The organism is Jeotgalibacillus malaysiensis, from assembly GCF_044789845.1.
Taxonomy (GTDB): Bacteria; Bacillota; Bacilli; order Bacillales; family Jeotgalibacillaceae; genus Jeotgalibacillus; species Jeotgalibacillus malaysiensis_A.
Map to the genome: position 1 here is coordinate 1732614 of NZ_CP085252.1, position 57425 is coordinate 1790038.

The window sequence follows — 57425 nt, forward strand, 5'->3', positions numbered from 1 at the left end:
TAAAAATGGTCTGACGCCACCGGAATCAATTGACAGAAACATTTATGTAATGGATAAGGAAGAACGCGAAGCTGCAGGCATCAAAGATCTTCCAGGCACTCTTTTTGCAGCACTTGAAGAGCTGAAGAAAGATCAGGTCATTATCGATGGACTTGGAGATCACATTTTTGAGCACTTCGTAGAGGCCAAAGAAATCGAATGGGATATGTTCCGTACACAGGTTCACCCATGGGAGAGAGAACAGTATTTAGAAATGTATTAATCATCTAGAAACCGGAAGCTGCACAGCTTCCGGTTTTTTTTATGGAAAAGAACAGCATTTAAAAAAATTGGGTATAGTAAATAGTGAGGGGGGTATTGCCTTGGCAGACACATATAGAGGATTTAAATCGAAAGAAGGCTATAAGAAATATAAGAATGCACATGATAAAGTGATGGGGTTGTGGGATATTCCATATGAAGAACAAATTTTTAATACATCGTTTGGAGATGTATCAGTCTTAACCTGTGGTCAGCAGGATAATGAACCAGTTGTATTTTTTCATGCTTTTGGTTTTAGTTCAGCTGAATGGTATGCAGTAGCCAGGAATCTTAAAGACGATTACAGATTATATTTTGTTGATGTACTCGGAGAATTTAATTATAGCGACACGAAAGAACACCTAAACGAACGTGAAGATTATAAAACTTGGATTACTGAGCTGTTTGATGCTCTAATGCTTGCAAAAGTAACAATCGTTGGTCATTCAAATGGCGGGTGGCACGCATTGAATTATGCGATTTTAAACCCTGACCGTGTTAAATCACTGATTGTTTTATCGCCTGCTGCTTCAATAAAAAGAATGAACAGATCGTTCTATTCAAGACTTCTGCTCACCAACCTGATTCCCAGGGAGTCACTGGTTATTAATCAATTTTGCAGGTGGCTGACTGTGAGGAGGCAGGAGGGACATGAGAAGCTTTTTAAGCTTTACTTTCTTGGGCAAAAATATGTCAGCTGGGAATATGTGATGACACCACCAAAAAAGTTTAAAAGTGAGGAACTTGCATCACTGATGATGCCTGTAAATATTGCCGTTGGACGTGAAGAAGTAATATATGACCCTTTTCAGCTGCTGGAAGAAGCAGAGAACAAAATCAGAACCTGTGTACCTCATATGTTTGAAACTGGCGGTCATATGCTTCCTATAGAAATTCCGGATGAAGTTTCAACTTATATCAAAAAGGTGTTATCAAACCAGTAAAAAATCTGAGTAACATTAAAAAAGCTGAACGCTTTGACAATTTTGTCAAAGCGTTCAGCTTTTTTAATGAACCTGTCTGTATACCCCTACAACTTTTCCAAGTATGGAGACATTATTAAGAATAATAGGTGCCATTGAGGAATTTTCCGGCTGCAGTCTGACGAAGTCTTTTTCTTTAAAGAAACGTTTAACGGTTGCTTCATCTTCATCAGTCATTGCGACAACAATATCACCGTTGTTAGCTGTATTTTGTTGTTTAACAATTACAAGATCTCCGTCTAAAATTCCTGCTTCAATCATAGAATCTCCCATGATCTCCAACATGAACACAGCGTCATCTGAAGATGCGAGCCTTTCAGGAAGAGGGAAATATTCTTCCACATTTTCTATTGCAGTAATAGGTGAGCCTGCTGTTACTTTACCAACGAGTGGGACATTGACTACACGTTGAGTTGGAATTTTTTCCTCTTCAAGGGAAATGACTTCAATTGCTCTCGGTTTTGTAGGATCTCTTCTGATTAACCCTTTACTTTCAAGTCTTGCAAGATGTCCATGTACCGTAGAGCTTGAAGCTAATCCGACAGCAAGTCCAATTTCTCGGACAGAAGGCGGATAACCTTTGTCCTGAACTTCACGTTTTATAAAGTTTAATATATCAAGCTGTCGCTTTGATAATTTCTTCATATTGCAGCACCTCTTTTCAGTTTAAAACTTTTCTAAATTATAGCATATGGGTTTTGAAAATACAAACATAAGTTCGAGTTTTTTGTGTTGACCAAAACAAATGTTCGTATTATACTCAAAATAATAAAAGCGAACACATATTCGATGGAGGCGATCAATCATGACTGCATTGTGGAGAAAATATTCATTTGTTATTCTATTCGTGGTGACTGCACTTTTTTTCAGCTTATTTCTTGTTTTTACGAATACAGCTGACAGTGATGCAACGTATGCAGAAATTACAGTGCAAAAAGGGGACACGCTTTGGGCGTATGCTGAAGAATACGCAAGCCATACTTCTATGACGCCTGAAGGGTTTATAGAATGGGTAACTGAACATAACGGACTTTCCTCTCATATGATAGTGGCAGGAGAACAGCTGGAGCTTCCCGTACCAGAAGAGGCATTTAAATTCAGTGATGACGCGATTCACCTGGCATCTGATCGGAAATAAGGAGTGATCGTGTTGAAGGTAATAATTTACTGCAGAGTCAGTACTGAAAAAGAAACTCAGGAGACTTCACTTTCACGGCAGGAAGATGAATTGAAAATTCTTGCTGATAAAATGAACTACCAGATCGTTTCAATTATCAGTAAAAAAGAAAGTGGATATGACCTGGATCGAGAAGGTGTTTTTGAACTGCTTGATCATGTACGTTTATATGAAGCAGAAGGTCTTTTAATTCAGGATGAAACACGGATAGGACGCGGAAATGCGAAGATCGCATTGTTACACACGCTTCAAAAAGAGGGTATAAAAATATATACAATCGCTCATGATGGTGAATTGCAACTGTCTGAATCAGATTCAATGATCCTCCAGATTGTCAGTATGGTTGAGGAGCATCAGAGAAAACTTCATAATCTGAAGATAAAAAGAGGGATGAAGCGGGCAGTTGAAAAAGGATTTAAACCTCAAAAGAATCTGAAAAACCGTGGTAATAAAGAAGGAAGGGATAAGATTGAAATCCCGGTAGATGAAATTGTAAGACTCCGCGGTAACGGTCTGACGTTCCAGGAGATTTCATCTGTTTTACGCGGACTAGGTCATCCGGTTTCCAAGGCGACCGTTCATAGAAGGTATACGGAATATATGGAATCAGAAGCGAAGTAAACATATTACTTGTCAAACTTCCCCCTTTCTTTTAACATACATAGAAGCCTACCTGAAAGAAAGGGTGAAAGACATGTTATCTAATGAGAAAATCAAAAGAATAAATGAACTCTCTAAAAAATCAAAAGAAGATACGCTCACAAGGACTGAAGCTGAGGAACAGCAGGTTTTGAGACAGGAATATTTACAGGCATTCAGAGGATCAATGAAACAGACAATTGAAAATGTGACTGTTGTTGACCCGGAAGGTAAAGATGTAACTCCACAAAAGCTCAAGGATGCAAAGAACAGGAATAAGATGAACTAATTATTTTCTTGTACCATTGATGAATCTGAAGAATTATGAATAAAAGAGGAGATGTTTGTACATCTCTTCTTTTTTTTTGTACAATAAGACGTATCACGTGAGTTTAGAGAGGATGTAGATGATGTTTAACAAGACAGACGACTTAGCAATTAACACAATCAGAACGTTATCAATTGATGCAATTGATAAAGCGAACTCGGGTCATCCGGGACTGCCTATGGGGGCTGCTCCATTTGCATATACTTTATGGACTCAATTTATGAATCACAACCCGAAGAACCCGGACTGGTTTGACCGTGATCGTTTTGTACTTTCAGCAGGACACGGCTCGATGCTTCTTTACAGCCTGCTGCATCTTTCCGGATACGATTTATCACTTGATGAGATTAAAAATTTCAGACAATGGGGATCTAAAACGCCAGGTCACCCTGAATACAAACATACGAAAGGCGTGGAGGCAACTACTGGACCGCTTGGACAGGGAATTGGTATGGCTGTAGGAATGGCAATGGCTGAAAAGCATTTAGGTGCCAAGTACAACCGTGAAACCCACAATGTGGTTGACCATTATACTTATGCATTATGTGGCGATGGCGACCTAATGGAGGGTGTTTCTTCAGAAGCAGCGTCACTTGCAGGACATCTTCAGCTGGATAAATTGATCGTTCTTTATGATTCAAATGATATCTCCCTCGACGGCGATCTTGACCGCTCGTTTTCTGAGAGTGTTAAAAAGAGATTTGAATCATATAACTGGCAATATATCCGTGTAGATGACGGTAATGATGTAGCTGATGTTGCGGATGCAATTAAGGAAGCACAGGCTGATACAAGCCGTCCTACAATGATTGAAATTAAAACTGTGATTGGTTTCGGTTCTCCTAACAGAGCCGGTACTTCAAAAGCACACGGAGCTCCTCTCGGTACGGACGAAACTACACTTGCTAAGGAAGCTTACCAGTGGGAAGCAGAAGAAGCATTTTATGTGCCAGATGAAGTCTATAAGCGTTTTGAAGAGCTTGTTGTTCAAACTGGCAGTGAGAAAGAAAAAGAATGGAATGAAAAATTCCAAAGCTATAAATCTGCTTATCCTGAATTAGCGCAGGAGCTTGAAGATGCGATTAATGGAAAACTGGCTGATAATTGGGATCAGGATCTTCCTGTATATGAGGAAGGTAAATCACTTGCAAGCCGTGCATCTTCAGGAGAGGTATTAAATGCGATCTCTAAAACTGTCCCAACATTGTTTGGAGGTTCAGCAGACCTTGCGGGATCTAATAACACGATGATGAAGGATGAAGCAGACTTTACACCTGAAACACCAGATGGCAGAAATATCTGGTTTGGTGTACGTGAGTTCGCAATGGGAACAGCGTTGAATGGAATGGCGCTACACGGAGGGCTTCGCGTTTACGGAGGTACATTCTTTGTATTCAGCGATTATGTCAGACCGGCCATCAGACTGTCAGCATTAATGGGTATTCCGGTTACTTATGTATTCACTCATGACAGTATTGCAGTCGGTGAAGATGGCCCGACACATGAACCTGTTGAACAATTACCATCACTTAGAGCAATGCCTGGATTATCAGTGATACGGCCGGCTGATGGTAATGAAGTTGCAGCTGCATGGAAGCTGTCAATGGAAGCAACGGATCATCCTACAACGCTTGTATTAACGCGTCAGGGTCTTCCGACGATGCCTGGTTCTGCTGATAGCGCTTATGAAGGCGTTAAAAAAGGTGCATATGTGATTTCACCAGCTGAAAAGGGTGAAGCAGATGTACTTCTGCTTGCTAGTGGATCTGAAGTGGGTCTTGCATATGAAGCTCAGCAATCACTTCGCGAGAAAAACATTGATGCTGCAGTTGTATCTATGCCATCTTGGGATCGCTTTGAAAAGCAGTCAGCTGACTATAAGCAGTCTGTTCTGCCAAAAAACGTGAAAAAGCGTTTTGCGCTTGAAATGGCCTCGCCACTTGGCTGGGAACGTTATACAGGTGATGAAGGAGACGTATTAGGTATTGATACATTTGGTGCTTCGGCTCCAGGTGGAAAAGTGCTTGAAGAGTACGGTTTCACAGTTGAAAATGTTGTAAAAAGAGTGGAAGCTTTGTTACAATCTTAATTAGGTTTTTAAAGCCGGTGAGCATGAAAACTGCTCACCGGCTTTATTTGTGAAAAGGACCTTAAGATGTTAAAATAAATTTAATATAACTGCTCGAATTCTGTAATAAATGATTGTATAATGCGCAGTGTTCTTGTACACTTTTATATGAAAGTAACAAATAGGAGGCAATATGAAATGGAATTATGGCTTGCAATTGTGTTAATTGTTGTTGCTTTGCTGGCCGGAGTCGCACTTGGATTCTTCATCGCACGTAAATATATGATGACTTATCTTAAAAAGAACCCGCCAATCAATGAGCAAATGCTTCGCATGATGATGATGCAGATGGGTATGAAACCGTCGCAGAAGAAAATCAATCAGATGATGAGTGCTATGAATAAACAACAGGGCAAATAATAAATTAACAGGTACTTCTATCTAATAGAGGTACCTTTTATTATGCTTTAGTTAAAACCTGCGACATCATTACACAGCTTTTTAAAAGAACGCAACATTCAAAGAAAAATAAAAAAGACTTCCATCAGCCGGAAGTCTTTTTTATTTTGTCTGCACTTCTAACGCAGCGGGACTGTAAGTGTGTGTTTTCTCAAATTCATTAAGCAGATCGTCAAGCTCCTGTGAATAACGGACAGCTGAAGGGGATGATAATCCTTCTTGTGCAGCGGTACGTATTAATACCTGACGTTTTTTTTCAATTGCTTCAAGTAGCTTTTTTTGTTGCTCCCCCATTCAAAGTCTACCCTTTCATCAGGATCCTCTGTAGCAGGAACCTATACATTATTTGTCATTCAATTAACTTAGGGTCTAGTATACAGAAAAAAGGGGAAATTGAAAAGAAATTAATCCCTAATTCCATTATTTTTACAAGTTCATTTGTGACAAAACTATAACTTCTTTAAAATTGTTATGTACATATTATATTCAGGACAATGAGAACTGACGGCAGATTTGCTAAAATGAAGCTAGCGAATACGGATCGGAGTGTTTTTATGGGCGATTTAAATATTTTATGGGCATTCGGGGCAGGATTTTTAAGCTTTGTATCTCCCTGTGTGTTACCGCTTTATCCAGCATTTCTGTCATATATTACTGGAATGTCAGTTGACGATTTATCTAAGGGTAAAGGGATGAGACAGAAATCCAGTCTTCTGCATACATTATTCTTTCTATTGGGTTTTCTGCTGGTTTTTATAGGGCTGGCATTTACTTCAACTTGGATCTCTGATGTGTTTATCCAATACCAGGACTTTATCAGACAAATTGGTGCCATTTTAATCGTAGTGTTCGGTTTAGTGATCGTTGGCGTATTTTCTCCTGAATTCCTTATGAAGGAAAGAAGGCTGAGCTTTAAATCCCGCCCATCAGGATACTTTGGATCTCTTCTAATAGGTCTGGCTTTTGCAGCCGGCTGGACGCCTTGTATGGGACCTATTCTAGGCGCAGTGTTCACGCTGTCAGCATCCAATCCAGGATCAGGCTTTCCATATATGATGGCATACTTCCTTGGGTTTGCGCTACCGTTTTTTATTCTTTCTTTCTTTCTTGGTAAAACAAGCTGGATCAAAAAGAAAAGCTTGGCTATTATGAAAACAGGTGGCTGGGTCATGATCGGGATGGGAATCATTCTGTTTTTTGACGGTTTGACCTGGATTATTGAACTTATGCTTCCGATCTTTGGGGATTTTACAGGGTTCTAATAAATGCACATCATTGAAATTCGGACATGATCAGGCTGAGACACTTGTCTCAGTCTTTATTTTTGGTCAAAACTTAATCAGCATTAGGGAAATAATAAAATATATTTAAAAGATGAAATATCTCTCTGTTGAAGGACTTTTGGTTTAGGTGTATAGTTAATATTAACTATATTTATAAGGGTGATTAAATGACAAAAGTTCTTGTTGTAGATGATGCAAAGTTTATGAGAATGACTTTGAAAAATGTATTGAAAAGCTCTTCATTTCAGGTGGTTGGTGAGGCCGAAAACGGAGAGGAAGCGGTTGAAAAGTATAAATCACTTAACCCGGACCTTGTAACAATGGATATTACCATGCCGGTGATGGACGGTATATCTGCAGCCAAAGAAATTTTAAGAGAAGATCCTAAGGCAAATATTATTATGTGTTCTGCAATGGGCCAGCAAAAAATGGTGATTGAAGCGATTGAAGCAGGGGCGAAGGATTTTATTGTAAAGCCTTTTGACGGAACCCGTGTAGTCGAATCACTGAGCAGAGTAATCAATAAATAATGTAAAAAGCGCCTTTTACAAACTGAGAAATCTCAATTATACTTAATTGAGGTTTTACATATGTAAGTAAGGATGGGTGCTAATGCTTGTATATCTTTCAACAATTGCCGCTGTCATTATGGGAACGGCTGTATTTATAATCAGATTAAAAGCTGCTAAAAAACCTGTAACAGCTAAAAAAATTTTTTTGCCTCCGATCTTTATGAGTACCGGCGCTTTAATGTTTATCTTTCCATATTTCCGTGTCACACCTTTAGAGGCAGTTGAAGCACTTGTCGTTGGGGCCTTATTTTCCATTGTACTCATTAAAACTTCCAAGTTTGAGCAGAAGGATGATGGTATTTATCTGAAGGCCTCTAAGGCATTTCCGTTTATCCTGATCGGTCTGCTCGTACTCAGAATTATTATGAAGCTGGCATTAAGTACGACAATTGAACTCGGAACGTTAAGCGGCATGTTCTGGATTTTAGCATTTGGTATGATCGTGCCATGGAGAAGTGCAATGCTGATTCAATATAAAAAAATTGAAAAAGGGGCAGACCCTCAACCTGCTCAAATGGCTTAAATAAACATAAAAAAACATCACATTCATTGTGATGTTTTTTTATAAGGCAAATAAATCTTCATATTCTGTGATGTCTATATTCAATTCATTCAATTTTTTTCTTAGAAACTTATGATCTCTTTTTGGAGTCGCTACAATATAACCTCTTACAATCAAATCCAGCGTGATTTTATCAGCTTTTTCTTTCACTGCAAGTTTGCCTATGTTGCCAGCGATTTTTTGCTTGGCGACATCACGAAATAATTCAGGAACCGGGCTGACAAGCTCATTTAAGAGGGCCTTTTCTTCAGTACCCCATAAATGGATTGTCTGATTAACATAATGTTCTTCCCAGTCGAGGTCTGATTTTCCATCTTCTTTTGGCATTCTTTTAAGAAATTTCCTGAACATAAAAAATCCGCCGATTCCAAACAAAGAGACAAGTACTACGACCCAGAAAAGTATAAACCATAAAAACCAGCCTTCAAGCACATTCGTCACTCCGTTCACTTAATCTACGATTATTATAAAGGAGTTTATGGATGGCTTCAAGAACTGGTTTATAAAGACATGTATGAAGTTTGTCATCTGTGTGAATAAGGAAGGAGGCAGGAATCATTTTACCTGTCGATAGCCAAGAGAGAGTAACTGGTGTAGGTTTTCACGGCGGACTTCATAAATATTTTCGTTGTCAGCAGTAACACGGATGTAGTCTTCAGATTCCAGATCATGATGTTCAACGTATTCTGTTTCGATTTTTCTCATACCGTTTCCTCCTTTCGGTTGTATATACAATAATATCTGAAAATTCAAATTAATAAATCGGTCAAAAGTATGAATTTTTATACGTTTTTAGTTTTACATAACCCGAACATGTTTTACAAACGCGTGTTCTGATATAATTTAAACAATATGCATAAAAGGGGAATGAAATAATGAAATTCTTACATACAGCGGACTGGCACCTCGGCAAGCTCGTCCATGGTGTTTATATGACAGAAGATCAGGCTGATATTCTTAATCAATTTATAAAATTGGCAGAACAGGAAAAGCCTGATGCCATTGTAATTGCTGGTGATTTGTATGATCGCTCAGTACCTCCTGCTGAAGCTGTAAATCTATTAAATGAAACTTTATACAAATTAAATGTTGAAATGAAAATTCCGATTGTGGCGATCTCAGGGAATCATGATAGTGCAGATCGTATCGCCTTCGGTTCAGCCTGGTATAAGCATTCCAATCTTCATGTTACTGGGAAGTGGCACCCGGAATTATCAGGGACTGAAATTAAAGGTGTGAGATTTCATTCAGTACCTTACGCAGAGCCATCTGTTATAAAGGAAATCTTTCATGATGATTCAATTACGAACCATCACGATGCAATGCAGCGGATTGTGGCATCAATCTCATCAAAAAGTGATTTTGGTCAGAAACCTGAAGTGCTTGTTGGTCATTCATTTGTAACCGGTGGATCAACAACTGACTCTGAACGGACGCTTTCTGTAGGTGGAGCAGGAACAGTTGGAAAAGAATTATTTGATTCATTTACCTATACAGCTCTTGGGCATCTGCATAGTCCGCATGCGATAAAAGATGAAAAAGTTCATTATTCAGGATCACTCTTAAAATATTCATTTTCAGAAGCAACTCATACAAAAATGGTGAAATGTGTAACGATTGAAAACAATCAGGCATCAGTAAAAGAGATGCTGCTGAAGCCTAAAAAAGACCTTGTTATTTTACGCGGATCTATGGATGAGCTGATGGATCAGAGTTTTTATGAAAATAAAGAAGATTATATTAAAGCAGTGCTTACGGATGAAGGGGCATTGATCGATCCTATTAACAGGCTTAGATCCATCTATCCAAATGTACTGCACCTCGAAAGAGAAACGTCAGAACGTGATAAAAAAATGGAGCGTCAAGCGCGCGGGAAACAAGAAAATCTTACAGATACACAACTTTTTAAAAGATTTTTTGAATATGTCACTGAAGCTGAATGGACCGAAGAAATTGAGAGAGAAGTAGAAAAGAATATGAATGTCAGCCTCAAAGGAAGTGATCAGTCATGAGACCAAAAAAATTAATCATACACGCATTTGGCCCTTATGCAAAAACTGAAGAAATAAACTTCGAAGAACTCGGCTCAAGAACGATGTTCGTAATCTCAGGTAAAACAGGGGCGGGGAAAACAACAATTTTTGATGCGATCGCATTTGCTTTATACGGGAAAACAAGTGGGGAAGAGCGGTCAGCACAGGATTTACGAAGTGATTTTGCAGAAGAAGATCATCTGACAAGCGTTGATTTTACTTTCTCCTTAAAAAATAAAACTTATCGTATTATTCGGTCGCCGATTCAGACCCGAAAAAAAACCAGGGGAGCAGGGTTTACAACTGTCAGTGCAAAGGCTGAAATTTATGAGCAAATTGATGGTGAAGAAAAATTGCTCGGTGCAACGTTGAGTGAATCAGAAGACCAGATTAATAAGCTGCTGCAGCTGGATTTCCATCAATTCAAACAAATTTTGATGATACCTCAGGGAGAATTCCGCACACTGCTCATATCTGACAGCACTGATAAAGAAAAAATTCTCCAAAAACTATTCCATACTGAATCCTACCGGTACTTTCAGGAATATTTAAAAGCCAGATCTAAAGAATTAAAAGATGAAGCGACAGGGTTTATTAGAGATCGGGAAAGATACTATCAGGCGATTGATCCTCTCGATCATAAAGATTTAACGGAAGCGCTGGATCAGGATCTTATAAATGAAAAACAGGTATTTTTACTAGCTGAAAACTTAGTAGCAACTCAGAACAAAAAATTCAATGACCTGAAAAAAGAAATTATTAATAAAAAAGAAAATTACAAAGAAATTATTAAGAAAATAGAAAATGCTCACTTTATCGAACAGGCATTTCAAGAATTGCAAAAAACGAATGCAGATTTAGCCATCTTAAAAAATCAACAGCAGGAGATATTTCTTCTGAAAGATCAATTGCAAATATCAAAAGAAGCTGAAGTAATCTGGCCTTTATATAGAGAAATGCAAACAAAAGAAAATGAAAGTGATAAAAGAAAAGATTATAAGGCCGAGACTGAACGTCAATTAGCAGCAGTCCATCAGGAATATGATCAGTCAAAGCTTGAGTTGGAAAAATTAAAAAAACAAAAAGACGGGATCAGGGCAAATGAAATAGAACTGAATGAATTAAATGGACTGAAAGAAAAGCTGGAAAAATATCTGATAAAGTCTGAACAACTGAAGCATTATGCTGAGTCAGGAAAATCAGAGAAAAATAAGCTGGATCTCCTGAGAGAGCAGCTATCCGAAAATGAAAAAATAAAAACAAACCTATCCGTCGCTATTCAAACCAGATATGAACAGCAGACAAGATCTGCGGACTTAAAAGTTGAGTTAAATCAGCTGAATGATTTTATAAAAGTATTTAAAGAAATTGAACAGAAAAGCGCTACTAGACAGCAACTGACATGTGAATTAGATGAAAATAATAAAAATCTAATTCAAATCAGTCAGCTTTTAAAAAAGGAACAGTCTCTTTTAGATCATGCATTAAAAGAGCAGTCGGTTCAGCATGCATTTGAGTTATCACGCGAGTTAAAAGAGGGAGAAGCGTGTCCTGTGTGCGGGTCAGTTCATCACCCCAGCCCGGCGTTACGCGAAGGTGATAACATCGAAACTGAAGGCTTCAAACAAAGTATTCAATCTTATCAATCAGAGAAAATAAGAACTGAATCAGCAATAGAATACCTTAATCAAAGAATAGCTGAAGTAACCGATGAAATAAAAAACCTGGATCATACCAAAAAGGCTTCAGTCTACTTTGAAGAAATGAGCAGCCTGAAAGATTATGATGCTCTTTTAAAGAAGTTACAGCAGGAAAACCAATCGCTATTGAATCAATTAAAAACAACTAACCCTGCAATTGAAATGAATCAGAATGACCAGCGCATTAATGAATTGAACCAGCAAATCAACGAACTTGAACACATCGTTCAGCAAAAACGTGATGAATATATCTCAATCCGGAGTGTTGTTAATCAGCTGAAAGAAGAGATTCCCGAACGTTATCTGAATAAAGATGATCTGCTTGATAAAATAAATAATTTTGAGAAAAAAATTCAACATTACCACCAGCTATATGAACAGGCCGAAGCAAAATTTCTGTACGCCGATAAAGAAGTAAACCGTTTATCCGACAGGTTAAAACAGGCTGATGAAGAAGTGAAAAATACGGAAAATTCGCTGGAGGATGCAAAGAAAAGTTTCCAGGAATATTTAGCAAACTCTTCTTTTGAAGATACAGATAAATTGACTCAGGCAAAGCTTAATGAGTCAGAAAGAGCAGAAATAGAGAAGGAAATTTCATCATACGAGAAGAAAATATACGCTTTAAAAGAATATGCCGATAAGCTGGAAAAAGATTTACAGCATTTATCTAAGCCTGATATGAAAAAATTAGAGGCAGAGAAAGAAATGGCTGAATCAGATCTATTGCAGTCAGAAGAGCAGCATTCATTGCTCGCAGCTTACATTAAACACCATGAACAGATTCTTAGAGATCTTGATGAAAATCTTGCTGCTTCAGATGATGTTGAAAAGCGATATTTGTTAACAGGTCACCTGTCAGAAATCGCTAATGGTCAAAACGAGTTGAAGCTTACGTTTGAAAGATTCGTTTTGGCTTATTATCTGGAGGATATATTGCTTGTGGCAAATGAAAGACTAATTAAAATGACTTCCGGCAGATATGAACTGCATAGAAAAGAAGACCGTTCAAAAGGAAATAAGCAGGGGGGGCTGGAGTTATTGGTGATGGATCATTATACAGGACAGCAGCGGCATGTAAAAACGCTCTCTGGTGGTGAAGCCTTTAAAGCATCTCTTGCACTAGCCCTCGGGCTTGCTGATGTCGTTCAGTCTTATGCAGGCGGTGTATCTCTCGAGACAATGTTTATTGACGAGGGGTTTGGTACACTGGATCCTGAATCGCTGGATCAGGCAATTGAATCATTAATGGATATACAATCCGGCGGGAGACTCGTAGGGGTGATTTCACATGTCCCTGAATTAAAAGAACGTATTGATGCGAGGCTTGAAGTTTTCTCAACTAAAGGTGGCAGCTCAACAAGATTTATATTTGAAACGCTCTAAGTGTCACAATATGTACAACATAACTGCTGTGACTATGTTGTATCGGTTTCCTCATTTATGTACGATTAGTTGCAGATACGTAACCAGATGAAGGAGCTTTTTCATGAATAAAAAATTTATGACTGTGGGATTAACCGCAGTAATACTGATGTCTGCCTGCTCAGGCGGATTTGAAGGTAATATGGAAAGAGATTTAAAAGCTTTTGATTTTATTAACCATAACGGAGAGCAGCTGTCGAGTGAAGATTTACAGGGAACTCCGGTTGTTGCCAACTTTATTTTTACAAATTGCGACACAGTCTGTCCGCCGATGACGTATAATATGACTGGATTACAGAAAGCCATAGAGGGTGAAGGTGTGGAAAATTACCGTATGGTTTCATTCAGCGTTGATCCTGAGAAAGATACCCCTGAGGTATTGCAGGAATTCATGGGGCGATATGATTTAAATGAAGATAATTGGGATTTCTTAACCGGATATGAGTTTGATGAAATCAGTTCACTTGCGCTTGATTCTTTTCAGGGTCTTGTGGTAGATGATCCGAGTTCAGATCAGATGACTCACCCAACAAGTATTTATCTGATTAGTCCGGAAGGAACCGTTGTCAAAAGCTATGATGGATATGAGTCAGTACCGGAAGATGAAATTATTGCTGACCTGAAAGCACTTGGAGACAGCTGATTCGGAGGAAAAAAGTGAAAAAGAAGTGGTATAAGAAAAAAAGATGGTATTTATTGGCGTTTGCAGCCATTTACATTTGTATGATGATTTATCATCAATATAAACCGCTTCCTGAAGGTATTGCATACAGAAGTGACGTTAGAGAAGCTGAAAATGTTAAGTTCTATCGTGATCTGACTACGACTGCGAATGGTGATAGAACGCTTGATCACCAGATTTTTGATCGAGTGTATGAAATGATTGAAGAAGCAGAGGATTTTATTGTAATTGATATGTTTATGATGGATGGCAGAGTCAGTGAAGATAAAGGGTTCCCTGATCTGAGCGGTGAATTAATGGACCGCCTGATTCAGAAGAAACAGATGAACACTGATATGCCGATTATTTTTATTACCGACCCTTTTAATACAGGCTACGGATCATATGAAGGAGCATGGCTTGAGCCAATGAAGGAAGCAGGAATCGATGTTGTGCTGACAAATCTTGAACCATTGAGAGACCCGACGCCGCTTTATTCCTCTGCATGGCGTATGGGGCCAATGTATTTAGGTCAGAGCGGGACAGGCTGGATTATGAATCCGTTTGTTGATGGCGGGCCCAAAATGACGGTCAGGTCCTATCTTGCTTTAGCAAATGTAAAAGCGAATCATCGTAAAGCAGTGATTACTGAGCAGCATGCAATGGTGATGTCAGCAAATGCACATAATGAATCAGGTTTTCACAGCAATGTAGCTTATGAAGTGTCAGGACCTATTATTGGTGACATGTTAAAAGCAGAAGAGGCTGTTGCTAAAATGTCCGGCTATCAAGAAAGTTTTCCAACTTTTTATTCTGAGAATACAGTTTCTGAAAATGGTTTGGATGTAACATATACAACAGAGGGTGAAACATTATCACAGGTGCTGAATGCCATTGGTGAAACCGAATCCGGAGATGAAATTTGGCTGGCAATGTTTTATCTTTCAGAACCAAACATTGTAGAAGCATTAACAGATGCTGCGAATAAAGGTGTAAATGTCTCAATGATCCTCGATCCTAATGAAACAGCATTTGGTAATAAAAAGACGGGTCTACCTAACAGACCGGTTGTCAATGAGCTAAATGAAAACACAGAAGAGTTAATTAATGTACGCTGGTACAATGTTGATATAGAGCAATATCATCCTAAAATGATGTATGTTAAAACATCTGATAAGGGCATCATAGTTTCAGGCTCTGCAAATTTTACGATGAGAAATTTGAAAAACTATAATCTTGAAAATAATTTAACGATTACAGGGCCTCTCTCTGAAGAAGTAATGGTTGATACAGAACAGTATTTTAATCAGTTGTGGAATAATGAAGGGGCAGAATATACAGTTCCTCTTGAAGAATTTCAGGATTCACTTTCTTTTTGGCAAAGAGGTATTTACTGGATGCAAAAAACGTTAAAACTGACTACTTATTAATTTAGGAGGACCGGTTTGAACAGTAAGCAGTGGACTTTACTAATTATCATGTCAACAGTGCTGATTTTAAGTACTGTAATGATCATCATGCTTTTACTATCAGACGAAAATGTGACTGAATCTGAGCCGCCTCAATCTGAACAAAAAGTACCTGAGACTGAGGACTTCTTGAATGAGGACCCTGACGGTAATGATTCACCAGAGAAGAGCCCTGATGGTGAAGGGGAAAACTCTCCTCCTGCCGATTCAAGCAGCACAGTCAATGAATGGTTCGAACAAGAGCCTGAAAGTCAGACTGAACAAAAAAACGATTCAGATGACCAAATTGATAAAAATAGAACCGGGGAAAACAGTGAAATAAACTCTGAATTACAAATGCCTGAGGCACCTGAGGAACCGGACATTCACTTTGAAGATCTGGATTAGATAATTTATCCTAAAACACCTATTTTAAATAGGTGTTTATTTTTTTGACTCCTTATCCCTTGTAAGGCTTCATGGCAGTATGTTACGATCATAGACGTGTTTTTAATATCAGGTTAAGGGTATAGAAATGTAGTCCCTAATGACCAGAAGGCTATTTTACCATTTTTTGTATAGTCATGTAGTATGGACACAATAAATCTAATGGAAGGAGAGCAAAATGAAAAAAATATCAAGTGTTTTTTGGATTACATTAGCAATTGTACTTGCAGCAGTCATTTATTCCATCGCTGCACCGACCAGCTTTGAAGAAGGAACAGCAAGTCTTCAGGCTTTCATTTCCTCTACTTTTGGCTGGTACTACTTAATTATAGTTACTGGCATGGTTATCTTTTGTGCTGTTCTCGCTATAACACCTATCGGACAAATCAGACTCGGAAAGCCTGATGAGCGTCCTGAATATTCTACCAGCACATGGTTTGCTATGCTGTTTAGTGCCGGTATGGGTATCGGACTCGTATTCTGGGGGGCAGCGGAGCCGATGCTTCACTTTGCAAGTGATCCACCGCTCGCTGAAGCAGGAAGCGATGAGGCTTTAAAAGATTCGATGCAATATACATTCTTTCACTGGGGGCTTCATGCCTGGGCGATTTATGCAGTAGTTGCACTTGCGCTTGCATACTTTAAGTTCCGTAAAGATGAACCTGGACTAATCTCTGCGACACTTATCCCGCTATTTGGAGAAAGAATGCGTGGAGGCTGGGGTACTGTAGTTGATGTACTTGCAGTATTTGCTACGGTTGTTGGTGTTGCGACAACTCTTGGGTTTGGCGCAATTCAGATCAATGGTGGTCTTTCTTACTTAACAGGAATTGAAATCAGCTTTACAACTCAGGTAATTATTATTGCAGTTGTAACAGTTTTATTTATGATTTCTGCCTGGACCGGAATCAGCAAAGGGATCAGATATTTATCTAATACAAATATGATTCTTGCAGTCATTTTAATGGTTGTCATGCTGGTGATTGGACCTACAATGCTAATTCTGAATCTCTTTACAAACTCTCTTGGTGCTTATGCACAGAATTTACTTGAGATGAGCTTTAGAATCGCACCGCTTGATGAAGGAAACCGCGACTGGATAAATGCCTGGACAATCTTCTACTGGGCATGGTGGATCTCATGGTCACCATTTGTTGGTATCTTTATTGCCCGCGTTTCACGTGGGCGAACAATCAGAGAATTTATGGCCGGGGTACTTTTACTGCCATCGCTGGTCAGCTTTTTCTGGTTTGCAGTATTCGGATCAAGCTCTATCAATGTACAGCAGCAGGGGAACGTAGACCTGACGGGTTTACTCACAGAAGAAGTATTATTTGCTGTATTTAGTGAGTACCAACTCGGTGTTATCTTGTCAGTCATTGCCATTCTGCTGATCAGTACATTCTTTATTACATCAGCCGACTCAGCAACATTCGTCTTGGGGATGCAGACTACGTACGGTTCACTGACTCCACCGAATACAGTAAAACTGACTTGGGGTATTGCACAATCATTAGTAGCAGTCATCCTGCTTTCTGCAAATGGACTGCAGGCGTTACAAAACGCATTGATCGTAGCAGCATTTCCTTTCTCCTTTGTGATGATATTAATGATGATATCGACTTATAAAGCACTTAACCAGGAGCGTAAAGATCTTGGATTAATGCTAAGACCTAAAAAGAAGCCAGTAAAAGAGAAGACTGCTGAAAAGGATAAGAAAAATTAATCCTATCGGTTTCAATAAAAGCACGCTGGACATCAGGATCTACCTGGTGTCAGCGTGCTTTTTAATGTTAAAGATTATTGTCGTTTCTGCACAGTAAATGGTTGAAGCGTAAGGGCGGCGGCTTGAAGGCAGGGACGCTTGAGGCTAGGCGAAGCCTGCAGGCTCACCGTCCGTTCGCAAAGCCTTCGTGAAGCGGATATCAACAACCGACTTAAGCGCAGCTATTGTGAAAAGAAAGGTATCCAGCATTAATATTGTCTAAATTTAAGTAAAAATGTTATGATAATAAAGTTAAGTTAACTTAACTATAAAGGAGAATGATGATGAAATCGCTCGATTCCTATGTCAGAGAGCTTCACGAAACATTTGATGAAACAAGCAGACTATTAACTGATGATCTACATACACTCAGCCAATTTAATTTGACCCCTCAGCAGGAGAGCTATCTGATGTTTTGCGTGAAGTTTGCACCCTTGACCGCAACAGATCTCGTTAAAGAGTTTCAGGTGTCTAAAAGCGCAATCAGTCAGGTAATCTCAAGGCTTGAAAAAGAGCGGTTTATTGAAAGGGAGCAAAACCCTGAAAATAAAAGAGAAACGCTCATTTATCTGGGACCAAAAGGGCGGATGTTTGCGAGAAGAATAAAAGATTTTAATGAAAAAGTAAGAGAAGAATATTACACACATCTTTCAATACAGGAAATCGAATCAGTTATCTCATCTTTAAAGAAATTAAATACAGTGATTCTGGACAAACAGGCTAAAAGTCAAAAACAACAACAGCTCTAACTTCTGTTCACTTTACGATTATTCCGTTACAATGTGAGGGTGAGTGAATATGAAAGACAAAGAAGAGGTACATTTAGTGGCTAAAAAACAAAAGAGAAAACTTAGAAAACGCGGAATAGCAGCTTTATTGCTGACATTTATCACAGTATTGTTATTTTCTACGCTATTTGTTGTATTGAGTGATGAAGGATTTAGAGGTAAGACGCTGGACATGTTAGAGCACAGTGGGGCACCGGTGGAACTCAAAATTCCTGAAGAGTTCATACCTGTTTATCAAAGCGCAGCTAAAGAGTATGGTATTGAATGGCAATTGCTGGCAGCTCACCACCGCGTAGAAACGCGATTTTCCACAATGGACACACTTATTTCACCGGTTGGAGCAGAAGGCCACATGCAAGTGCGACCATAAGGTCATATAAGAAATCTCCTCTAGCAAGGAGTAGGCAAGACTACAAAGCCTATCATTACCCAACTTATCCGTGAGGGAAACCAAATATCGGGGAGTGTAGCATGTTGGGAAAGCTATAAGTTATCGAATCATCTCGATACGACTGAATAGCAAAATGAAAAGATGTAAACGAGGATAAAAGCTAAACTGCCTGAATGATAGTCCAAGGGGGTTATTGGTCCACCTATGACGGAAGATGGTTACATACGTCATACAGCGAAACAGAATGGTTAATTGGAAGCCATCTCTGAATACACTTTGATGAATTGCATGTCAAAAGTGAGTAGTCTATCGCTGACCAACTCTAATAAATAGTAAAGGACGAACGTCATATCCGACATTACATCGCGCTTGTTCTTATATGTGCTAAATGGTGATTACCTACGTCAGAACGCTTTAAACATAAAGCTATGATAAACAGTATCTGAATATCTGATATGGTAACGGAGTTCTCATAGTAGTCCGAGATGGGGAAAGCCCATCACATGGCGAAGGAGAACAGCTTATCAAGTCTAACGGAAATTGGAAAGGAGCGTGAGGCTCTATGAGAAGTCCAAACATTGTGTTAGACAGTCTAACAAAACAATCAACACGCGAAAGTTACAAATTTGAACGAATCTATCGGAATTTGTATAACGTGGAATTCTTTTTAATGGCTTACGCTAAGATCTATGCGAAAGAAGGCAACATGACACAAGGTGTTGATGGACAAACCATTGATGGTATGAGTCTAGAACGTATCGAAAGATTAATTGAAAGCCTAAAAGATTGTAGCTATCAACCAAAACCGTCTAAAAGGGTTTATATTCCGAAAAAGAACGGTGGTAAAAGACCGTTAGGGATACCATCTTTCGAAGATAAATTAGTCCAAGAAGTAGTAAGAAATTTACTTGAAGCAATGTACGAAGAAACTTTCTCAATACATTCCCATGGTTTCAGAAAAGAAAAAAGTTGCCACACTGCATTAACGCAAGTAAAAGGCAGATTTACGGGTGTTAAATGGTTTGTGGAAGGTGATATAAAGGGATTTTTTGATAATATTGACCATCACAGATTAATTGATCTTCTTAAACGAAGAATAAATGATGGGAAATTTATCGATTTAATCTGGAAGTTCCTCAAAGCAGGATACCTAGAGGACTGGCAATATCACAAAACTTACAGTGGTACTCCACAAGGCGGAATTATCAGCCCTATCCTATCAAATATCTATCTGAATGAATTAGATAACTTTGTCTTAGCTTACAAAGATAAATTTGATAAGGGTAAAGGTAGAAAACGTCTAAAAGAATATCGCACAAGAGAGGCTAGACTATACCGGGCAAACGCAAGGTATAAGGAAAAATGGGAAGAAATGAGCGAGGAAGAAAAAGAGCAAGCACTTCAACACTTGGACGAGTTAAAAAATCACATGATGGAACTACCCTATAAAGACCCTATGGACGATAACTACAAACGAATACAATATGTGCGCTATGCCGATGATTTCCTAATCGGAGTTATTGGCAGTAAAGAAGATTGTAAACAAATAAAACATGACATCAGCACTTTCCTTACGGAAGAGTTGAAAATCGAATTATCACAAGAAAAAACGCTCATTACTCATTCTAGTAAAAGAGCAAGATTTCTTGGGTATGACATTAAGATTAGTCATGATAATAAAACTACAAAATACACAGCTAGTGGACATAAACAACGTACACGTACAATGAGCTGTGAACTTCTATTACCGCACGAAATATGGCGAAATAAATTAATCGAATATAAAGCGTTAGAAATAGACGAAAAGACACAAAAATGGAAGTCTGTTCATCGGGCGCATCTTCTGCAAAACGATGACCTTGAAATATTGACGATTTACAACGCAGAGATCAGAGGTTTATATAACTACTACAAGTTAGCGAACAATGTATATAAATTAGATGGATTCAAATTCATTATGGAATACAGCATGTATAAAACGTTCGCAAACAAATATAAATCAAGCGTTAGAAAAATCCACAAAAAATACAGCATAAATGGAGATTTTGCGGTGAGGTACGAAACTGCCGATGGCAGTAAAATCGCATTCTTTTATAAAGATGGATTCAAAAAGAAATTGTTACCATCCTCATATGCCGATGTTGACATTATTTCTATGACAAGAAATATCATTTACAATCGAACCGGTCTGATTGAAAGGCTTGTAGCGAAAGAATGTGAATGGTGTCATGCCACAAATGTGGAAATAGAAATTCATCACATTAAGAAGTTAAAAGACCTCGAAGGCAAAAAGCGATGGGAAAAGCGTATGATTGAGAGAAACCGTAAAACAATGGCATTATGCAAGAAATGCCACGTTGATTTACATAACGGTAAGTTAGATTGATAGGTGGAGAGCCGTATACGCTGAAAGGTGTACGTACGGTTCGGGGAGGAGTTCTTGGAAACCTGACATAGCAATATGTTAAGGCGCCGGGTTCTTACTCTACTTTATGCCCTGTACATTTATCGGGTGGGCTCATCCGAGCTGTGAGGGACTTGGTGAAGGCGATATTCCTGAGAAAGATTTAACGGATCCTTCAGCGATTGAGCAATATGGCGGTTATGGTATTGATGCAAATGATGATGGTTTAGCAGATCCATATGATATTGAGGATGCAGTGTACAGTGCAGCAAATTATTTATCTCAAAATGGCGCAGCTGATGGAGATCTTGAGAGAGCTATTTTTCTTTATAACCGTAGCGATCAATATGTAGAAGATGTACTTGGGTTTTATCATGACTATATTGAAAAACATCCGTAAAGCGGTGAGTAAATGCGAAAAATAGCAATTTTGCTAATAACATTCATACTGGGTGGCTGCAGCGGCAGCGGATTAACGGGAGATGTAACCTATGTTGTTGACGGTGACACGCTGGATGTAAGACTTGACGATGGATCAGTAGAAAGAGTTCGACTTCTTTTAATCGATACTCCTGAGACAAAGCATCCGATGGTCGGAGTGGAACCCTTTGGACCTGAAGCATCGGAATTTACTTTGCAACTCGTAGGAGAAACCGTAGAGCTTGAACTCGATGCAGCGGAAAGAGACCGTTACGGCAGATTGCTTGCTTATGTCTGGCATGATAGCGAGATGTTTAATAAGAAGCTCCTTGAAGAAGGTCTCGCGCGCGTTGCAGTATACCCGCCTAATACAAAGTATGTAGATGAATTCAGGGCAATAGAAGATGAAGCAAAAAATAATGAACGCGGTATATGGTCAGAAGAAAATTATCAAACTGCCGTAGAGGATAATGAGCCTGCAGAAGGATGTACAATTAAAGGAAATATCAACTCCAGGGGAGATAAAATTTATCATACAGAAAACTCCTCTTACTATGAACAGACAATACCTGAAGAGTGGTTCTGTTCTGAAATGGAGGCTCAAGAGGCAGGTTTCAGAGCACCTAAATAGGAGGCGTATCAAATGAATGCTGATGAATTTAAACGGTTTGATGCTACTGGAATAGCTGGCTTAATTAAATCAAACGATATCACTTCGAGAGAAGCTGTTGAAGCTTCTTTGAACATCATCGACAGTGAAAACCCGCTCGTCAATGCAGTGACCCATCTGAGAATAGAGGAAGCATTAAAGGAAGCAGAATATATAAATCCTGATGCACCATTTGCAGGCGTACCTATTTTACTAAAGGATATGTCACAAAATGTCCTGGGCTCTCCAGCAACTGCAGGAGCTAGACTACTTAAAAACAACCGGGCCGTGAAAAACAGTTACTTTGTAGATAAACTGATAAAAGCCGGTTTTGTTGTGCTTGGTCATACTAATGCACCTGAGTTTGGTTTGAAAAATATTACCGAACCTAAACTTCATGGTGCTTCAAAAAACCCGCTTAACTATAACCACTCACCCGGGGGATCAAGCGGTGGGGCAGCTTCCGCAATAGGCACCGGGATGGTTCCTGTGGCAGGTGCAAGTGACGGGGGAGGTTCAATCCGGATACCTGCATCATTTTCAGGATTAATAGGCCTCAAACCAACAAGAGGGAGAATGCCTGTAGGACCTGGGGCAGGAAGACAATGGCAGGGCGCTGCCATCGATTTTTTTCTGACAAAGTCTATTCGTGATACTGCAGGTTTGCTTGAATCGATGCAGGTCTATCAGAAAGCAGCGGCTTTCCATACTCCGCTTTACACAAAAGGATATAAAAATTCATTAAATGAGAAGGTAAACTTTACAGTTGCTTATTCAATCAGTTCACCGGTAGGTACACCAGTTAGTGCGGGAGCAGAGCAGGCAGTATTAAACACCGTGGAAAGACTCAGAGCTGCCGGGTTCCAATGTGAAGAGGCAATGCCGTCTTTAGATGGAAAGGAATTAATGAAGCAGTATTATATGATGAATAGCGGAGAAATGGCAGCTATGATACATAATTTAGAAAGATTACTTAACAGGAAATTGACGATAGACGATGTGGAAATTGAATCCTGGGCACTTTACCAGGCAGGTTTAAAGTGTTCAGCCGGAGATTTCAGCCGGAGTTTGTCAGCATGGGATCAGGCGTCTGCAGTCATGCATGATTTTCACAAAAAATATGACCTGTATTTAACGCCTGCCGCTGCACATACTGCACCACTGATCGGGCAGTTGGAACATTCTGATACAATGCAGAAATCGTTAGAGCTGATTGAGACACTTTCTGCACAGGATCAGCAGGCATTGATCTACCGGATGTTTGAGCCCAGTTTAACATTGACCCCATATACACAGCTTGCAAATTTAACCGGGCAACCAGCAATCAGCCTACCGCTGTATACCGCTGACAATGATTTACCGATTGGCGTTCAGCTTATGGCTCCCAAAGGAAATGAACACTGGTTATTAAATGTCAGTAATATTTTGATGAACGTAAATTAATATTATGTTGAAAAAGCACTCTGGATTAACAAAAATATAAAACGCGATTAAAGAATCTATTAAAGCTACCATTATTCCTATTTAAGTAATCGTAAATCTATTTTTCGATAAGTTATGCTTATCAAATAACATAACTTTATTGATATTTACTTATGAACTCAATTGTATTAAGATTGAATTGTGCGAAAAAAGTTACATAACGTCGCTTTACAAAATGAAGAGGGGGAAAAAAGATGGCTAATCAGGATATTTTTCAATCGAAAAAGTCTTTTGAGCTAGAAGGTAAACGCTATCATTACTATGAGCTGAAGAAGCTTGAAGAAAAGGGCTTTACAAACATTTCTAAATTGCCATACTCGATTCGTGTATTACTCGAATCTGTATTGCGTCAATATGACGGCAGAGTGATTAAAGAAGATCATATTAAAAACCTTGCAAACTGGGGTTCTGAAGAAGTAAAAGATTCAGAAGTTCCATTCAAACCTTCACGTGTTATTCTTCAGGATTTTACGGGTGTCCCTGCAGTTGTGGACCTTGCTTCATTACGTGATGCAATGTCTAAAATGGGTGGTTCACCTGACAAGATCAACCCTGAAATTCCAGTTGATCTTGTTATTGACCACTCAGTTCAGGTGGATAAGTATGGAACACCTGATGCCCTTCAGGTAAACATGGACCTTGAATTTGAACGTAATGCGGAGCGTTACCAGTTCCTTTCATGGGCACAAAAAGCATTTGACAATTACCGTGCAGTTCCACCTGCTACAGGTATCGTACACCAGGTAAACCTGGAGTATCTTGCGAATGTTGTCCATGCAATTGAAAACGCAGACGGTGAAACAATTGCTTTCCCTGACACGCTAGTGGGAACTGATTCTCATACTACAATGATCAATGGTATTGGTGTATTAGGATGGGGTGTAGGTGGTATTGAAGCTGAAGCAGGTATGCTTGGACAGCCTTCATATTTCCCGATTCCTGAAGTAATCGGTGTACGCCTTAAGAACCAGCTGCCTCAGGGTGCAACTGCAACTGACCTTGCACTGAAGGTAACACAAGTTCTCCGTCAAAAAGGCGTGGTCGGGAAGTTTGTTGAATTCTTCGGTGATGGCGTTGCGAATCTGCCACTTGCAGACCGTGCTACAATCGCAAACATGGCTCCTGAATATGGTGCTACTTGCGGATTCTTCCCTGTAGATGAAGAGTCACTTAACTACATGCGTTTAACTGGCCGTGAAGACAGTGATATTGCAGTTGTAAAAGAATATTTGCAGCGTAATGATATGTTCTTTACAACTGACAAAGAAGATCCAACCTATACTGATGTTGTTGAACTTGACCTGTCAGCCGTTGAACCGAACCTTTCAGGACCAAAACGTCCACAGGATCTGATCCCGTTATCAGCGATGCAAAAAGAATTCCACAAAGCCCTTACTGCAAAAGAAGGTGTTCAGGGATTCGGACTTGAAAAACAGGAAATCGATAAGGAAGCAGTTGTTGAATTCAGCAATGGTGATGTAGCACCTATGAAGACTGGTGCTATTGCGATTGCTGCGATTACAAGCTGTACCAATACATCTAATCCATACGTAATGCTTGGTGCCGGCTTAGTCGCTCAAAAGGCAGTTGAGCTTGGCATGGAAGTACCGAAGTATGTCAAAACATCACTTGCACCAGGTTCAAAAGTCGTTTCAGGTTATCTTCGTGATGCGAATCTGCTTGATCCACTTGCAAGCCTGGGCTTTGACCTTGTTGGGTACGGATGTACGACGTGTATTGGTAACTCAGGCCCACTTCTTCCTGAAATTGAAAAAACGATTTCAGAAAGTGACCTGCTTGTATCATCAGTGCTGTCAGGAAACCGTAACTTTGAAGGGCGTATTCATCCATTAGTACGTGCTAACTACCTGGCTTCTCCACCGCTGGTTGTTGCATATGCACTTGCAGGTACTGTTGATATTGACCTTCAAAAAGATCCAATCGGTAAAGGGAAAGATGGTCAGGATATCTACCTGAAAGACATCTGGCCAACTACTGAGGAAGTAAATGATATCGTGAAATCAACTGTAACACCTGAGCTTTTCCGTGAAGAGTATGAGCGTGTATTTGATAATAACGAGAGATGGAATGAAATTGAAACAAATGACGATGCACTTTATGCATTTTCAAATGATTCAACATACATTCAGAATCCACCTTTCTTTGAAGGGCTTACAGAACACCCATCTGCTATCGAAACGCTTAGCGGAATGCGTGTTGTAGGTAAGTTTGGAGATTCTGTAACAACTGACCATATTTCTCCGGCGGGTGCGATTGGTAAAGATACACCTGCAGGAAAATATCTGCGCAAGAATGGCGTTGAGATCCGTGATTTCAACTCTTATGGTTCCCGCCGTGGTAACCACGAAGTAATGATGCGTGGTACATTTGCAAATATCCGTATCCGTAACCAGATTGCACCGGGTACTGAAGGTGGATATACAACTTACTGGCCAACTGGTGAAGTAATGGCGATCTATGATGCTTGTATGAAGTATCAGGAAGATAATACAGGGCTGGTTGTACTCGCAGGTAAAGACTATGGAATGGGCTCTTCACGTGACTGGGCTGCAAAAGGTACAAACCTTTTAGGAATTAAGACAGTCATTGCTGAAAGCTATGAGCGTATACACCGTTCAAACCTTGTATTTATGGGTGTCCTGCCGCTTCAGTTCAAAAAAGGCGACAGTGCAGAAACGTTAGGATTAACAGGAAAAGAAACAATTGCTGTCAATATTACAGACGATGTGAAGCCTCGTGATATCCTGACAGTGACAGCTACTGACGAAGACGGAAAAGTAACTGAATTTGAAGTGCTTGCACGTTTCGACTCAGACGTTGAAGTAGATTACTACCGTCACGGCGGAATTTTAAGAATGGTTCTGCGTGATAAATTAACTGTATAAAAGATTAGATCCGGCGGTTTGATGACTGCCGGATTTTTCTTGTGGTGAATAATGAAAAAATTCTAACTATTTTAGTTTAAAGTCTCTTCGTATGTGACATACTGTAAATAGGAGGTGTTAAAAGAATGAGAGTGAAAGGTAAATCTTTTCAGGAACTGCTGGCAGAGAATCGATCTGACATCAAAAAAGATCCTGTAAAAATGGATCGCATTGAAGAGCGTCTGGAAAAAAGATGGGTTACTTGGAGTGAAAAAAACTAATCAGATCGCATTCTGTCCTGCCGGATAGGGTGCTTTTATTTTTTTTCTTAAAAATTTCAGCTATAATAAGGCTACATTGTAATGAAAAGAGGGTTTTGCATGCTGACAGCTAATAAAGAGATTGAAGTACGCTATGCTGAAACTGATCAAATGGGCGTTGTTTATCATGCGAATTATTTAGTATGGATGGAAATCGGGCGTACATCATTAATTGAGACGATGGGATTCAAATATTCCGACATGGAAGACGAAGGAATTCTGGCCCCTGTTATGGATATAAATATATCCTATAAAAGCCCTGCAAAGTATGGGGATAAGGTGACAATACATACCTGGATGGAACACTATGATGGGTTAAGAACTTATTATGGATATGAAATTTTGCTGAATGATGGTACATTGGCAGCTTCGGGACTTTCAAAGCATGTATGTGTGAAAAAGGATAATTTCAGACCCGTTTCAGTCAAAAAATATTTTCCGGCATGGCATGAGGCCTGTGAACAATACAAGAAACAGCCTGAAATGCAGGAGAGTAAGGGTTAATGGCATTTGGAATAAAAAGAGATGAACTTGTAAAGTGGAAGCAGGATATTGATAAAGGAAAAATTGCTTTTTTAACCCATTATTGGGTCGATGAGCGCTTCAGTCAGATGAAAACTGTGACAAAGGTTGGAGCACTTAACATTAATCAGCTTTATAAGTGGGGCAGTCAATATGGATTAAAAAAAGAGTGGATTCATATCAGGAAAGACGGGTACTCACACTACGATTTAATTGGACATACACAGATCGAAATTCTAGAAGCTGAAGGGTTGACAGAGCATATTAAGCGTTTTGATTTAAATTAAAAAACCGCATTTCTGCGGTTTAAGCCTTTTTATATTCATATTCAGGACCTTCAAGTTTTGTATCATAGGCTACATGAAGATCATGTCCATCAAAATACCAGACGTCACTTTCTTCTACAAAGAAGTGAATGCCTGACATTTCGGTTTCTGCTGCAGGTTCAACAGGTTCATCCTTGGAAACGCCTAAAGAAAACCCTTCCTGCACAACACTGGAGCCTCCATACTTAGCAAAGAATCTTACGTGGGAGCCTTTCTCAATTTGCATTTCGCTTTTAAACCATTCAAGAGCGTCATCAGACAAAGTAATATTCAATTGAAAAACTCCTTTCGTGAATGCAGCCGGTTGCTGCTTAATTAATCTACATTATAAAGTAAGTTATATATCGTGACAAAGAAAGGGTGTTACAGATGGAAAAAAACCTGTTTTGGATCATTGGAGCATTTATTTTTGGAGGCCTGGCGATTCAGGTTTTCATTCAGCTTGAGCCTCATTACTATGTTGAAGCACTTCTATCGATTTTAGTTGGTGCTATTATTTATTTTGGACTGGTTGTGTTAAGCAAAAAAAACCGTCGTTCATTTCTAACCGGCACCGGCATTTTAGCTGCAGCAGCGATCATTATGATATTTGTATCTCCTTATTTAGCGCATTAAAAAACCGTGCTGTCATGTGACAGCACGGTTTTTACATCCACTTAATCTTTGGTTCGGTTTTGTTTTTTATTCTTGTGATATTATCTTTATGTCTCACTACGATAAAAATTGACATTACACCGACTATAGTCGTTAAAAACAGATCATTCGTAAAGAACAGACAATAGAGTATACCGAATATTGCTGCTGCCATAGAGGATAGTGATACATATTTAGACAGCTTTAAGACAATGAGGAATACAAGTACAACCAGCACAAAAAGAATCGGTTCATATCCAAGTACCACCCCGGAAGAAGTGGCTACGGCTTTCCCGCCCTTAAAACCGGCAAATACAGGGAAAATATGACCAATAACAGATACTACACCAGCAACAAGCATCAGCTCGGGCTGACCAAAAAGAACAGGTATCAGCGTAGCTGCTGTTCCTTTTAAAATATCAATCACTGTCACGACAATTCCAGCTTTTTTGCCGAGTGTCCTGAAGGTATTCGTAGCTCCAAGGTTACCGCTGCCGAAATTTCTGATGTCTTTTTTATAAAACGCTTTACCCACCCAGAGTCCTGACGGTATTGAACCGAGAATATAGGCGATAATAAAAATGATTGCAATTTCCATTTTTAATCTCCTTAAAATATGTATAATGAATATCTTTATCTTATCATGAATTTTCACTGAAAAAATAAGTTTTTCATCACACCTTAAAATCTTTAGTGTAATAAAACTGTCGAATTATAAAAAAATGAAGTTTATGAGGATTGTACTAGGGGAAATAATTGAAAGATATAGGGAAGGGGTAGATCTATGATCAAGTTTAACAATGTTTCCAAAACCTTTGACGATGGGACGGAAGCAATTAAAGACATGAACTTACATATAAAAGAGGGACAGCTCGTAGCATTGATCGGTCCCAGTGGCTGCGGTAAAACGACAACCATGAAAATGATCAATCGTCTGATCAGTATCACATCGGGAACAATTGAAATTAATGGTAAAGAAACAAGTAATATCAAAGAGGTAGAGCTGAGAAGAAATATCGGTTATGTTATTCAGCGCATCGGTCTTTTTCCACATATGACGATTGAAGAGAATGTTGGACTGATCCCTAAGCTCAAAGGTAAAAAGAAAGCTGAGTATGATAGCAGAGTGGATGAGCTGCTGAATCTAGTAGGCTTGAATCCAGAGATTTATAAAAAACGGTACCCGCTTGAACTGAGCGGTGGACAACAGCAGCGTGTAGGAGTTGTACGTGCCCTTGCCGGCGAACCGCCAATCATTCTGATGGATGAACCTTTCAGTGCACTCGATCCCATCAGCCGTGAACAGCTGCAGGATGAGTTGAAACAGCTCCAGGCAACCATCAAGAAAACCATCGTATTTGTTACGCACGATATGGATGAAGCGCTGAAAGTAGCTGATGAAATTGTTGTAATGAAAGATGGGGTGATTCAGCAGATCGCAACACCCAATGACCTCCTTGAAAATCCCGCTAATGACTTTGTCAGATCATTTATAGGAGAAGAACGGATCCAGACCTATCTGAATGATCACTCCAGACAGAGTATCAAGCCTTTTATACACACCATGAGTAATAACCCACCAAGTGAACACGCTTTAGAGAGTTCATCAACAATTAAAGAAGCAGTCAGATATTTTGTGTCGAACAAAATTGATACAGCTGCAGTTCAGGAAAATGGACAGGTTATTGGTATACTTAAAAAGGATCGTCTTTTAACAGCTCTTGCTGGAATTGATGAAGAGGAGGCGGCCGGATGAATCTATTTCAGTCGTTTATTGATACTGTCATTTCCCGTCAGGACCTGATCGTCGAAGCTACTCTTGAGCATCTGTACTTATCTTTCACAGCTATATTTATTGCAATTGTCATCAGTCTGCCACTCGGTATATTTATATCGAGAAATCAAAAAGTGGCAGAATTTTATATTGGTGTGACTGCAGTTTTTCAAACGATACCAAGTCTTGCTTTATTCGGCTTTTTAGTACCGATTATGGGGATTGGATTTGAAACAGCTCTGATTGCGCTGATTATTTATGCACTGCTTCCGATCTTAAGGAATACATATACAGGCATCACCGGAGTTGATCAGGCAGTTATTGAAGCAGGGCGCGGAATGGGCATGACGAACAGCCAGATATTATTTAAGATTGAACTGCCATTATCTCTCCCGTTTTTAATGGCTGGAATCAGAACAGCTACAGTTTTAACAGTGGGAGTTGCAACCCTGGCTACTTTCGTAGGTGCAGGAGGTCTTGGTGACGTAATATGGAGAGGGTTACAGTCTTATAATAACAATCTCGTTTTAGCAGGTGCCATACCGGTAGCACTCCTAGCACTGTTGTTTGATTTTATTTTAAAACTGCTTGAAAAGAAAACAACACCAAAAGGGTTAAAATCATAATAAGGAGTGATTGAATGAAACATTCAAAAAAAATTACAGGAGCATCGTTAATTGTTTTATCAGGAATCATTGCAGGTTGTGGAAGTGACAGTGGCTCCGGGGATGCCGTTGATCCAATCATAATAGCAGGTAAACCTTGGACAGAACAATACATTTTACCGCACATTTTAGAACTATACATTGAAGCCAATTCGGACTATGAAGTTGAACTTGAGGAAGGACTTGGAGAGGTGGCTATTCTGACGCCGTCCCTTGAAAATGGCGATATAGACATGTACGTTGAGTATACAGGGACAGGACTTGAGGCTGTTTTAAATGAAAAAGCTGAGCAGGGTGAATCCAGTGAGTCTGTTCTCGAGCGCGTGAGAGAAGGTTATGAAGAGCGTTTTGGAGTAACCTGGCTCGAGCCGCTTGGTTTTGAAAACGGTTATACCATGGCATACAGGAGTGGGGAAGACTTAGACGCTTCAACATATAGCGAACTTGCAGAAGTGAGCAGTGATCTTGTCTTTGGCGCACCTCACTCATTTTACGAACGGGAAGCTGATGGTTATGATGCATTAGTTGAAGCTTACGGATTTGAATTTACATCGGCTGAAAGTTTTGATGCGAGTATTATGTATGATGCTGTAAGAACAGGTGAAGTTGATGTAATCCCAGCCTTTACTACGGACGGCAGAATTGAAAGGTTTGAACTGGAAACAACAGAAGATGATCAGGGATTCTTCCCTAAATATGATGCAGTACCGCTTGTTCGCCAGGAGATTCTCGATAATTATCCTGAACTCGAAGAAGTGATGAGTGGTCTTGCCGGTCAGATTTCAGAAGAAGAGATGCAGGAAATGAATGCGAAAGTTGATATTGACGGAGAAGATTACAGAGCTGTAGCTGAGGAATTTTTGATGGGTAAAGGACTTATTAAAGAATAAGGAGATGTGTTAAATGCAAAATCCGGAACGTAATGAAATCAGATCAATCTTACAGGCTGCTAAAACAATCGCGGTTGTTGGCTTAAGTGATAATCCCGCCCGGACTTCCTATAGTGTCTCTAAAGCAATGCAGGATGCAGGATATAAAATTATTCCGGTGAACCCTATGATTGATGAAGCTTTAGGTGAAAAATCTTTAAAAAATCTTAAAGACATTCCTGATCACGTGGATATCGTAAATGTATTTAGGCGGTCAGAATTTTTAAAAGACCTTGCAGAAGATTACCTTGAAACAACTGCACCTGTTTTCTGGACGCAGCTTGACGTGGTGGATGAAGAAGTATTTAATCAGTTAACATCAAAAGGCAGAAAAGTCGTTATGGATCGCTGCATAAAAGTTGAACACAGTATTACACAGCCATAAAAATTGAGCACTGCACTCTGCAGTGCTTTTTTATTGTTTTATTTTCAGTAAAATAAAAAATATTATGGGTTGACACAAGTATTTTATCTAAATGCATTTGAAATGCCTGATAAAATAAGTATAGAATATGATGGGTACAGCATTTATATGCTATAATGGAGAAAAACGAACACCTGTTTGTATAGTTGGAAGGGGAATTTTTAGTGACTAAAAAAGCAATGATGGAATATAACGATGATGCAATCCAGGTGCTTGAGGGTCTGGAAGCCGTCCGCAAAAGACCTGGTATGTATATCGGCTCGACTGATGCAAGAGGATTACATCACCTGGTCTATGAAATCGTGGATAATTCCGTGGATGAAGCACTTGGTGGATACGGAAATCGTATAGACGTAAAAATTCATAAAGACGACAGTATATCTGTCCGGGACTATGGAAGAGGTATGCCTACAGGAATGCACCGCTCGGGAAAGCCAACACCTGAAGTCATTTTTACAGTTCTTCATGCCGGAGGGAAATTCGGTCAGGGTGGATATAAAACAAGTGGAGGGCTGCATGGTGTAGGTGCATCTGTTGTGAATGCACTATCTGAATGGCTTGAAGTAACAATTTACCGGGATGGCTCTGTTTTTAAACAGCGTTTTGAAAATGGAGGCAAACCGGTAACGACACTTGAGAAAAAGGGATCCACGAAAGAATCAGGTACGCTGATACACTTTAAACCGGACCAGACGATTTTCAATACAACCCACTATAATTATGAAACACTTAGTGAAAGACTCCGTGAGAGTGCGTTTCTTTTAAAGGGCTTTGCAATTGAAATAGCTGATCTCAGAGCGGATCAAAAAGAACTGTTTAAGTTTGATACCGGTATCCAGGCCTTTGTTTCTTATCTGAATGAAGAAAAGGATACATTACACCCCGTTGTTGCATTTGAAGGTGTACAGAGTGAAATTGAAGTTGAATTCGCTTTTCAGTTTAATGACGGATTTTCTGAAACGATTTTATCTTTTGTCAATAATGTCAGAACAAAAGATGGCGGTACCCACGAAGCAGGTGCCAAAACTGCAGTAACAAGGGTATTTAATGAGTACGCCAGAAAAGTAAGTCTTCTGAAAGACAAGGATAAAAACCTTGAGGGCAGTGATATCAGAGAAGGGTTTGCGAGTATCATATCCATCAGGGTTCCTGAACAGATCCTGCAGTTTGAAGGTCAGACAAAAGGTAAACTGGGTACCTCAGAGGCACGGTCTGCGGTTGATGCAGTTGTAGCAGGTAAACTGCTGTATTTCCTTGAAGAAAATCCTGATATCAGCTCTATGCTGATTAAAAAGGCAATCAGAGCTCAGCAGGCAAGGGAAGCTGCTAGAAAAGCAAGAGAAGACGCCAGAAACGGTAAAAAAAGAAAAAGGTCAGATACAATTCTTTCAGGAAAGCTGACGCCTGCACAGTCTAAGAATGCAGCAAAAAATGAATTATATCTGGTTGAGGGTGACTCAGCCGGTGGTTCGGCTAAGCAGGGACGTGACCGGAAATTCCAGGCAGTACTGCCACTGCGGGGGAAAGTCATTAATACTGAGAAGGCTAAGTTAGCTGATATATTTAAAAATGAAGAAATTAATACAATCATTCATGCGATCGGTGCAGGAGTTGGACCGGATTTTAACCTTGATGATGTCCAGTACGATAAAGTAGTCATTATGACTGATGCTGATACGGATGGCGCACATATTCAGGTATTGTTACTGACATTCTTCTACCGCTACATGAAACCGCTTGTAGAAGCCGGGAAAGTATATATTGCATTACCGCCGCTCTATAAAGTCAGTAAGGGCTCCGGGAAAAAAGAAGTCATTGAATATGCGTGGACAGACGATGAATTGGGCAAAGTCCAACAGAAAGTCGGAAAAGGCTATATGCTGCAGCGCTATAAAGGTCTTGGTGAAATGAATGCTTCACAGCTTTGGGAAACAACAATGGACCCTTCAACGAGAACTTTAATCCGTGTCAGAATTGATGATGGAGCCAGAGCTGAAAGACGTATCACTACATTGATGGGAGACAAAGTTGAACCAAGAAGGAAATGGATTGAAACACATGTGGCATTCGGGTTGGAAGACAACGAAAACATTCTAGAAAATGAACAGATCATGACATCAGAGGAGGAATAATGAAATGACAGCAACAGAACGCTTTCAGGATCTTCCTCTTGAAGAAGTTTTAGGGGACAGATTTGGACGATACAGTAAATATATTATTCAGGAAAGAGCACTGCCGGATGCACGGGACGGTCTGAAACCTGTACAGCGCAGAATTTTATATGCCATGCATATGGAAGGTAATACGCATTTAAAGGGCTTCAGAAAATCAGCTAAAACAGTGGGTAATGTAATCGGTAATTATCACCCGCACGGCGACTCTTCTGTGTATGAAGCAATGGTCAGAATGAGTCAGAGCTGGAAAGTGAGAAACCGGCTAGTAGAAATGCATGGGAATAACGGGAGTATCGATGGAGATCCTGCAGCAGCCATGCGTTATACTGAGGCAAGACTTTCTGCCATTTCAGGAGAGCTGCTGAGGGATATTGAATCTGAAACTGTGGATCATATCCCTAACTTTGATGATACTTCAGAAGAACCTGTTGTTCTTCCGGCACGTTATCCTAATCTGCTCGTTAATGGTTCAACCGGAATCTCTGCAGGTTATGCAACTGAAATCCCTCCGCATCATCTCGGTGAAGTCATTGATGCAGCTGTGATGAAGATCGAGAAACCTGATGCAACCGTGGAAGATCTCATGACAGTGATTAAAGGTCCTGATTTTCCTACAGGGGGGATTATTCAGGGCGTAGAAGGAATCGAAAATGCATACCGTACTGGGAAAGGCAAAATTGTCATTCGGGGTAAAGTGGATGTTGAAGACATTCGTGGTGCAAAACAGCAGCTCGTGATCACTGAAATACCTTACGAAGTAAATAAATCAGTACTTGTAAAGAAAATGGATGAATACCGTGCAGATAAAAAAGTTGAAGGAATCGCGGAAGTCAGAGATGAGACTGACCGCACAGGACTCAGAATTGTTGTTGAACTAAAAAAAGAAGCAGATGCAAACGGCGTGCTGAATTTCCTGTATAAAAACACGGATCTCCAGGTTCATTACAATTTTAATATGGTGGCAATTCATAAAAAGCGGCCAATGCTGATGGGGCTGGGTGACTTACTCGAAGCCTATATTGATCATCAAAAAGAAGTTGTAACAAGAAGAACAAAATATGATTATGATAAAGCGATTAAACGGAAGCATATCGTTGAAGGGTTAATTAAGGCATTATCCATACTGGATGAGGTTATTGAAACAATTCGTGCATCTAAAGATAAAAAGGATGCAAAAAATAATCTGGAGCAGCAATTTGAATTCACTGAAGCACAGGCAGAAGCAATTGTTTCACTTCAGTTATACCGTTTAACGAATACAGATGTGACGGCACTGCAAAAAGAGGCTGCTGAGCTTGATGCGAAGATCACACAGCTTGAGGCAATTTTAACAAGTGACACAAAGCTTCTTTCAGTGATAAAAAAAGAATTGAAAGCAATTAAAAAACAATATAATAATAGCAGACTTTCAGTCATTGAACGTGAAATCGAAGAAATCAAAATTAATATGGAAGTACTCGTTGCAAGTGAAGATGTATATGTATCCGTAACAAAAGACGGCTATATAAAACGTACTTCCCAAAGGTCCTATGCTGCTTCAAATGGAAATGACCTTGCCATGAAAGACACTGACAGACTGCTTACACTGCAGCATATTAATACAACCGATTCTCTGCTGCTCTTCACAAATAAGGGTAATTACATTCATTTCCCCGTTCATATGATGCCTGAGATCAGATGGAAGGACCTCGGTCAGCATTTCTCTTCAATTGTTTCGGCTGACAGGGATGAAGAAATCATTCACGCAGAAGGAGTCAGAAGTTTTGAGCATGAGTCACTCATTTTTGTAACGAAAAATGGCATGGTCAAGAAATCAGAGCTAAGTCTTTATCAGGCGCAGCGTACTGCGAGGGCTCTTGTTGCTTTAAATGTAAAAAAAGGTGATGAAGTCATTGCAGTACACAGAACTGACGGCAGTAAGACGTTGATGCTTGCTACACACTTTGGCTACGGTCTCAGGTTTTCAGAAGAAGAGGTCAGTATGGTCGGTCAGCGGGCAGCTGGTGTAAAAGGAATTAACCTGAAGGATGGAGATTTTGTTGTCTCATCGATGATTGCTGAGGATGCGGATAGTTTGATCGCTGTCACACACAGAGGTGCTGTTAAAAAGATGGCAGTATCTGAGTTTGAAAAAGGGTCAAGGGCTAAACGTGGTCTGATTATGCTGAGGGAGCTTAAGAAAAATCCACACCGCCTTGTGAGGCTTTTCATAGCAGGACCTGATGATCACTTTACACTTGAGACTAATAAAGGTCACCGTGCTGTGATTCAGTCGAAACAGCTGCGGAATAATGATCGTTATTCGAACGGATCTTTTATCATAGATGAAAATGATAAAGGAAATGTCATGCAAGCATGGAGAAATATCATAGCTGAAGAGGTTTAAAAAAACCGCTTTCAAGGGAATGGAAGAAGGTACCGCTTTCTTCCATTTTCTAATTAAATCAAAAGGGGGATTTCATTTGAACACGTTACAACTTGTATCATTTATTGATGATGCAGCCACAACAATAAACGGATTTTTGTGGGATTACATACTGATTGTTGTGTTAATCGGCTGCGGTTTGTATTTTACAATCAGAGGTCGTTTTCTTCAATTTACTTCATTTGGAGATATGCTTAAGCTCTTAACTGAAAAAACAACGATTTCTTCTAAAGGCCGGAGAGGAATCTCTTCTTTTAAGGCTTTTACCATTTCAACTGCATCACGCGTAGGAACTGGTAACCTTGCAGGTGTGGCTACAGCCATTGCACTAGGGGGACCGGGAGCGGTCTTCTGGATGTGGGTTATTGCACTTGTGGGTTCCGCTACCGCATTCGTAGAGTCAACCCTTGCGCAGGTGTATAAAGTTGATGACGATAAGGACGGGTTCCGCGGGGGACCGGCTTATTACATGGAAAAAGGACTAAATGCAAGATGGCTCGGTATTGTTTTTGCTATTATCATTTCTATTACATTCGGGCTTGTCTTTAATTCTGTTCAATCCAATACAATTTCCCTTGCTCTCGAAGGCTCATTTGGATGGGATCGTCAAATAGTCGGACTGGTACTTGTCGTATTAACAGCAATTGTAATTTTTGGAGGAGTTAAGCGTGTTGCAGCTGTTACAAGTATTGTTGTACCGATTATGGCGATTTTGTACCTTCTGCTTGCTTTGTTCGTATTATTTACAAACCTTGACCTCGTTTTCCCGATGTTCCAGATTATTTTCAGTAACGCATTTGGGTTTACTGAAGTCGTATCAGGAGGTATAGGTGCAGCGATTTTAAACGGGGTTAAAAGAGGACTCTTCTCAAACGAAGCCGGTATGGGTAGTGCTCCGAACGCGGCAGCAACTGCAGGTGTAACACACCCGGCTAAACAGGGACTAATTCAGGCACTGGGTGTATTTGTAGATACAATTATTATTTGTACAGCAACAGCCCTAATCATCATTATGTCTAATGAGTACCTTAATGGCAGTGATGGCATTCAGCTGACTCAGGATGCACTGACTTATCACGTCGGAGAGTGGGCTGCTGCATTCATCAGTGTAGCGATCTTCCTGTTTGCATTCAGTTCAATTGTTGGTAACTACTACTATGGTGAAACGAATATTGAATTTATTAAAAACAATATGCTTTACGTAAACATCTACCGTTTTATTGTTGTCGGAATGGTGTATTTTGGAGCGGTTCAGGAGTTTGGCGTTGTATGGAATCTGGCAGACGTATCAATGGGTACGATGGCGCTGATCAACCTGATTGCCATCTCACTGATGGCACCACTCGCATTCAAGGTGCTTCAGGATTATAAACGTCAGAAAAAGCAGGGAATCGATCCTGTGTTCTACACGAGCAATATCCCAAATCTGAAAAACACAGATTGCTGGGATGAAGGGCCTGAAAAAGAATAAAAAAAGCGTGCCCGCGGGCACGCTTTTTCAGTTGCTGCACTTGCAATTTTATTTGTGATTCTTTATCGTAAACTCATCAGCAAGCGCTTCATTCACTGATTGTTCGATTAAAATAAGATCTTCTTTGTTGACTACTGCATCAAGATTACTCCAGTCGACAAATCTGACAAAATACTTTTTGCGGATTCGGGACAAGTGCACAACTGAATGTGGAAGTTCTTCAAAATAGGCTCGTACTCTTCCACGTCCTGCATAACTCCATCTGATCAGATTCATTTTATCACCAGAATCAGTTTATCACGAACAAGTGTACGAATAAAGATATATTTAAGGAGAAGATGATATGAGTGAATTATTTTTTGTATATGGGACATTAAGAAAACACGGAAGCAGGGATTCAATTCTTGATCAGGAGAAAATGCTTGCTTCCCAGGCATGGGTTAAGGGCAAACTTTATCTGGCAGATCACCTGGACCCGATTTTAAAGCCTGATGAAAATGAAAGAGCTTATGGCGAACTATATCAGGTGTCTGCTGATCACTGTGAGGAATTAAAGGAACTGTTGTCTTTAAACGGTAAGCTTGCAAGGGTCACAGTGTATACAGATCATCTTGGTGAGCAGGAGGCATTTACTCAAACAACAGTCCCTGATGCTGAGTTAGTGGAGCACGTAAGATTCAATGACTGGTTGATTCATATGGAAATGGATCGTCCAATTCAATATTATTTTGCCTATGGATCCTGTATGGATGATGAACGTTTTAAACTTGCAAAGGTGGATCACCTTTTTTTAAATAAAATCGGTGGCGGGACACTGGACCGTCTTGAAATGAATTATTCATTGTGTGTACATGATGGTGGCAGGGCAAATATTGTAGAAACTGGCGGACTTGGTGAAGGCGTGCTTTATAAGGTAAATCAAAAAGGTGTTGAATATCTGTTTGAACGTGAAGGTGTTGATAGCGGGATGTACAGACCTGCTATGGTGGATGTTACAGTTGATGGCATCCACTACAACAAATGTATCACTTTTATTGTGATTGATCCGGTAGAGGAGTTAGCACCGCCAGCTCATTACGCTACTGAAATTATCAGAGGATCCCGAGGCGTTGTGAGTGATGAATATCACGAGAAGCTTGTTAAAGACCTGATGGATAAATTCAATCTGGAAGTTAAATTTGATTAATAGATATATTTCCCCTGACAGATCATCCTGTCAGGGGTTTTTTAACTCTTAAAATAGGATATAAGTTGTCGAACAAATATAAATATCACGAAATATTGTGATCTGATACGCTGAGACGCCATAATACGGGATTAGGTGAAATCTCACCCCTTTGATAACGCTTTCACTCTGCTTAACTGCCTCTAACTCATTACTTTCAGGTTTTCCCTTGCGTGTGTATCGCTACGTGTTACGATAATACTCGTGATTAAAACAGCGAACAAAAAGCGAACAATACATTTGAAAATAACCATGAAAACAAAGGAGATGGGCATTTTGGCTAACGATTTAAGAGTTGCATTTATTGGAGCAGGAAATATGGCAGAGGCAATGATTTCAGGGATTGTAAAAACTGGAACGCTTGAGCCCCGTCAAGTCACTGCGACAAACAGAAGCAATGCTGACAGATTACTTGAACTTCATAATGAATACGGCATTCAGGGAATCATGAAAGATAAATTGCAATTATCTTCGTATGACGTTATCTTCCTGGCAATGAAACCGAAAGATGCTGAAAGCTCATTATTATCAATTAAAGATCATATCAGACCGGATCAGGTAGTGATGAGCGTTTTAGCGGGTATTTCTACAGAATTTATGGAAGAACATCTGAATGAAGGTCAACAGGTAATCCGCGTTATGCCGAACACTTCGAGCATGCTGAGAGAATCAGCTACAGCGATCTCACCAGGACAGAACGTAACAATGAAGAATGTAAAGCTTGCAAAAGGCCTTCTTTCTTCTATTGGAGAGGTATACGTGATTGAAGAAGATCAAATGGATCTATTCACTGGAATCGCCGGAAGCGGACCTGCTTACTTCTATTATTTGATGGAGCATATAGAAAAAACTGCTCAGGAAAACGGAATGGATGTTCAACAGGCGCGTGCAATTGGCGCACAGACCATACTTGGGGCTGCAAAAATGATGATTGAAAGAGAAGAAACACCAACTGAACTGAGACAAAATGTAACATCTCCAAACGGTACAACTGCTGCAGGTCTAAACGCACTGAACGAAAATGGTGGCGGAACAGCAATCAAAGCAGCAATCGAAGGCGCAATGAACCGTTCAAAAGAAATTACAGAACAATTGGCAAAAGTAACTGTACAGTAGATGCAGATAGAAATCTATAAATCAGGAGTGATAGCATGACATCGGATAATCAAAAAAGAGTCGTAATTAAAATTGGAAGCAGTTCTTTAACAAGCTCATCAGGAGATATCAGCCGGAGAAAGATTCAGCGTATTACAGATCAGGTAGCAGAGTTAAAAGATGACGGACATGAAGTCGTATTAGTATCTTCTGGAGCAGTTGCTGCAGGGTACAGAACACTGGGATTTGTAAATCGTCCATCATCACTGCCGGAAAAGCAGGCAGCAGCAGCTATTGGTCAGGGTCGTTTAATTGAAACTTACTCTGAATTGTTCACTTCTCATGGATATGCTGCTTCTCAGATTCTGATTACACGCAGCGATTTCTCCGATGAAACACGCTATAACAATGTCAGAAATACAATTAACGTCCTGCTAGAACGCGGAATCGTACCAATCGTTAATGAAAATGACACAGTAACCACAGACCGCTTAAGATTTGGTGATAACGATACTTTGTCTGCAAAAGTAGCAGGTCTGGTTGATTCTGATCAGTTAGTCATTCTATCAGATATTGATGGACTTTATAATGATGATCCGAGAAAGAATCCGGACGCAGAATTACTGAAAGAGGTAACTAAAATTACACCGCAGATAGAAGATATGGCCGGAGAACCGGGTTCTGCTGTCGGCACAGGCGGTATGAGATCTAAAATTGACGCATTTAAAATTTCAATGGCATCCGGTATACCATCATTTTTAGGCAAAGCCGGTGTGAAGAATATCATTGTAGAAGCTGTAAATGAAACAGCGCGCGGTACTTACTTTGACATTGAAAAAATTGATGTGAACCTTGACCGCAAACGTCAGTGGATCGCATTTAATTCCGGTCCTGAAGGCGAGATCCTGATTGATCAGAATGCGAAGAATGTGATCGTTAACGATAAAGGTAACTTGCAGCCAAGTCATATTTATCAAATCAACGGCTACTTTAAAAAAGGCAGTGTCGTACGTATTCTTGACACTGACAACAATAAACTTGGTCTTGGAGTAGTGAACTATTCTTCTAAAGACCTTGAAGAATTCCAGTTAAATCAGCAGGATCAAGATGATGAAGTCGCTATGAACAGTGATTCATTTGTATGTGAACTTGATATAGCAATCCCGCTTGGCGTCTAACGAATAAGTGAAATGAAAGATCATTTGACAAAAAACCAAAATCTCACAAGGAGTGGTTTGATGACTACAATGACAAAAGTAAATGTAAAAGAGCAGGCACAATTAGCACAGAAAGCTTCAAAAGAACTTGGACTGCTATCAACTGAAACGAAAAATAAAGCATTAATGGCAATTGCTGATCATTTAGAAGAAAATACAGCACTTATTCTTGAAGCAAATGAAAAAGACCTTTCAAATGGACGGGAAGCAGGGTATGACGCAGCCTATATGGATCGTCTTGCACTAGATAAAGACCGTGTAAAGGACTTTGCTGACGGGCTGCGCCAGGTAGCCGGGCTTGAAGATCCATCAGGAGAAGTGACTGATGAGTGGACGCTCGATAATGGACTTAACGTTCAGACGATCAGAGTACCACTTGGTGTAATCGGTATGATTTATGAAGCACGTCCTAATGTAACAGCAGATGCAACGGGTCTTGCACTGAAGTCAGGGAATGCGATTGTATTAAAAGGCGGATCTTCTGCGATTAACTCTAACAGACAGATTGTCAGCGTAATGAAAAAAGCACTGGAAGAAACAGAAATTTCTTCAGATGCTGTCCAGTTCATTGACAGTACAGACCGTCAGGCGACTGAAGAATTATTTACAATGAAAGAACACATTGATGTATTAATCCCACGTGGCGGAGGCAAATTGATCTCAGCTGTTGTAAATAACGCAACTGTACCGGTTCTGGAAACAGGTGTTGGGAACTGCCATATCTATATTGATAAAGATGCAGATGCAAAGAAAGCATTCGCAATTCTTGTTAATGCTAAAACTGATCGCCCGGCAGTATGTAATGCTGCAGAAACTGTGATTATTCACGAAGCGTTCCTGAATGCGCACAAAGATGACTTAATCGAGACGCTTAAGGACAATAATATCAGCGTATTTGGTGACGAGGCTGCATGTGCAGCTGTACCGGGTGCACAACCTGCACAGGAAGATCAGTGGGCTAATGAATTTTTAAGCCTTGATATTGCGATGAAAATTGTATCTGATGTAGATGAAGCAATTGCTCATATTGATGAGTATGGAACAAAGCATTCAGAAGCAATCGTGACTCAAAATGAAGAGACAGCAAAGCGTTTTAAAGGCATGGTAGATGCAGCAGCCATCTATCAGAATGCTTCAACACGCTTTACTGATGGCAGTGCATTGGGCTTTGGTGCTGAAATTGGTATTTCAACACAGAAATTGCATGCCCGCGGACCGATGGGACTGCCTGCACTGACAACAATCAAATACGTTATGACTGGAGACGGTCAGATCCGATAAAAAAAAGCAGCCGATTGGCTGCTTTTTTTATGTGTCTGGCTGCTCATCAGGAGATGACTTTCCACCGGACAGTTTTAATTTCAGATCAAAGAATTTTTTAGTCAGTTTTGGAAGAGGGCCATCAAACAGCTTTTCTCTCCAGAACATATCAGCAGCCTTCTGGACTGCGCCTGCTTTCACAGGATAAGTATAGACCATTCTTGATAAAGTACCGACCTTCATTTTATTTTTCTTTGCAAAAACCGCTAGCTGCATCCACTCACCTGCATCTGTGCCTGCTGCATGCGCACCGAGAATATAACCTTTTTTATCAGTTATAAATTTGACAAAGCCTCTCGTTTCGTGAGCTGTGATAAAACGATCCACTTCATTCAGATGAGCTCTGAACACTTTAAAATCAATATTTTTCTGTTCAGCTTCTTGTTCAGTCATACCGAGGTGAAATACTTCCGGTACAGTGAATGTAACCCATGGTGTATTACTGTGATCAAGAGAGTTACGGAGACCGAACAATACATTTGATACAATTGTTTTCGCTTCTTCACCTGCAGCATGAGTAAAGGGAAGTGTATTGACTGTATCACCAACTGCAAATATATGAGGTCTCGACGTTCTGAAAGTTGAATCAGTATGAATAAATCCTTTTACTTTTTCAACTCCTGCCTGTTCAAGCTTTAAAGAGTCAATCGCAGGCTTTCTGCCGGCAGCCACTAAAATCACATCAAATACTTCAGTTGACTGCTGACCTTTTTGTTCAACGGTTAATGTGGATTTTTCATTTTCATAAGCTGCCTTGACAACTTTTGCGTTAAGTCTGATATTCAGTTCCTTGCCGATCTCATTTTCCATGAATCTTGCAATGTCACGGTCTTCTTTAGAAAAGAGTTTATCTGCTCCTTCAAATACCGTAACTTCTGATCCAAGCCTTGAGAATGCCTGTGCCATTTCAAGTCCAACTGTTCCACCGCCAATAACGCCGAGCTTCGCAGGGAGAGAAGGGAGGTCAAAGATAGATTCGTTCGTTACATACGGAATTGTCTCAATGCCTTCAATAGGTGGTACAACGGGTTTAGACCCTGTAGCAATCACCACTTTTTCAGCATAGATTGAAGTGCCGTCAGCAATGTGAATAATGTGATCTGATTCAAATGAAGCTTCACCAAAATACACATCAGCTCCGAGTTCAGTGAATCTATCACTGCTGTCATGAGACTCAATGGTGTTTCTGGCTTCGTTAATTCTTTCTTTAACTTTCTCGAAGCTCATTTCACCATTAATCGTTAATCCGAGAAATTCAGCAGCCTCATACATATCATGTGACATGTTTGCTGTCTTAATCAGTGCCTTGGAAGGAACGCAGCCAAAGTGCAGGCAATCCCCTCCAAGTGAATCCCGTTTTTCGATTAAGGCAACTTTTGCGCCAAGCGAAGCCATGCCAGAAGCGGCTGTCATTCCTGCAGAACCTCCACCGATAATTGCTACCTGATAACGTTCCATTAAATCTCCTCCATATATAATTCACGAATCGTTTCCATTCGTTTTTTATTTACACCAAAATCTGAATGTCCAATACGAGACGCTGATCTGTAATGGATCACTTGTTCATCGTCAAAAAATTGAAAGTCGATATCATCTTTAAAATTGAAGAAAGAAGACGTTTCAATTGCGTAAATCATAGATTCATTTTCATTTTTAATGACTACTTTATCCATCGATTCTAAAATGGACTTCAGCCGTTCTTTTGATTCTTGTTTAGACCCTCTGTAAGGAAGAGGGTCAAGCTTCTTTTTCGGATCATCTGTCTGTGTGGATACATTGTTGGGCTTGTCTTCAAGTGGCAGCAATTTGCCATCTTTTAAGCGATCATTTAAATTCATTGTGGTCACTCCTTCAAAAATTGGGTTCTCCCAGAAAAAAATATCCTCTTTGGTGTACGATAGGCAGATCATATAAAGAAAAGGCTGCACCTGTAAGCTGCTTCGGGATAAAAAAGTGAAGTGTTTCTTTTTTACCTTCAGTGGTGATATCAAATGAATAAGTCAGATCCCCGATAAAGCCTTTTTTAGGTACATGCTCTATTTCCACAACATAATGGGGCTTTAACTCTCCAAGCTCTCTTGTTTCTTCAGCTGAGATTGGATGGTGATAAGCCTTTATCTGCCCCGAAACTGTATAAGTAAGCTGATCAATTACAGTATCAGACTGGTTTATAAAACATACGCTGTAATGATAGTCTTCAAATTCGCTAGGCCTTGTATCAAGTACAGCCAAAAACCATGGTTGATCGATCATATTTGCGCCTCCTATACTCGTTACTATCTAAACCTGCTATACCCTGTAGAGAATAAACAAAAACAGCACATATATGCATGTGCTGTTTTATTATGATAGCTTTGTTAAAAATAGATGTTGATTTCCGCTCCAGGGGGACGCTTTCCGCGGAAGTCGCCCCATTACGCTTAAATCACCAGCTGTACAGAAATAACATTAATCTTTAACAGAGCTTTTATGATAAATATTCATAATATGTGACAAAAATTGCTGCCAGCGAAATAGCGGTGTATGCAATGCTCGTGCCTTCGATCAGTTTTGGATAGAGAATTCTTTTCCTGTCACCATACTGTACGGTTGTCAGAGATGATTCAACAGGCTGGCGATTTGCTTTCGCATAATTACTTGGAGAAGTAAAAAAGCGTATTGCGACAACACTTGCAATTCCTGCAAAAAATGACACTTCAATAAATCCGGCATTTAAGATCAGCATTAACAGCACATTTAATAAAATAATCGCAAGTGCTGTACCTGCAAAATTCAATAATTTTATCAACACTTTCACTCCCAGAAGAATCTACTATCAGTTTCTCATAATTTAAGGACCCGTTCCATAGAAAAATAGCAGAACAGTTCATTTGTAAGCGTTTGCTTTCTGAATTTGTGAAAAACTTCTTATGAATGGGTTGTCACGCTGTACTCTCAGGGCTATAATTGTCCGTATATCAAAAACATATGTATGCTCAAAAAGAACAAAGTAGTGAAAGCAGGTGCGTATTATGGAAAAGCAAATCAATCTTGGAATGTTAGGATTCGGAACAGTTGGAAGTGGTGTGGCAACCATTATCAGGGAAAATGAAAAACAGCTTTCCCAAAAGCTTGGTGCTAATGTGAAAATTAAAAAAATCGCTGTGAGAAATATTGAAAAAGCCCGCAGTGCAGATATTAATGGAAGTGAATTGACGACAGATATAAATGAAGTGATTCAGGATGATTCCATTCAGGTGATTGTTGAAGTCATGGGTGGTATAGAAGAAGCGCACCAGGCAATTGAAAAATCACTGAAAGCAAGTAAAGCAGTCATTACTGCCAATAAAGATTTAATGGCTTTACACGGTCATTCATTACTTAAGCTTGCTGAAGAACACCAGGCAGACCTTTACTACGAAGCAAGTGTAGCTGGCGGTATCCCGATTATCAGAACGCTTGAAGACGGGTTGGCCTCCGACCGGATTTCAACAATTATGGGCATTGTAAACGGAACGACAAACTATATTCTGACGAAAATGAAAGAAGAAGGCTGGAGTTATGAGCACGCATTAAAAGAAGCGCAGGCACTCGGTTTTGCTGAAAGTGACCCGACTTCTGATGTAGAAGGGCTTGATGCGGCCAGAAAAATGGCGATTCTTGCAACGCTTGCCTTTTCAATGGAAGTCTATCTTGATGATGTGGAAGTAACAGGAATGACAAAAATTACAGCTGAAGATATGGCGCTCGCTGAACAGTTTGGCTACAGTGTTAAGATGCTCGGATTTGCTGAAAAGGATGAGGCTGGAGTAGATGTAGCAGTTGAACCTGTATTCCTGAGGTCTTCACATCCTCTTGCAGCTGTAAGAAACGAATACAATGCAGTTTATGTCTATGGCGATGCAGTTGGTGAAACAATGTTTTACGGTCCCGGAGCGGGTTCAATGCCTACAGCAACTTCAGTTGTATCAGATGTCATTGCAGCTTGCAGAAACCTGTTGCTGGGCGTTGCAGGAGCAAGACACATTGATTATGTAAACGATCGGCAAATCAAAAAAGAAGATCAGCAGCATGCCCAGTTCTTCCACAGACTGCTTGTGAAGGATAAGATCGGTGTATTCTCTACGCTGACTGATATCTACGGAAAATACGAAGCAAGCTTAAGTTCTATTATTCAGCGTCCGGGTGAAAAAGAGGGAGAAGCTGAAGTCATCCTAATTACACACCCTGTATCCAGAAAAAATCATCATAAGATCATTGAGGAATTAAATCATTCTGAAGTTGTAAAATCAATTATCAGTCAGTATAGAGTTGAAGGGGGTAGCCGCTAATGCGATGGAAGGGTTTAGTTGAACAGTATAAAGAATGGCTCCCGGTAACTGAAGAGACGCCTTTACTCAGTTTAAATGAAGGAAATACACCATTGATCCATTTAGAAAACCTTTCTGTGGAATGGGGAATATCTCTATACGTTAAAACTGAAGGCGCTAATCCAACAGGGTCATTTAAAGACCGGGGAATGGTCATGGCTGTTGCAAAAGCCAAGGAAGAGGGAAGTAAAGCCATTATTTGTGCATCAACAGGTAACACGTCAGCATCTGCAGCAGCATATGGAGCAAGAGCAGGCTTACGCACAATTGTCGTAATACCTGAAGGGAAAATTGCATTAGGTAAGCTTGCTCAGGCCCGTATGTACGGTGCAGAGATCATTTCAATTGAAGGTAATTTTGATGAGGCATTGAACCTGGTTAGGAAAATCAGTGAGGAAGAGGATATTACACTCGTGAACTCTGTAAATCCTTACCGTCTTGAAGGGCAAAAGACAGCTGCACTTGAAGTCATTGAACAGCTTGGACAGGCTCCTGATATTCTTGCTCTGCCGGTAGGAAATGCAGGGAATATTTCAGCTTACTGGAAAGGTTTTACTGAATACCATCAGAAACATGGCGGCCAGTTACCTAAGCTGCTTGGAGCTCAAGCCTCAGGAGCAGCTCCGATCGTACATGGCAGAGTATTTGATCAGCCTGAAACAGTAGCAACAGCGATCCGCATTGGCCATCCGGCAAGCTGGGACCTTGCGCTGAATGCACTGAAAGAATCAAACGGTCACATTCTCGAAGTAACTGATGAGGAAATCCTGGAGGCTTATCAGCTGATTGCAAAGCGTGAAGGGGTATTTGCAGAGCCTGCTTCATGTGCACCGATTGCAGCGATTAAAAAGCGCCTTGCTGCAGGTGAAATTGAAAAAGGCTCAACTGTCACTGCTGTATTAACAGGTAACGGGTTAAAGGATCCTGAAACGGCCATTAATGTTTCTGATCTTGAACCACTTATCATAAAAGCAGAGCTTGAAGCATTGAGAAGTGAATTAAAGGGGGAGGTGAAGCTGTGAGTTTCTCTCCTTTCACAGTAAAAACGCCTGCGTCCACAGCTAACCTTGGACCAGGCTTTGATTCGATTGGACTTGCACTCCCAATTTTTCAGACAATCTTTGTAGAGCCGTGTGAAGAATTAAAAGTATCATATACCCAAGCTGGTTTTCAGCATTTACCGACTGACGAATCGAACCTGATCTTAAATACAATCCTTAAGGTTGCAAGAGATGCTGGTAAAGAATGTCCCGGTGCTGCATTAACTGTCAGTTCAGATATCCCTTTATCCAAGGGTCTCGGCAGCAGTGCAGCAGCCATTGCTGCATCTATTGTCATTGCAGACCGGCTGATGAACCTTCAATTAAGTACAGATGAGCAAATCAAGGCAGCTTCAGCTATTGAGGGGCACCCTGACAACGTTTCAGCTTCTCTTGCGGGCGGCTTAACGGTTTCAAGATATGCTGAAGAACTGACGAGTGTTTCACTGCCTGCTGAAGGGTTTTCGGTTATTATCATGGCGCCGGAGTCAGAACTCGAGACAAAGGAATCAAGAGGTGTATTGCCGGATAAGCTTGCTCACGGGGATGCTGTGCTTGCCAGTGCAGCAGCTAATGTAATGGTCGCATCACTGATCACAGGCGATTTTAAAAAAGCAGGACAGGTCATGATGAAGGATACTTTCCATGAGCCGTACAGAAAAGATTTTTTCCCACAGCTTGAAGAAATAAAGACGCATGCATGTAAATCAGGTGCTTTTGCTGTAACAATAAGCGGCGCAGGCCCGTGTATTTCCATTTTTGCTGAAGATGCAAAAGTGTCATTCATTCATGACCAGCTAAAAAATATGTATACCAATTACCAGACAATAAAATTAAAACCTGTAAATCAGGGTACAGTATGTATAGAGCACCATTTAAACCGTCTGTCCGTATGACAGGCGGTTTAATTTGTGTTTGCAGCTGGAGTGAATTGGATAATACATGTACTAGAAGTTAAAAACGTTTTTAAGGAGTGGGAAAAATGGAATTCTCTAACGTGCAGAAAAATGGACAGCCCGGACAGCATCAGGATAAGCAGCCTGGAGAGCTGACTGCGATGAACCCTGAACCAATCCATGATGATAAAAATTATAAAGGGAGCGGGAAACTGAAGGGAATGACCGCTCTCATTACAGGAGGAGACAGCGGAATCGGCAAGGCTGCAGCAATTGCCTATGCGAAAGAGGGAGCAAACCTTTCAATTGTTTATCTTGACGAACATGATGATGCCAAGAAGACGAAAGAAGAGGTACAGGCTTACGGGGCAAAGTGTCTGCTTTTAAGTGGGGATGTTGGCAACGAAGAATTTTGCAAGCTTGCTGTATCCAGTACTGTAAAAGAATTCGGCGGTCTTGATATTTTAGTGAATAATGCAGCTGAACAGCACCCGCAGGAGTCTATAGAAGATATAACTGCCGCCCAGTTGGAAAAAACATTTAAAACGAATATTTTCTCGATGTTTCACCTCGTTAAAGCATCTTTAAAATACTTAAAAGAGGGGAGTGCGATCATTAATACAAGCTCAGTTACTGCTTATGCAGGAAATGAGCAGTTGATTGATTACTCTTCAACAAAAGGAGCGATCACGAGTTTTACCCGGTCACTCGCTAAATCCCTTACAGCTAAAAAAATCAGAGTGAATGCTATTGCACCGGGGCCAATCTGGACACCGTTAATACCTGCTACTTTTGACAGCGATCAGGTAGCTGAATTTGGGGTAGAAAATCCGCAGAAGAGACCAGGGCAGCCGGCAGAGCTGGCACCGGCCTATGTGATGCTGGCCTCAAATGACAGTTCTTATATGACTGGACAAACGATCCATATTAATGGAGGCACATTTGTTTCGAGTTAATCTTTATAAAAAAGAACAAATCCCCAGGCTTTAATTGCCCGGGGATTTTTTGAATACTAATATTCTTCGTCTACATACTGCCAGCCGTCTTCCCGATACTCAGATATCTCCTGAACTTCATCTTCACGCAATCCAGTGGAAAGAAGCTGTTCTGTTTGTACATGTGTTGCTTCCTCCGGCTGATAGTCCCTTAACAGTTCATCTCGGTTTCGCTTCATCACTGAGCCACCTCCATGAAAAATTTAATTGGCAATTGGCTAGAGGAATTCTACATATATAGTTTAACATATCTAAACAATTTCATACATCGGTCATTTTTCAGTGTCTAAAAGTCCTTCTGAAGAAGAGTCTGATTGAGTCTGGCGCTTTTTCTTTTCATTTTTCTGATCAATCTTCTGATCTTCAACCGGTATAGGATCAGTATACATCTCATCTTCATGGCGATCCAGGATATTTTTCTTATCACTCTTAATACGGTCTGGCTGATCATGCTTTTTTTCTTTACCCATATTATCCCTCCTATCAGTTCTTAATATACCATTCCCCTATTTTTACCACCCAAATCATACTTAGTAGTAACTCCGAACAAAAAAATGTTTCAAAACAACGAATTAAGGAAATAAAGAAATAAAGATATTATGAATGAAAGAGGAGGGCTTTATAGTGGGATTAAAGAGATTGGCAGTATTGGGACTTGGTGCAGCAGGTGCTGCATATTTTAAGAAAAAAGAAAACAGAGATAAAGCAAAAGCTGCTTTTGAGGATTCAAAAGTAAAGGTCAGCCAGATGGTGGATGATGCGAAAAAATCGTATGACAACTATAAAACTGGTGAGAAGACCACTGACTACTCACATGAAGATGACAAAATGATGTCAGAAGGTGCTCAGACATCTGTTCAATATTACAATGAACAACAGGAAGATCAGGATGGGAAACCACCTCGTCCAGGTACGCCGGAATAACGAATAGATCAAACAGCCGTGTTTCCGGCTGTTTTTTGTTTTATTTCAGTTCAAGCAAAAGATTTTAAAATAGTGTATAATAGTAAATGTATAATGATATACTGTAAGATAAAACATTACAAGATCCCTTTTTATCTCATGTAGATAAAACCTGATTTTGTAACTTAAGGGGGACAATCAGTGATGTTTCAAAGAAAACCAACTGAAGAAATTCAAAAAGAACAGACAGACGTATGGGAATGCTCAGCTGACGGGTGTAATGTCTGGATGCGGGACAACTTCTCTGTAAAAGGACAGGAAAATCAGCAGTGTCCGATCTGTGGAAGCGATATGGTTAAAGGCAGCAGAAATATTGAAGTCGTACCTAACCCTCAAAATTTTTAAACATAATAGCCGCAGGTTCGCTTGCGGCTTTCAAGAGGTACGTACATGTGTTAAAATAGTGGTAGTAAATGAATAGGTAAAGAGGTTCGCGACCATCCCTCTATAAAAAACTAGGCCAAAATGCAGGAAACACCTGCTTTTTTTAGTGAACTCGTGAACACTCTTACTTCTTTCATGGAATTTAACATGAATAGGAGAGGAGCTTTTTTTATGGAAAAAAATAAAGCAATTGTTGTTTTTAGTGGCGGTCAGGATAGTACGACTTGTCTATTCTGGGCACTTGAAAAATTTGATTCTGTTGAAGCTGTTACATTTGCCTATGGACAGAGACACGCTTCCGAAATTGAAGCTGCAAAAGAAATCGCTAATGATTTAAATGTAAAACATCATGTGCTTGATATGAGTCTGCTGAATCAGCTGGCACCATCAGCACTTACAAGAGATGAGGAAATTACTGAAAATGAAGGTGAACTTCCGTCAACTTTTGTTCCGGGGCGTAATCTGATGTTTTTATCATTTGCTTCAGTACTTGCTCACCAGATTAATGCAAAGCATATCGTTACAGGTGTTTGCGAAACAGATTTTAGTGGCTATCCTGATTGTCGTGATGCATTCGTTAAATCATTAAATGTGTCTGTCAATTTATCAATGGATAAAGATTTCGTGTTTCACACACCGTTGATGTGGCTTGATAAAAAAGAAACCTGGGAGCTTGCAGATCAGCTTGACCGGTTTGATTATGTAAGAAATCAGACCATTACCTGCTATAACGGCATTAAAGGTGACGGCTGTGGTGAATGTCCGTCTTGTAAATTACGTTTGAGAGGTATGAATGAATATCTGGCTGAGAAGGAGGAAATCTAATGATGCAGCAAATCTATCCCGCTCCAATGCATTCGTATTCATATGAATTAAATAAAGATTTCCACTTCTCAGCTGCACACGCTATTCCCTCAGATGATGCCGGTAAGTGCCGATTTGTGCATGGTCATACTTATTATGTAAATATTACAGTAGCAGGTGATGATCTGGATCATGCTGGGTTTTTAATAAACTTCAAAAAAATTAAACAGCTTGTACATGACCGGTTTGATCATACGCTTTTAAATGATGATCAGATTTTTTCTGAAGATGACTCAGAGCGTTTTCCTACAACAGAAGTCGTTGCAAGATCGATTTGGGAGATCATCGAAGATCATCTGAAAGAGACTGATAATAAACCGACATGCCTGCAGGTATTCCTTCGTGAAACACCTACTAGCTATGTGCTTTATCGTCCAAAGAAAGAAGGGAACTTTTAAATGGAAAGAACAAAAAAGAAGTTTCCTGTACTTGAAATATTCGGACCGACTGTGCAGGGTGAAGGAATGGTGATTGGTCAGAAAACCATGTTTGTCAGAACGGCAGGGTGTGATTACAGTTGCTCATGGTGTGACTCTGCGTTTACTTGGGATGGAAGTGCAAAAGACGAAATTAAAAGAATGACTGCAGAAGAGATCTATGATGAGTTAAAAGCAACTGGCAGGGATTTATTTAATCATGTGACGATTTCTGGAGGAAATCCTGCTTTACTTAAAAACCTCTCTGAACTTGTGGACCTGCTTCATGAAAATGATATACAGATAGCGCTTGAGACACAGGGAAGTATCTGGCAGGACTGGTTCCTTTATATAGATGACCTCACGCTGTCGCCAAAGCCGCCAAGCTCTAAAATGAAACCGAATTTGGGAATCCTTGATGATATCATTGCCAAACTCCGTGAAGGCAGCAATGATTACTCTTTAAAAGTAGTTATTTTTGATGAACTGGATCTCGCGTTTGCTGAAGATCTTCATCATCGCTACCCAGGGGTACCATTTTATCTCCAGGTGGGGAATGATCAGGTGCATGAAGAAAAAGACGATCAATTAATACCAAACCTGATTTCCCGCTATGAGTGGCTGATTAATCAGGTGATGGAAAACAGCAGACTGAACCAGGTTCGTGTACTGCCTCAGCTTCACACATATGTGTGGGGTAACAAAAGAGGGGTGTAAACAGCCTTGGTGACAGGAATTATATTATGCATGATATGTAGTCTGATTTTTATTTATCAGATAAAAAAGGACCATATTCACCGTAACGTGATTATTTTATTTTTCGCACTTGCTGGAATGATTGCTGGCGCCTGGTTTATATTTGATGCGATGATCATCAAAATGGCATAAAAAAGTGAAGGCCTGTTATATGAGGCCTTCACTTTTTTACTTTTCCCAGTGCTCTTCAATAAATTCATCTCTTCCTGACTGCTCACGATCTTTTTTATAGGCATCGGGATCTTTTTTATAAAAATCCTGATGGTAGTCTTCAGCAGGATAAAATATCGAAGCCGGTTCAACAGGCGTAATGACGGGTTTTTTAAAGCGCCCTGAATCTGCCAGTGCCTGTTTTGACTGCTCCGCTTTATTTTTTTGTTCTTCATTATGATAAAAAATGGTTGCCCGGTATGAAGGACCCCGGTCCTGGAATTGTCCTTCGTCATCTGTTGGGTCTACTTGCTGCCAGTAAATCTCTAACAGCTGTTCATAAGGAAATACTGCAGGATCAAATGTAATCTCAACAGCCTCACGGTGACCTGATTCACCTGATTTCACATCTTCATATGTTGGGTTCTCAACGTGTCCGCCGGTGTAGCCTGATACAACCTTTTCAATCCCATCAAACTGATCAAACGGTTTGACCATACACCAAAAACAGCCGCCTGCAAATGTCGCTTTTTCAAATGTCATCGTATTACCTCCAATGCTGAATAATTTATTTTAACACCCCATTCTTATATTTTCCCGGATAAAGGTTTGATTTTTATAAAAAGAGGGGTTAAAGTGTAACGAATAGATGGTTAAAAGCGTCTATATGAATATCACAAATCTATTAAGTGTGAATTCACTTAGGAGGAACTATGGAAACAAGAGTTAAAAGAAGAAAAAAGAAACTGAGAAAAGGCAGAACGCTTTTTACGTTATTCATTCTACTTGTCATGGTTACTGCAGGTTATGCAGGCAGTCAATACTGGATGGGCTATCAATCTACCAAAGGTGCCGCACCGGACCTCGGACAGGGCGAAGAGTTTCAGCGCTCCAATCCTGAAAACGGTAAAAGAAATGTACTTTTGATTGGTGTCGACAGCAGAGGTGAAGAGAAGTCAAGATCAGATACGATGATGATTGCTCAATGGGACGATGATACCGACACTGTTAAACTTGTGTCGCTAATGAGAGATATTTATGTTGAGGTCCCGGAATACGGTCCATATAAATTAAATACAGCTTTTTATCTGGATGGTCCGGAACTGCTCAGAAAAACGATTGATCATAATTTCGACATTCCAATTCACGATTATATCATTGTCGATTTTAAAGCGTTTGAGACAGCTGTTGATACAATTGCACCGAACGGGGTAGATATCAATGTCGAAAAAGCAATGTCTGAAAAGATTGGCGTGTCCTTAGAAGCAGGGCAACAAAAATTAAACGGACAGGAACTGCTCGGTTATGCGAGATTTAGAGCCGACAGTGAAGGTGATTTTGGTCGTGTTAATAGACAGCAGCAGGTGATCGAGGCGTTAATTGATCATACAGTGAGCGTGTCTTCTATTGCACGTGCACCAAAAACAATTGGTGCAGTACAGCCTTATCTGCAGACAAGCTTATCTGAATCTGCAAAACTGACTATGTTTTCAAGTATTTTATTCAGTGGGGGCGGAGAGGTTGAAAGGCTCACTGTTCCGATAGAAGGGTCCTATACTACACCGCGATATGAAGCTGCAGGGTCTGTTCTTGAACTTGATTGGGCAGCAAACCAGGCAGCAATAAAAGAATTTCTTGAATAATAAATAATAAAAACGCAGCGCTAAAGTTTGAGCGCTGCGTTTTTATCTATAATTTTTTCCTGCCTGTTATCAGGTTGTAGATAATTAAGATGACTGCAATAATTATTAATACATGAATAATGCCACCTGCGATATCTAATAATAATCCAACTAGCCATACTACAATCAAAATAACGATTATCCACCATAAAATCCTCATCATATGCTGTCACCCCTTTCTATATTAAAGTCATTTACAATCATTATTTACCCTAAGAACTGACTAATAACCCAAAACACGAAAAATTTTATAGAAATATGCTGGTTTGTGGATGTTCGATCATATGTTCGCTATAATGGGTTCATATACATATAGTAAAGGATGAAGCAATATGAAAGGTGCGTCTCATGCACTGGCAGGTACAGCGATTGGTTTAGGCACTGCTGTATATTATAATTTAGAACCGGCAGCAACAGGTCTTGTCATGCTGCTTGGTTCAACTGCAGCACTTGCTCCGGATCTTGATACAAACGGCAGGCTGTCTAACAGGATCTCACTGCACAGAAAATGGCTGTGGTATACATTATCTGCAATTGGTGTATTAATCGGTATATACAGTCTGGTTTCTTTAAGTGGATTATTTAAAGCAGGAGGAATAGTTGCAGCAGTTACATTAATTATAGTGCCGCGGTTTCTGATCAAACAGCGATTTATGGTCATGTTAACAGGACTTGCAATTATCGGAATCGGATGGTTTTATACAGAATACTGGCTGATTTATTTTGGTGTTTTCACAATCATCAGCTCATTTTTACCACACAGAGGGTTGACACATTCAGCACTGGGGCTGGTGATCTTTACTTATATAGCTTACACCCTTGAGCTAAGATTAAGTATTGAAGGCATCACAGCTGTATGCTTCTTTGCATATCTGAGTCACCTTGTACTGGATATGAAAGCACTGCCTTTTAATAAGAAAGGTGTAAAATGGTTTCTGCCGTTTTACAGCAGGGAGTTTTAAGGTTTTATAAATGTGGAAAGCAGTGGTAAACTACTAACATGAGAAAAATCGTTTCATGTTCGCCAGCCGGGGGTATGAAAGTAACTACTCGCATGTTTAAAGGAGTTTGATTATGACATTATCACACGAAAAAAGAATTCAATTGCATGAATTTAACAATTTAACGAAGTCACTCAGTTTTAATATGTATGATGTATGCTATACAAAGTCCAAGCAGGAGAGGGAGGCTTATATTGCTTATATTGACGAGCAATACAATGCTGACAGGCTCACAAAGATTTTGACGCATGTAGCTGATATTATAGGTGCCCATGTCCTGAATGTAGCAAAACAGGATTATGTGCCGCAGGGTGCAAGTGTAACAATTCTGGTTTCTGAAGGTCCGATTGTAGAAGTACCAACAGAAAACTATGAAGAATCACCAGGACCGCTGCCGTCAACTGCAGCACTGCACCTGGATAAAAGCCATATCACAGTCCATACCTATCCTGAATACCATCCTCATGAAGGAATCAGTACATTTAGAGCAGATATCGATGTATCAACTTGCGGCGAAATTTCTCCGCTTAAAGCACTGAA

General features: G+C 40.0%; 66 protein-coding genes and 1 riboswitch (2 of these 67 cut by a window edge). Of the genes, 51 read left to right on the plus strand and 15 right to left on the minus strand.

Features of this window, described 5'->3' with window-relative positions:
• Positions 1-262, plus strand: the 3' end of a protein-coding gene (gene glnA / locus LG330_RS09315; protein WP_404409332.1) for a type I glutamate--ammonia ligase. Its footprint begins 1073 nt before the window's first position; 262 of the gene's 1335 nt are visible here — the last part of the coding sequence; the start codon falls outside the window, past its left edge; it ends in the stop codon at positions 260-262.
• Positions 263-362: 100 nt separating this feature from the next.
• Positions 363-1244 carry an alpha/beta fold hydrolase gene (locus tag LG330_RS09320; RefSeq protein WP_404409334.1) on the plus strand — a complete coding sequence of 294 codons (882 nt, stop codon included), beginning with the start codon at positions 363-365 and terminating at the stop codon, positions 1242-1244.
• A 63-nt stretch (positions 1245-1307) separates the two neighbouring features.
• On the opposite strand, the gene lexA is transcribed toward LG330_RS09320, so the two are convergent.
• Entirely contained in the window at positions 1308-1928 is a 621-nt protein-coding gene (lexA, locus tag LG330_RS09325) for a transcriptional repressor LexA (protein ID WP_404409336.1), read from the minus strand.
• A gap of 160 nt (positions 1929-2088) precedes the next feature.
• Here lexA and LG330_RS09330 point away from each other — a divergent pair, with 160 nt between their 5' ends.
• The 5 genes from LG330_RS09330 to LG330_RS09350 all read left to right on the plus strand — a co-directional run bounded on the left by LG330_RS09330 (position 2089) and on the right by LG330_RS09350 (position 5915).
• On the plus strand, positions 2089-2421 hold the full coding sequence (locus LG330_RS09330) for a LysM peptidoglycan-binding domain-containing protein (RefSeq protein WP_404409337.1): 333 nt from the start codon (positions 2089-2091) through the stop codon (positions 2419-2421).
• Between the two features lie 12 nt (positions 2422-2433).
• The gene (locus tag LG330_RS09335; protein ID WP_404409339.1) at positions 2434-3081 is read left to right on the plus strand and encodes a recombinase family protein; all 648 of its coding nucleotides are present in this window, start codon (positions 2434-2436) and stop codon (positions 3079-3081) included.
• 73 nt (positions 3082-3154) lie between these two features.
• The gene (locus LG330_RS09340; protein ID WP_404409341.1) at positions 3155-3388 is read left to right on the plus strand and encodes a DUF896 domain-containing protein; all 234 of its coding nucleotides are present in this window, start codon (positions 3155-3157) and stop codon (positions 3386-3388) included.
• A gap of 121 nt (positions 3389-3509) precedes the next feature.
• Positions 3510-5516, plus strand: a complete 2007-nt coding sequence (gene tkt / locus LG330_RS09345) for a transketolase (protein ID WP_404409343.1) — start codon at positions 3510-3512, stop codon at positions 5514-5516.
• 177 nt (positions 5517-5693) lie between these two features.
• Complete coding sequence (locus LG330_RS09350; protein WP_039809078.1) at positions 5694-5915, plus strand: YneF family protein; 222 nt, start codon at positions 5694-5696, stop codon at positions 5913-5915.
• Between the two features lie 141 nt (positions 5916-6056).
• On the opposite strand, the gene LG330_RS09355 is transcribed toward LG330_RS09350, so the two are convergent.
• A complete protein-coding gene (locus LG330_RS09355) occupies positions 6057-6248 on the minus strand; it encodes a Spo0E family sporulation regulatory protein-aspartic acid phosphatase (protein ID WP_404409344.1) in 192 nt (63 codons plus the stop codon).
• Positions 6249-6508: 260 nt separating this feature from the next.
• Between LG330_RS09355 and LG330_RS09360 the strand changes: the two genes are divergently transcribed.
• The 3 genes from LG330_RS09360 (at position 6509) to LG330_RS09370 (ending at position 8332) form a co-directional block, all read left to right on the plus strand.
• Complete coding sequence (locus LG330_RS09360) at positions 6509-7216, plus strand: cytochrome c biogenesis protein CcdA (RefSeq protein ID WP_404409346.1); 708 nt, start codon at positions 6509-6511, stop codon at positions 7214-7216.
• Between the two features lie 188 nt (positions 7217-7404).
• Positions 7405-7767: a response regulator gene (locus LG330_RS09365; RefSeq protein WP_404409348.1), complete on the plus strand. Its 363-nt coding sequence runs from the start codon at positions 7405-7407 to the stop codon at positions 7765-7767.
• 82 nt (positions 7768-7849) lie between these two features.
• Entirely contained in the window at positions 7850-8332 is a 483-nt protein-coding gene (locus tag LG330_RS09370) for a CcdC family protein (RefSeq protein ID WP_404409349.1), read from the plus strand.
• Between the two features lie 39 nt (positions 8333-8371).
• Here LG330_RS09370 and LG330_RS09375 read toward each other — a convergent pair whose 3' ends face one another.
• Both LG330_RS09375 and LG330_RS09380 read right to left on the minus strand, forming a co-directional pair.
• Entirely contained in the window at positions 8372-8803 is a 432-nt protein-coding gene (locus LG330_RS09375) for a DUF2621 domain-containing protein (protein ID WP_404409351.1), read from the minus strand.
• A 123-nt stretch (positions 8804-8926) separates the two neighbouring features.
• Positions 8927-9076, minus strand: a complete 150-nt coding sequence (locus tag LG330_RS09380) for a hypothetical protein (protein WP_156129546.1) — start codon at positions 9074-9076, stop codon at positions 8927-8929.
• Between the two features lie 170 nt (positions 9077-9246).
• Between LG330_RS09380 and LG330_RS09385 the strand changes: the two genes are divergently transcribed.
• The 16 genes from LG330_RS09385 (at position 9247) to LG330_RS09460 (ending at position 27998) form a co-directional block, all read left to right on the plus strand.
• Entirely contained in the window at positions 9247-10383 is a 1137-nt protein-coding gene (locus LG330_RS09385; protein WP_404409353.1) for an exonuclease SbcCD subunit D, read from the plus strand.
• A complete protein-coding gene (locus LG330_RS09390; protein ID WP_404409355.1) occupies positions 10380-13490 on the plus strand; it encodes an AAA family ATPase in 3111 nt (1036 codons plus the stop codon). Before LG330_RS09385 ends, LG330_RS09390 begins: the two co-directional genes overlap by 4 nt.
• Before the next feature lie 103 nt (positions 13491-13593).
• On the plus strand, positions 13594-14172 hold the full coding sequence (locus tag LG330_RS09395; RefSeq protein WP_404409357.1) for an SCO family protein: 579 nt from the start codon (positions 13594-13596) through the stop codon (positions 14170-14172).
• Between the two features lie 14 nt (positions 14173-14186).
• Positions 14187-15620 (plus strand): phospholipase D family protein, encoded by a 1434-nt coding sequence (locus LG330_RS09400; RefSeq protein ID WP_404409359.1) that lies wholly within the window; start codon positions 14187-14189, stop codon positions 15618-15620.
• A 15-nt stretch (positions 15621-15635) separates the two neighbouring features.
• Complete coding sequence (locus tag LG330_RS09405) at positions 15636-16046, plus strand: hypothetical protein (protein WP_404409361.1); 411 nt, start codon at positions 15636-15638, stop codon at positions 16044-16046.
• A gap of 217 nt (positions 16047-16263) precedes the next feature.
• Positions 16264-17811, plus strand: coding sequence for a BCCT family transporter (locus LG330_RS09410; protein WP_404409363.1), 1548 nt, complete (start codon positions 16264-16266; stop codon positions 17809-17811).
• Between the two features lie 323 nt (positions 17812-18134).
• Positions 18135-18599 carry a MarR family winged helix-turn-helix transcriptional regulator gene (locus tag LG330_RS09415; RefSeq protein ID WP_404409365.1) on the plus strand — a complete coding sequence of 155 codons (465 nt, stop codon included), beginning with the start codon at positions 18135-18137 and terminating at the stop codon, positions 18597-18599.
• Between the two features lie 49 nt (positions 18600-18648).
• Positions 18649-19008 (plus strand): hypothetical protein, encoded by a 360-nt coding sequence (locus LG330_RS09420; protein ID WP_404409366.1) that lies wholly within the window; start codon positions 18649-18651, stop codon positions 19006-19008.
• Positions 19009-19591: 583 nt separating this feature from the next.
• Positions 19592-21415, plus strand: coding sequence for a reverse transcriptase domain-containing protein (locus tag LG330_RS09425; protein WP_404409368.1), 1824 nt, complete (start codon positions 19592-19594; stop codon positions 21413-21415).
• 106 nt (positions 21416-21521) lie between these two features.
• On the plus strand, positions 21522-21833 hold the full coding sequence (locus LG330_RS09430) for a hypothetical protein (protein ID WP_404409370.1): 312 nt from the start codon (positions 21522-21524) through the stop codon (positions 21831-21833).
• Positions 21834-21845: 12 nt separating this feature from the next.
• The gene (locus tag LG330_RS09435; RefSeq protein ID WP_404409372.1) at positions 21846-22484 is read left to right on the plus strand and encodes a thermonuclease family protein; all 639 of its coding nucleotides are present in this window, start codon (positions 21846-21848) and stop codon (positions 22482-22484) included.
• A 12-nt stretch (positions 22485-22496) separates the two neighbouring features.
• Entirely contained in the window at positions 22497-23945 is a 1449-nt protein-coding gene (locus LG330_RS09440) for an amidase (protein ID WP_404409374.1), read from the plus strand.
• Positions 23946-24178: 233 nt separating this feature from the next.
• Complete coding sequence (acnA, locus tag LG330_RS09445) at positions 24179-26890, plus strand: aconitate hydratase AcnA (RefSeq protein ID WP_404409375.1); 2712 nt, start codon at positions 24179-24181, stop codon at positions 26888-26890.
• 125 nt (positions 26891-27015) lie between these two features.
• Positions 27016-27150, plus strand: coding sequence for an FbpB family small basic protein (locus LG330_RS09450; RefSeq protein ID WP_404409377.1), 135 nt, complete (start codon positions 27016-27018; stop codon positions 27148-27150).
• A 99-nt stretch (positions 27151-27249) separates the two neighbouring features.
• Positions 27250-27693, plus strand: a complete 444-nt coding sequence (locus LG330_RS09455) for an acyl-CoA thioesterase (RefSeq protein ID WP_404409379.1) — start codon at positions 27250-27252, stop codon at positions 27691-27693.
• Entirely contained in the window at positions 27693-27998 is a 306-nt protein-coding gene (locus LG330_RS09460; RefSeq protein WP_404409381.1) for a hypothetical protein, read from the plus strand. Before LG330_RS09455 ends, LG330_RS09460 begins: the two co-directional genes overlap by 1 nt.
• Positions 27999-28017: 19 nt before the next feature.
• Here the strand turns inward: LG330_RS09460 and LG330_RS09465 are convergent, their stop codons facing one another.
• The gene (locus LG330_RS09465; protein ID WP_404409383.1) at positions 28018-28311 is read right to left on the minus strand and encodes a HesB/YadR/YfhF family protein; all 294 of its coding nucleotides are present in this window, start codon (positions 28309-28311) and stop codon (positions 28018-28020) included.
• 95 nt (positions 28312-28406) lie between these two features.
• On the opposite strand from LG330_RS09465, the gene LG330_RS09470 reads away from it, so the two are divergent.
• Positions 28407-28652 carry a twin-arginine translocation signal domain-containing protein gene (locus tag LG330_RS09470; protein ID WP_404409385.1) on the plus strand — a complete coding sequence of 82 codons (246 nt, stop codon included), beginning with the start codon at positions 28407-28409 and terminating at the stop codon, positions 28650-28652.
• A 31-nt stretch (positions 28653-28683) separates the two neighbouring features.
• Here LG330_RS09470 and plsY read toward each other — a convergent pair whose 3' ends face one another.
• The gene (plsY, locus tag LG330_RS09475; RefSeq protein WP_404409387.1) at positions 28684-29268 is read right to left on the minus strand and encodes a glycerol-3-phosphate 1-O-acyltransferase PlsY; all 585 of its coding nucleotides are present in this window, start codon (positions 29266-29268) and stop codon (positions 28684-28686) included.
• A 186-nt stretch (positions 29269-29454) separates the two neighbouring features.
• Between plsY and LG330_RS09480 the strand changes: the two genes are divergently transcribed.
• From LG330_RS09480 to LG330_RS09510, 7 genes are all read left to right on the plus strand, one after another.
• A complete protein-coding gene (locus LG330_RS09480; protein WP_404409389.1) occupies positions 29455-30426 on the plus strand; it encodes an ABC transporter ATP-binding protein in 972 nt (323 codons plus the stop codon).
• The gene (locus LG330_RS09485; RefSeq protein WP_404409391.1) at positions 30423-31070 is read left to right on the plus strand and encodes an ABC transporter permease; all 648 of its coding nucleotides are present in this window, start codon (positions 30423-30425) and stop codon (positions 31068-31070) included. The genes LG330_RS09480 and LG330_RS09485 overlap by 4 nt, the downstream gene beginning before the upstream one ends.
• A 14-nt stretch (positions 31071-31084) precedes the next feature.
• Positions 31085-31999 carry a glycine betaine ABC transporter substrate-binding protein gene (locus LG330_RS09490; protein ID WP_404409393.1) on the plus strand — a complete coding sequence of 305 codons (915 nt, stop codon included), beginning with the start codon at positions 31085-31087 and terminating at the stop codon, positions 31997-31999.
• 13 nt (positions 32000-32012) lie between these two features.
• Entirely contained in the window at positions 32013-32423 is a 411-nt protein-coding gene (locus LG330_RS09495) for a CoA-binding protein (protein WP_404409395.1), read from the plus strand.
• Positions 32424-32641: 218 nt separating this feature from the next.
• A complete protein-coding gene (gene parE / locus LG330_RS09500; RefSeq protein ID WP_404409552.1) occupies positions 32642-34594 on the plus strand; it encodes a DNA topoisomerase IV subunit B in 1953 nt (650 codons plus the stop codon).
• A gap of 4 nt (positions 34595-34598) precedes the next feature.
• Positions 34599-37022, plus strand: a complete 2424-nt coding sequence (gene parC, locus LG330_RS09505; protein ID WP_404409397.1) for a DNA topoisomerase IV subunit A — start codon at positions 34599-34601, stop codon at positions 37020-37022.
• A gap of 76 nt (positions 37023-37098) precedes the next feature.
• Entirely contained in the window at positions 37099-38532 is a 1434-nt protein-coding gene (locus LG330_RS09510) for an alanine/glycine:cation symporter family protein (protein WP_404409399.1), read from the plus strand.
• A 48-nt stretch (positions 38533-38580) separates the two neighbouring features.
• Here LG330_RS09510 and LG330_RS09515 read toward each other — a convergent pair whose 3' ends face one another.
• A complete protein-coding gene (locus tag LG330_RS09515; protein ID WP_404409401.1) occupies positions 38581-38808 on the minus strand; it encodes a hypothetical protein in 228 nt (75 codons plus the stop codon).
• A 67-nt stretch (positions 38809-38875) separates the two neighbouring features.
• Between LG330_RS09515 and LG330_RS09520 the strand changes: the two genes are divergently transcribed.
• The 4 genes from LG330_RS09520 (at position 38876) to LG330_RS09535 (ending at position 43350) form a co-directional block, all read left to right on the plus strand.
• Positions 38876-39718, plus strand: coding sequence for a gamma-glutamylcyclotransferase (locus LG330_RS09520; protein WP_404409403.1), 843 nt, complete (start codon positions 38876-38878; stop codon positions 39716-39718).
• A 306-nt stretch (positions 39719-40024) separates the two neighbouring features.
• The gene (gene proC / locus LG330_RS09525; protein WP_404409554.1) at positions 40025-40873 is read left to right on the plus strand and encodes a pyrroline-5-carboxylate reductase; all 849 of its coding nucleotides are present in this window, start codon (positions 40025-40027) and stop codon (positions 40871-40873) included.
• A 35-nt stretch (positions 40874-40908) separates the two neighbouring features.
• A complete protein-coding gene (gene proB / locus LG330_RS09530; RefSeq protein ID WP_404409404.1) occupies positions 40909-42030 on the plus strand; it encodes a glutamate 5-kinase in 1122 nt (373 codons plus the stop codon).
• A gap of 60 nt (positions 42031-42090) precedes the next feature.
• A complete protein-coding gene (locus tag LG330_RS09535; protein WP_404409406.1) occupies positions 42091-43350 on the plus strand; it encodes a glutamate-5-semialdehyde dehydrogenase in 1260 nt (419 codons plus the stop codon).
• Positions 43351-43377: 27 nt separating this feature from the next.
• On the opposite strand, the gene LG330_RS09540 is transcribed toward LG330_RS09535, so the two are convergent.
• The 4 genes from LG330_RS09540 to LG330_RS09555 form a co-directional block, all read right to left on the minus strand.
• The gene (locus LG330_RS09540; RefSeq protein ID WP_404409408.1) at positions 43378-44847 is read right to left on the minus strand and encodes a dihydrolipoyl dehydrogenase family protein; all 1470 of its coding nucleotides are present in this window, start codon (positions 44845-44847) and stop codon (positions 43378-43380) included.
• Positions 44847-45227, minus strand: coding sequence for a DUF1499 domain-containing protein (locus LG330_RS09545; RefSeq protein WP_404409410.1), 381 nt, complete (start codon positions 45225-45227; stop codon positions 44847-44849). The genes LG330_RS09540 and LG330_RS09545 overlap by 1 nt, the downstream gene beginning before the upstream one ends.
• Positions 45228-45240: 13 nt before the next feature.
• Complete coding sequence (locus LG330_RS09550) at positions 45241-45642, minus strand: hypothetical protein (RefSeq protein WP_404409412.1); 402 nt, start codon at positions 45640-45642, stop codon at positions 45241-45243.
• Positions 45643-45856: 214 nt separating this feature from the next.
• A complete protein-coding gene (locus LG330_RS09555; RefSeq protein WP_404409413.1) occupies positions 45857-46177 on the minus strand; it encodes a hypothetical protein in 321 nt (106 codons plus the stop codon).
• A 223-nt stretch (positions 46178-46400) separates the two neighbouring features.
• Between LG330_RS09555 and LG330_RS09560 the strand changes: the two genes are divergently transcribed.
• The 4 genes from LG330_RS09560 (at position 46401) to LG330_RS09575 (ending at position 50630) form a co-directional block, all read left to right on the plus strand.
• Positions 46401-47699, plus strand: a complete 1299-nt coding sequence (locus LG330_RS09560) for a homoserine dehydrogenase (RefSeq protein WP_404409415.1) — start codon at positions 46401-46403, stop codon at positions 47697-47699.
• The gene (thrC, locus tag LG330_RS09565) at positions 47699-48760 is read left to right on the plus strand and encodes a threonine synthase (protein ID WP_404409417.1); all 1062 of its coding nucleotides are present in this window, start codon (positions 47699-47701) and stop codon (positions 48758-48760) included. Before LG330_RS09560 ends, thrC begins: the two co-directional genes overlap by 1 nt.
• Complete coding sequence (thrB, locus tag LG330_RS09570; RefSeq protein ID WP_404409419.1) at positions 48757-49674, plus strand: homoserine kinase; 918 nt, start codon at positions 48757-48759, stop codon at positions 49672-49674. Before thrC ends, thrB begins: the two co-directional genes overlap by 4 nt.
• Before the next feature lie 86 nt (positions 49675-49760).
• Positions 49761-50630: an SDR family oxidoreductase gene (locus LG330_RS09575; RefSeq protein ID WP_404409421.1), complete on the plus strand. Its 870-nt coding sequence runs from the start codon at positions 49761-49763 to the stop codon at positions 50628-50630.
• 56 nt (positions 50631-50686) lie between these two features.
• Here the strand turns inward: LG330_RS09575 and LG330_RS09580 are convergent, their stop codons facing one another.
• Complete coding sequence (locus tag LG330_RS09580; protein ID WP_404409423.1) at positions 50687-50848, minus strand: hypothetical protein; 162 nt, start codon at positions 50846-50848, stop codon at positions 50687-50689.
• A gap of 93 nt (positions 50849-50941) precedes the next feature.
• A complete protein-coding gene (locus LG330_RS09585; protein ID WP_404409425.1) occupies positions 50942-51139 on the minus strand; it encodes a hypothetical protein in 198 nt (65 codons plus the stop codon).
• A gap of 154 nt (positions 51140-51293) precedes the next feature.
• Between LG330_RS09585 and LG330_RS09590 the strand changes: the two genes are divergently transcribed.
• The 6 genes from LG330_RS09590 to LG330_RS09615 all read left to right on the plus strand — a co-directional run bounded on the left by LG330_RS09590 (position 51294) and on the right by LG330_RS09615 (position 54184).
• The gene (locus tag LG330_RS09590) at positions 51294-51593 is read left to right on the plus strand and encodes a hypothetical protein (RefSeq protein ID WP_404409427.1); all 300 of its coding nucleotides are present in this window, start codon (positions 51294-51296) and stop codon (positions 51591-51593) included.
• 183 nt (positions 51594-51776) lie between these two features.
• Positions 51777-51977: a cold-inducible protein YdjO-related protein gene (locus LG330_RS09595; protein WP_039813488.1), complete on the plus strand. Its 201-nt coding sequence runs from the start codon at positions 51777-51779 to the stop codon at positions 51975-51977.
• 75 nt (positions 51978-52052) lie between these two features.
• A riboswitch (PreQ1 riboswitch) is annotated at positions 52053-52097 on the plus strand.
• 90 nt (positions 52098-52187) lie between these two features.
• A complete protein-coding gene (queC, locus tag LG330_RS09600) occupies positions 52188-52841 on the plus strand; it encodes a 7-cyano-7-deazaguanine synthase QueC (protein WP_404409428.1) in 654 nt (217 codons plus the stop codon).
• On the plus strand, positions 52841-53278 hold the full coding sequence (queD, locus tag LG330_RS09605; RefSeq protein WP_404409430.1) for a 6-carboxytetrahydropterin synthase QueD: 438 nt from the start codon (positions 52841-52843) through the stop codon (positions 53276-53278). Before queC ends, queD begins: the two co-directional genes overlap by 1 nt.
• On the plus strand, positions 53279-54013 hold the full coding sequence (gene queE, locus LG330_RS09610; protein ID WP_404409432.1) for a 7-carboxy-7-deazaguanine synthase QueE: 735 nt from the start codon (positions 53279-53281) through the stop codon (positions 54011-54013). It begins immediately after the preceding gene.
• 6 nt (positions 54014-54019) lie between these two features.
• Entirely contained in the window at positions 54020-54184 is a 165-nt protein-coding gene (locus LG330_RS09615; RefSeq protein WP_404409433.1) for a hypothetical protein, read from the plus strand.
• A gap of 36 nt (positions 54185-54220) precedes the next feature.
• Here the strand turns inward: LG330_RS09615 and msrA are convergent, their stop codons facing one another.
• Complete coding sequence (gene msrA, locus LG330_RS09620; protein WP_404409435.1) at positions 54221-54745, minus strand: peptide-methionine (S)-S-oxide reductase MsrA; 525 nt, start codon at positions 54743-54745, stop codon at positions 54221-54223.
• 170 nt (positions 54746-54915) lie between these two features.
• Between msrA and LG330_RS09625 the strand changes: the two genes are divergently transcribed.
• Complete coding sequence (locus LG330_RS09625) at positions 54916-55845, plus strand: LCP family protein (protein WP_404409436.1); 930 nt, start codon at positions 54916-54918, stop codon at positions 55843-55845.
• A 46-nt stretch (positions 55846-55891) separates the two neighbouring features.
• Here LG330_RS09625 and LG330_RS09630 read toward each other — a convergent pair whose 3' ends face one another.
• Entirely contained in the window at positions 55892-56047 is a 156-nt protein-coding gene (locus tag LG330_RS09630; RefSeq protein ID WP_134379865.1) for a lmo0937 family membrane protein, read from the minus strand.
• A gap of 169 nt (positions 56048-56216) precedes the next feature.
• On the opposite strand from LG330_RS09630, the gene LG330_RS09635 reads away from it, so the two are divergent.
• Together LG330_RS09635 and speD are read left to right on the plus strand one after the other, a co-directional pair.
• Positions 56217-56846: a metal-dependent hydrolase gene (locus LG330_RS09635; protein WP_404409438.1), complete on the plus strand. Its 630-nt coding sequence runs from the start codon at positions 56217-56219 to the stop codon at positions 56844-56846.
• Positions 56847-56958: 112 nt separating this feature from the next.
• On the plus strand, positions 56959-57425 hold the 5' portion of the coding sequence (gene speD / locus LG330_RS09640; protein ID WP_404409440.1) for an adenosylmethionine decarboxylase. It continues 370 nt past the right edge of the window; only the first 467 of its 837 coding nucleotides appear in the window; the start codon lies at positions 56959-56961; its stop codon lies off the right edge, out of view.

Excerpts from the sequence above, each read along its gene's own strand:
- LG330_RS09560 (WP_404409415.1), top strand. The coding sequence starts at position 46,401 with ATGGAAAAGCAAATCAATCTTGGAATGTTAGGATTCGGAACAGTTGGA.
- LG330_RS09550 (WP_404409412.1), bottom strand. The coding sequence starts at position 45,642 with ATGATCGATCAACCATGGTTTTTGGCTGTACTTGATACAAGGCCTAGC.
- LG330_RS09470 (WP_404409385.1), top strand. The coding sequence starts at position 28,407 with ATGGAAAAAAACCTGTTTTGGATCATTGGAGCATTTATTTTTGGAGGC.
- parC (WP_404409397.1), top strand. The coding sequence starts at position 34,599 with ATGACAGCAACAGAACGCTTTCAGGATCTTCCTCTTGAAGAAGTTTTA.
- LG330_RS09340 (WP_404409341.1), top strand. The coding sequence starts at position 3,155 with ATGTTATCTAATGAGAAAATCAAAAGAATAAATGAACTCTCTAAAAAA.
- msrA (WP_404409435.1), bottom strand. The coding sequence starts at position 54,745 with ATGACATTTGAAAAAGCGACATTTGCAGGCGGCTGTTTTTGGTGTATG.
- LG330_RS09385 (WP_404409353.1), top strand. The coding sequence starts at position 9,247 with ATGAAATTCTTACATACAGCGGACTGGCACCTCGGCAAGCTCGTCCAT.
- thrC (WP_404409417.1), top strand. The coding sequence starts at position 47,699 with ATGCGATGGAAGGGTTTAGTTGAACAGTATAAAGAATGGCTCCCGGTA.
- acnA (WP_404409375.1), top strand. The coding sequence starts at position 24,179 with ATGGCTAATCAGGATATTTTTCAATCGAAAAAGTCTTTTGAGCTAGAA.
- queE (WP_404409432.1), top strand. The coding sequence starts at position 53,279 with ATGGAAAGAACAAAAAAGAAGTTTCCTGTACTTGAAATATTCGGACCG.
- LG330_RS09360 (WP_404409346.1), top strand. The coding sequence starts at position 6,509 with ATGGGCGATTTAAATATTTTATGGGCATTCGGGGCAGGATTTTTAAGC.
- LG330_RS09540 (WP_404409408.1), bottom strand. The coding sequence starts at position 44,847 with ATGGAACGTTATCAGGTAGCAATTATCGGTGGAGGTTCTGCAGGAATG.
- parE (WP_404409552.1), top strand. The coding sequence starts at position 32,642 with ATGATGGAATATAACGATGATGCAATCCAGGTGCTTGAGGGTCTGGAA.
- LG330_RS09490 (WP_404409393.1), top strand. The coding sequence starts at position 31,085 with ATGAAACATTCAAAAAAAATTACAGGAGCATCGTTAATTGTTTTATCA.
- LG330_RS09450 (WP_404409377.1), top strand. The coding sequence starts at position 27,016 with ATGAGAGTGAAAGGTAAATCTTTTCAGGAACTGCTGGCAGAGAATCGA.
- LG330_RS09585 (WP_404409425.1), bottom strand. The coding sequence starts at position 51,139 with ATGGGTAAAGAAAAAAAGCATGATCAGCCAGACCGTATTAAGAGTGAT.
- LG330_RS09545 (WP_404409410.1), bottom strand. The coding sequence starts at position 45,227 with ATGAATTTAAATGATCGCTTAAAAGATGGCAAATTGCTGCCACTTGAA.
- LG330_RS09480 (WP_404409389.1), top strand. The coding sequence starts at position 29,455 with ATGATCAAGTTTAACAATGTTTCCAAAACCTTTGACGATGGGACGGAA.
- LG330_RS09520 (WP_404409403.1), top strand. The coding sequence starts at position 38,876 with ATGAGTGAATTATTTTTTGTATATGGGACATTAAGAAAACACGGAAGC.
- LG330_RS09435 (WP_404409372.1), top strand. The coding sequence starts at position 21,846 with ATGCGAAAAATAGCAATTTTGCTAATAACATTCATACTGGGTGGCTGC.
- LG330_RS09410 (WP_404409363.1), top strand. The coding sequence starts at position 16,264 with ATGAAAAAAATATCAAGTGTTTTTTGGATTACATTAGCAATTGTACTT.
- LG330_RS09330 (WP_404409337.1), top strand. The coding sequence starts at position 2,089 with ATGACTGCATTGTGGAGAAAATATTCATTTGTTATTCTATTCGTGGTG.
- LG330_RS09575 (WP_404409421.1), top strand. The coding sequence starts at position 49,761 with ATGGAATTCTCTAACGTGCAGAAAAATGGACAGCCCGGACAGCATCAG.
- LG330_RS09380 (WP_156129546.1), bottom strand. The coding sequence starts at position 9,076 with ATGAGAAAAATCGAAACAGAATACGTTGAACATCATGATCTGGAATCT.
- LG330_RS09355 (WP_404409344.1), bottom strand. The coding sequence starts at position 6,248 with ATGGGGGAGCAACAAAAAAAGCTACTTGAAGCAATTGAAAAAAAACGT.
- LG330_RS09440 (WP_404409374.1), top strand. The coding sequence starts at position 22,497 with ATGAATGCTGATGAATTTAAACGGTTTGATGCTACTGGAATAGCTGGC.
- plsY (WP_404409387.1), bottom strand. The coding sequence starts at position 29,268 with ATGGAAATTGCAATCATTTTTATTATCGCCTATATTCTCGGTTCAATA.
- LG330_RS09495 (WP_404409395.1), top strand. The coding sequence starts at position 32,013 with ATGCAAAATCCGGAACGTAATGAAATCAGATCAATCTTACAGGCTGCT.
- proC (WP_404409554.1), top strand. The coding sequence starts at position 40,025 with ATGGGCATTTTGGCTAACGATTTAAGAGTTGCATTTATTGGAGCAGGA.
- LG330_RS09625 (WP_404409436.1), top strand. The coding sequence starts at position 54,916 with ATGGAAACAAGAGTTAAAAGAAGAAAAAAGAAACTGAGAAAAGGCAGA.
- LG330_RS09535 (WP_404409406.1), top strand. The coding sequence starts at position 42,091 with ATGACTACAATGACAAAAGTAAATGTAAAAGAGCAGGCACAATTAGCA.
- LG330_RS09580 (WP_404409423.1), bottom strand. The coding sequence starts at position 50,848 with ATGAAGCGAAACCGAGATGAACTGTTAAGGGACTATCAGCCGGAGGAA.
- proB (WP_404409404.1), top strand. The coding sequence starts at position 40,909 with ATGACATCGGATAATCAAAAAAGAGTCGTAATTAAAATTGGAAGCAGT.
- LG330_RS09630 (WP_134379865.1), bottom strand. The coding sequence starts at position 56,047 with ATGATGAGGATTTTATGGTGGATAATCGTTATTTTGATTGTAGTATGG.
- LG330_RS09415 (WP_404409365.1), top strand. The coding sequence starts at position 18,135 with ATGAAATCGCTCGATTCCTATGTCAGAGAGCTTCACGAAACATTTGAT.
- LG330_RS09595 (WP_039813488.1), top strand. The coding sequence starts at position 51,777 with ATGTTTCAAAGAAAACCAACTGAAGAAATTCAAAAAGAACAGACAGAC.
- LG330_RS09350 (WP_039809078.1), top strand. The coding sequence starts at position 5,694 with ATGGAATTATGGCTTGCAATTGTGTTAATTGTTGTTGCTTTGCTGGCC.
- LG330_RS09460 (WP_404409381.1), top strand. The coding sequence starts at position 27,693 with ATGGCATTTGGAATAAAAAGAGATGAACTTGTAAAGTGGAAGCAGGAT.
- LG330_RS09635 (WP_404409438.1), top strand. The coding sequence starts at position 56,217 with ATGAAAGGTGCGTCTCATGCACTGGCAGGTACAGCGATTGGTTTAGGC.
- LG330_RS09485 (WP_404409391.1), top strand. The coding sequence starts at position 30,423 with ATGAATCTATTTCAGTCGTTTATTGATACTGTCATTTCCCGTCAGGAC.
- LG330_RS09515 (WP_404409401.1), bottom strand. The coding sequence starts at position 38,808 with ATGAATCTGATCAGATGGAGTTATGCAGGACGTGGAAGAGTACGAGCC.
- lexA (WP_404409336.1), bottom strand. The coding sequence starts at position 1,928 with ATGAAGAAATTATCAAAGCGACAGCTTGATATATTAAACTTTATAAAA.
- LG330_RS09425 (WP_404409368.1), top strand. The coding sequence starts at position 19,592 with ATGAGAAGTCCAAACATTGTGTTAGACAGTCTAACAAAACAATCAACA.
- LG330_RS09390 (WP_404409355.1), top strand. The coding sequence starts at position 10,380 with ATGAGACCAAAAAAATTAATCATACACGCATTTGGCCCTTATGCAAAA.
- LG330_RS09370 (WP_404409349.1), top strand. The coding sequence starts at position 7,850 with ATGCTTGTATATCTTTCAACAATTGCCGCTGTCATTATGGGAACGGCT.
- LG330_RS09365 (WP_404409348.1), top strand. The coding sequence starts at position 7,405 with ATGACAAAAGTTCTTGTTGTAGATGATGCAAAGTTTATGAGAATGACT.
- queC (WP_404409428.1), top strand. The coding sequence starts at position 52,188 with ATGGAAAAAAATAAAGCAATTGTTGTTTTTAGTGGCGGTCAGGATAGT.
- LG330_RS09430 (WP_404409370.1), top strand. The coding sequence starts at position 21,522 with ATGCCCTGTACATTTATCGGGTGGGCTCATCCGAGCTGTGAGGGACTT.
- LG330_RS09420 (WP_404409366.1), top strand. The coding sequence starts at position 18,649 with ATGAAAGACAAAGAAGAGGTACATTTAGTGGCTAAAAAACAAAAGAGA.
- queD (WP_404409430.1), top strand. The coding sequence starts at position 52,841 with ATGATGCAGCAAATCTATCCCGCTCCAATGCATTCGTATTCATATGAA.
- tkt (WP_404409343.1), top strand. The coding sequence starts at position 3,510 with ATGTTTAACAAGACAGACGACTTAGCAATTAACACAATCAGAACGTTA.
- LG330_RS09455 (WP_404409379.1), top strand. The coding sequence starts at position 27,250 with ATGCTGACAGCTAATAAAGAGATTGAAGTACGCTATGCTGAAACTGAT.
- LG330_RS09395 (WP_404409357.1), top strand. The coding sequence starts at position 13,594 with ATGAATAAAAAATTTATGACTGTGGGATTAACCGCAGTAATACTGATG.